The 57,671-nt window shown below is 58.0% G+C and carries 37 protein-coding genes, 1 tRNA gene and 1 pseudogene (2 of these 39 running past the window's edge); 18 read left to right on the plus strand and 21 right to left on the minus strand.

All coding sequences use genetic code 11. From position 1 onward, the window contains the following. Nucleotides 1–635 carry the 5' portion of a flagellar motor switch protein FliM gene (gene fliM, locus THTE_RS00635; RefSeq protein ID WP_095413609.1) on the minus strand. It extends 412 nt beyond the left edge of the window, so 635 of the gene's 1,047 nt are visible here — the first part of the coding sequence; its start codon is at nt 633–635; its stop codon lies off the left edge, out of view. Nucleotides 636–738: 103 nt separating this feature from the next. Continuing rightward, the gene (locus THTE_RS00640; protein WP_095413610.1) at nt 739–2,016 is read right to left on the minus strand and encodes a glutamate-5-semialdehyde dehydrogenase; all 1,278 of its coding nucleotides are present in this window, start codon (nt 2,014–2,016) and stop codon (nt 739–741) included. A gap of 1,125 nt (nt 2,017–3,141) precedes the next feature. Here THTE_RS00640 and THTE_RS00645 point away from each other — a divergent pair. The 8 genes and pseudogenes from THTE_RS00645 (at nt 3,142) to THTE_RS00685 (ending at nt 13,245) form a co-directional block, all read left to right on the plus strand. After that, nucleotides 3,142–3,987 carry a prephenate dehydrogenase gene (locus tag THTE_RS00645; protein WP_095413611.1) on the plus strand — a complete coding sequence of 282 codons (846 nt, stop codon included), beginning with the start codon at nt 3,142–3,144 and terminating at the stop codon, nt 3,985–3,987. Further along, nucleotides 3,971–6,877, plus strand: a complete 2,907-nt coding sequence (purL, locus tag THTE_RS00650; RefSeq protein ID WP_095413612.1) for a phosphoribosylformylglycinamidine synthase subunit PurL — start codon at nt 3,971–3,973, stop codon at nt 6,875–6,877. The genes THTE_RS00645 and purL overlap by 17 nt, the downstream gene beginning before the upstream one ends. A 94-nt stretch (nt 6,878–6,971) precedes the next feature. Next, nucleotides 6,972–7,790, plus strand: coding sequence for a phosphoribosylformylglycinamidine synthase subunit PurQ (locus tag THTE_RS00655; RefSeq protein WP_095413613.1), 819 nt, complete (start codon nt 6,972–6,974; stop codon nt 7,788–7,790). Between the two features lie 1,446 nt (nt 7,791–9,236). After that, nucleotides 9,237–10,442, plus strand: a complete 1,206-nt coding sequence (locus tag THTE_RS00665; RefSeq protein ID WP_095413615.1) for a hypothetical protein — start codon at nt 9,237–9,239, stop codon at nt 10,440–10,442. A 458-nt stretch (nt 10,443–10,900) separates the two neighbouring features. Continuing rightward, a complete protein-coding gene (gene rpsP, locus THTE_RS18490; protein WP_168175763.1) occupies nt 10,901–11,329 on the plus strand; it encodes a 30S ribosomal protein S16 in 429 nt (142 codons plus the stop codon). Between the two features lie 3 nt (nt 11,330–11,332). Next, nucleotides 11,333–12,154 carry a tRNA (guanosine(37)-N1)-methyltransferase TrmD gene (gene trmD, locus THTE_RS00675; protein WP_095413617.1) on the plus strand — a complete coding sequence of 274 codons (822 nt, stop codon included), beginning with the start codon at nt 11,333–11,335 and terminating at the stop codon, nt 12,152–12,154. 20 nt (nt 12,155–12,174) lie between these two features. After that, nucleotides 12,175–12,522 (plus strand): annotated as a pseudogene (gene rplS, locus THTE_RS00680) (50S ribosomal protein L19); the annotation flags it as partial. A 246-nt stretch (nt 12,523–12,768) separates the two neighbouring features. Next, nucleotides 12,769–13,245, plus strand: coding sequence for a YraN family protein (locus tag THTE_RS00685; RefSeq protein ID WP_095416713.1), 477 nt, complete (start codon nt 12,769–12,771; stop codon nt 13,243–13,245). 118 nt (nt 13,246–13,363) lie between these two features. Here the strand turns inward: THTE_RS00685 and THTE_RS00690 are convergent, their stop codons facing one another. After that, a complete protein-coding gene (locus tag THTE_RS00690) occupies nt 13,364–13,744 on the minus strand; it encodes an STAS domain-containing protein (RefSeq protein ID WP_095413619.1) in 381 nt (126 codons plus the stop codon). 1,118 nt (nt 13,745–14,862) lie between these two features. On the opposite strand from THTE_RS00690, the gene THTE_RS00705 reads away from it, so the two are divergent. Further along, nucleotides 14,863–16,575 carry an arylsulfatase gene (locus tag THTE_RS00705; protein WP_207651746.1) on the plus strand — a complete coding sequence of 571 codons (1,713 nt, stop codon included), beginning with the start codon at nt 14,863–14,865 and terminating at the stop codon, nt 16,573–16,575. Between the two features lie 33 nt (nt 16,576–16,608). On the opposite strand, the gene thiC is transcribed toward THTE_RS00705, so the two are convergent. Beyond that, on the minus strand, nt 16,609–17,943 hold the full coding sequence (thiC, locus tag THTE_RS00710) for a phosphomethylpyrimidine synthase ThiC (RefSeq protein ID WP_095413622.1): 1,335 nt from the start codon (nt 17,941–17,943) through the stop codon (nt 16,609–16,611). 546 nt (nt 17,944–18,489) lie between these two features. On the opposite strand from thiC, the gene THTE_RS00720 reads away from it, so the two are divergent. The 3 genes from THTE_RS00720 to THTE_RS00730 all read left to right on the plus strand — a co-directional run bounded on the left by THTE_RS00720 (nt 18,490) and on the right by THTE_RS00730 (nt 25,683). Next, nucleotides 18,490–19,818 (plus strand): efflux RND transporter periplasmic adaptor subunit, encoded by a 1,329-nt coding sequence (locus THTE_RS00720; RefSeq protein WP_157731566.1) that lies wholly within the window; start codon nt 18,490–18,492, stop codon nt 19,816–19,818. Nucleotides 19,819–19,820: 2 nt separating this feature from the next. After that, a complete protein-coding gene (locus tag THTE_RS00725) occupies nt 19,821–23,009 on the plus strand; it encodes an efflux RND transporter permease subunit (protein ID WP_095413625.1) in 3,189 nt (1,062 codons plus the stop codon). Between the two features lie 265 nt (nt 23,010–23,274). After that, the gene (locus THTE_RS00730) at nt 23,275–25,683 is read left to right on the plus strand and encodes a glycoside hydrolase family 2 protein (protein ID WP_095413626.1); all 2,409 of its coding nucleotides are present in this window, start codon (nt 23,275–23,277) and stop codon (nt 25,681–25,683) included. A 199-nt stretch (nt 25,684–25,882) separates the two neighbouring features. Here the strand turns inward: THTE_RS00730 and THTE_RS00735 are convergent, their stop codons facing one another. From THTE_RS00735 to THTE_RS00750, 4 genes are read right to left on the minus strand one after another with little or no spacing between them, the layout of a single operon-like run. Further along, nucleotides 25,883–27,325, minus strand: coding sequence for a hypothetical protein (locus THTE_RS00735; RefSeq protein WP_157731568.1), 1,443 nt, complete (start codon nt 27,323–27,325; stop codon nt 25,883–25,885). A 43-nt stretch (nt 27,326–27,368) separates the two neighbouring features. Next, nucleotides 27,369–28,466: a hypothetical protein gene (locus THTE_RS00740; protein ID WP_095413628.1), complete on the minus strand. Its 1,098-nt coding sequence runs from the start codon at nt 28,464–28,466 to the stop codon at nt 27,369–27,371. A 41-nt stretch (nt 28,467–28,507) separates the two neighbouring features. Beyond that, nucleotides 28,508–29,278 (minus strand): hypothetical protein, encoded by a 771-nt coding sequence (locus tag THTE_RS00745; RefSeq protein ID WP_095413629.1) that lies wholly within the window; start codon nt 29,276–29,278, stop codon nt 28,508–28,510. Nucleotides 29,279–29,320: 42 nt separating this feature from the next. Continuing rightward, nucleotides 29,321–30,085 carry a sigma factor gene (locus THTE_RS00750; protein ID WP_157731570.1) on the minus strand — a complete coding sequence of 255 codons (765 nt, stop codon included), beginning with the start codon at nt 30,083–30,085 and terminating at the stop codon, nt 29,321–29,323. A 280-nt stretch (nt 30,086–30,365) separates the two neighbouring features. On the opposite strand from THTE_RS00750, the gene THTE_RS00755 reads away from it, so the two are divergent. Together THTE_RS00755 and THTE_RS00765 are read left to right on the plus strand one after the other, a co-directional pair. Next, the gene (locus THTE_RS00755; protein ID WP_095413631.1) at nt 30,366–30,623 is read left to right on the plus strand and encodes a hypothetical protein; all 258 of its coding nucleotides are present in this window, start codon (nt 30,366–30,368) and stop codon (nt 30,621–30,623) included. Nucleotides 30,624–31,701: 1,078 nt separating this feature from the next. Beyond that, nucleotides 31,702–31,775 (plus strand) — tRNA-Val (locus THTE_RS00765). Between the two features lie 147 nt (nt 31,776–31,922). Here THTE_RS00765 and THTE_RS00770 read toward each other — a convergent pair. The 3 genes from THTE_RS00770 to hydE all read right to left on the minus strand — a co-directional run bounded on the left by THTE_RS00770 (nt 31,923) and on the right by hydE (nt 35,823). Beyond that, nucleotides 31,923–32,960, minus strand: coding sequence for a DUF1559 domain-containing protein (locus THTE_RS00770; RefSeq protein WP_095413633.1), 1,038 nt, complete (start codon nt 32,958–32,960; stop codon nt 31,923–31,925). 246 nt (nt 32,961–33,206) lie between these two features. Next, nucleotides 33,207–34,628 carry a [FeFe] hydrogenase H-cluster radical SAM maturase HydG gene (hydG, locus tag THTE_RS00775; protein ID WP_095413634.1) on the minus strand — a complete coding sequence of 474 codons (1,422 nt, stop codon included), beginning with the start codon at nt 34,626–34,628 and terminating at the stop codon, nt 33,207–33,209. Nucleotides 34,629–34,632: 4 nt separating this feature from the next. Then, nucleotides 34,633–35,823, minus strand: a complete 1,191-nt coding sequence (hydE, locus tag THTE_RS00780) for a [FeFe] hydrogenase H-cluster radical SAM maturase HydE (RefSeq protein ID WP_095413635.1) — start codon at nt 35,821–35,823, stop codon at nt 34,633–34,635. 452 nt (nt 35,824–36,275) lie between these two features. Between hydE and THTE_RS00785 the strand changes: the two genes are divergently transcribed. Continuing rightward, the gene (locus THTE_RS00785; RefSeq protein ID WP_157731572.1) at nt 36,276–37,664 is read left to right on the plus strand and encodes a S41 family peptidase; all 1,389 of its coding nucleotides are present in this window, start codon (nt 36,276–36,278) and stop codon (nt 37,662–37,664) included. Between the two features lie 57 nt (nt 37,665–37,721). Next, complete coding sequence (locus THTE_RS00790; protein WP_207651747.1) at nt 37,722–39,392, plus strand: outer membrane protein assembly factor BamB family protein; 1,671 nt, start codon at nt 37,722–37,724, stop codon at nt 39,390–39,392. Nucleotides 39,393–39,682: 290 nt separating this feature from the next. Here THTE_RS00790 and THTE_RS00795 read toward each other — a convergent pair whose 3' ends face one another. The 5 genes from THTE_RS00795 to THTE_RS00815 all read right to left on the minus strand — a co-directional run bounded on the left by THTE_RS00795 (nt 39,683) and on the right by THTE_RS00815 (nt 46,466). Beyond that, nucleotides 39,683–40,513: a sugar phosphate isomerase/epimerase family protein gene (locus THTE_RS00795; protein ID WP_095413637.1), complete on the minus strand. Its 831-nt coding sequence runs from the start codon at nt 40,511–40,513 to the stop codon at nt 39,683–39,685. Nucleotides 40,514–41,215: 702 nt separating this feature from the next. After that, nucleotides 41,216–42,664 (minus strand): outer membrane protein assembly factor BamB family protein, encoded by a 1,449-nt coding sequence (locus THTE_RS00800; RefSeq protein ID WP_095413638.1) that lies wholly within the window; start codon nt 42,662–42,664, stop codon nt 41,216–41,218. 150 nt (nt 42,665–42,814) lie between these two features. Beyond that, entirely contained in the window at nt 42,815–43,297 is a 483-nt protein-coding gene (locus THTE_RS00805) for a tRNA (cytidine(34)-2'-O)-methyltransferase (protein ID WP_095413639.1), read from the minus strand. Nucleotides 43,298–43,403: 106 nt separating this feature from the next. After that, complete coding sequence (locus tag THTE_RS00810) at nt 43,404–44,909, minus strand: bifunctional folylpolyglutamate synthase/dihydrofolate synthase (RefSeq protein WP_095413640.1); 1,506 nt, start codon at nt 44,907–44,909, stop codon at nt 43,404–43,406. A gap of 249 nt (nt 44,910–45,158) precedes the next feature. Continuing rightward, a complete protein-coding gene (locus tag THTE_RS00815) occupies nt 45,159–46,466 on the minus strand; it encodes a nickel pincer cofactor-dependent isomerase, group 22 (RefSeq protein WP_095413641.1) in 1,308 nt (435 codons plus the stop codon). Between the two features lie 981 nt (nt 46,467–47,447). On the opposite strand from THTE_RS00815, the gene THTE_RS00820 reads away from it, so the two are divergent. Further along, on the plus strand, nt 47,448–47,822 hold the full coding sequence (locus tag THTE_RS00820; protein ID WP_157731574.1) for a hypothetical protein: 375 nt from the start codon (nt 47,448–47,450) through the stop codon (nt 47,820–47,822). Nucleotides 47,823–48,215: 393 nt separating this feature from the next. On the opposite strand, the gene THTE_RS00830 is transcribed toward THTE_RS00820, so the two are convergent. The 5 genes from THTE_RS00830 to THTE_RS00855 all read right to left on the minus strand — a co-directional run bounded on the left by THTE_RS00830 (nt 48,216) and on the right by THTE_RS00855 (nt 56,558). Beyond that, the gene (locus THTE_RS00830) at nt 48,216–49,058 is read right to left on the minus strand and encodes a phosphorylase family protein (protein ID WP_095413644.1); all 843 of its coding nucleotides are present in this window, start codon (nt 49,056–49,058) and stop codon (nt 48,216–48,218) included. A gap of 1,248 nt (nt 49,059–50,306) precedes the next feature. Further along, nucleotides 50,307–51,410 carry a CAP domain-containing protein gene (locus THTE_RS00840; RefSeq protein ID WP_157731576.1) on the minus strand — a complete coding sequence of 368 codons (1,104 nt, stop codon included), beginning with the start codon at nt 51,408–51,410 and terminating at the stop codon, nt 50,307–50,309. A gap of 117 nt (nt 51,411–51,527) precedes the next feature. Further along, complete coding sequence (locus tag THTE_RS00845) at nt 51,528–53,696, minus strand: BAR domain-containing protein (RefSeq protein WP_095413647.1); 2,169 nt, start codon at nt 53,694–53,696, stop codon at nt 51,528–51,530. Further along, the gene (locus THTE_RS00850; RefSeq protein WP_095413648.1) at nt 53,693–55,618 is read right to left on the minus strand and encodes an ABC transporter permease; all 1,926 of its coding nucleotides are present in this window, start codon (nt 55,616–55,618) and stop codon (nt 53,693–53,695) included. The genes THTE_RS00845 and THTE_RS00850 overlap by 4 nt, the downstream gene beginning before the upstream one ends. Next, the gene (locus tag THTE_RS00855) at nt 55,602–56,558 is read right to left on the minus strand and encodes an ABC transporter ATP-binding protein (protein ID WP_095413649.1); all 957 of its coding nucleotides are present in this window, start codon (nt 56,556–56,558) and stop codon (nt 55,602–55,604) included. Before THTE_RS00855 ends, THTE_RS00850 begins: the two co-directional genes overlap by 17 nt. A gap of 1,042 nt (nt 56,559–57,600) precedes the next feature. On the opposite strand from THTE_RS00855, the gene nusA reads away from it, so the two are divergent. Next, nucleotides 57,601–57,671 carry the start of a transcription termination factor NusA gene (gene nusA / locus THTE_RS00860; RefSeq protein ID WP_168175764.1) on the plus strand. The gene runs 1,264 nt beyond the window's last position, so the window shows 71 of its 1,335 coding nt (coding positions 1–71); its start codon is at nt 57,601–57,603; the stop codon falls past the right edge of the window.

The raw sequence follows: 57,671 nt of genomic DNA on the forward strand, positions 1-57,671 counted from the left end.
ACTTCGTTGGGGGGCACAATCTGAACGAGCTGCGGGTTGCTTTCCACGCGGACGACGCTCAATTCCAGGGGGAGCACATTTTCCCAAGCGCGTTTCAATTCTTCCAGAAAAAGGGAAGTGATTCGTCCCACGAGCCGCCGTTCAATCTCGGAAAGCGGCCGTCGGGTGATCGGTGTGGGTTCCCGACCACCCCCCAGCAACCGATCAATCATCGGATAGAGGATGGTCGGATTGATGTCCAGAATGAAGTGTCCCTCCAGCGGTTCCGCGCGAATGAGGTTGAAGCACGTGGGATTGTCGAGGCTGAAAACGAATTCGCTATAGGTCAATTGATCGACGCTGGTGAGCTTCACTTCCACCATGCAGCGGAGCATGGCGGACAACCCGGCGGCAAAATTGCGGCTGAAACCCTCATGAAGCGTTTGGAGCGATCGCATTTGCTCTTTGCCGACCCGCTCCGGACGCTTGAAATCGTAGGGGATGATCTTTTCCCGAGATTTTTTGACCGGCGGTGGTGGCGAAGAAGCCGCCGGCGCAGTGGGGACATCCCGGGGAGCCTCGGCGGGCTTACCTTTTCCGACCGACGCGAGAAGACTCTCGATTTCAGCCTGCGTCAGAACTTCGTCGGACGACATGCGATCCTCCGCCAACAACACCTCCGTGTGAAGATGCCGTCACGAAACATCAGCACGCAGTCCTCAGCCGGTGCAACACCACCCCGGCAGGACGCTGCGTGTGTCATTCCCGCACCTGACCGTTGCCGATGACCACGTACTTGTAACTGGTCAGTTCATTGATTCCGCAAGGACCCCGCGCGTGGAACTTATCGGTGCTGATTCCGATTTCCGCGCCCAATCCGAATTCGCCGCCGTCATTGAAACGCGTGCTGGCATTGACCATCACGGCCGAGCTATCGATCCTTTTGGTAAACTCCTGGGCGGCGATCAGATCACGCGTCACAATCGCCTCCGTGTGTTTCGAGCTGTATTTGTTGATATGCTCGATCGCCGCGTCCAGATCCTCGACCACCTTCACCGAAATGATGGGGCCCAGGTACTCGGCGTAATAATCGTCTTCCGTGGCGGGTTTGGCAGCCGGAAAATATTGCCGGGTGATTTCATCACCCCGGATTTCAATACCACGTTCGGCAAGCGCCTGAAGAATCCGGGGCAGGAGCGTGCTGACAACAGCCTTGTGGAAAACGAGTGACTCGGCCGCGTTGCAGACGCCCATTCTCTGGCACTTGGCGTTGACGACGATCCGTTCCGCCATATCCGGATCGGCGCTGGCATCCACATAGACGTGGCAATTACCGGCGAAGTGCTTCATGACCGGCATTTTGGCCTCTGCCGTCACCCGCCGGATGAGACTTTCCCCGCCGCGTGGAATGGTCAGGTCGATGTATTCCGGAAGGTTGAGGAAGTGTCCCACCGCTTCGCGGTCGGGCGTTGCCACGAGTTGGATGGCATGGGTCGGCAGACCCACGTCCGCGCCGGCTTCCATCATGATGTCCACGATGGCCTGGTTGGAATGGGCTGCCTCTTTCCCACCACGCAGGATGACGGCATTCCCACTTTTGACACAAAGCGCCGCCGCATCCGCGGTCACGTTGGGCCGGGACTCGTAGATAAAGAAAATGACCCCCAGCGGGACCCGCACTTTCTGCACGAGCAACCCGTTCGGCCGCACCGAAGACCAGATCACCTCCCCGATTGGTTCCGGGAGCATGGCGATCTCTTCCAAAGCGCGGGCCATGGCCTCGATGCGGGAAGGCGTCAGCTTGAGACGGTCGATCTGGGCGTCTGTCAAACCAAACGACGGGGCAGCGGCGAGATCCTTATGATTGGCGTCCGTCAGTGCGACCATCCGTTCTTTCATCAGTTTCGCGCAGCGAGACAGCCACTGCTGCTTGATCGCACCGCTGAGCCGCGCCAGTTCAACCGACGCCGCCTTGGCACGCCGGGCCACTTCCAGGCAGTATTCTTTAAGGTCAAAAATCCCGTTCTCGTTACCCATAGTCGCGAGCAGTTATTCCTGTTGCGAGCGTGTGTCCGTCCCAACCGGCTTTCAAACGGCTGGTTAACGGCGATCTGTCAAGACATTCCCTTGAGGAAGTATCCCGATTTCCGGCCTCGCCGTCAACCGACGTTTCGCCCGAGTCATCCCCATTTCCCCACTTTTCCTCTGGCAACGTGCATGCGTACCTCCACAGGGGTTTGGTGGGAGCGAAATACCACCCGGAGGGACCCGCGTGTCACGTCCACCTGTCGGAGGGATCTGCTTGTCAGGTCCGCTACACATTTCGCTGATTAAACGGTAGGGGCAATTCATGAATTGCCCCTACAACGTCGGAGGGACCCGCCTGTCGGGTCCGATGAACACCGATTGATGACCCATGCCACTTCACCGGGCACGACAAGCGTGCCCCTCCGGAATTCTGGGGGACACCTGTCGGAGGGACCTGCTTGTCAGGTCCGTCATTCTTCGTTCGATCATCCATTGCCATCCCGCCGGGGACTGAAGTCCCGCGTCGAAAGCGGTGCTAAAGCCCCGCACTCCATGGAGTGCGGCGATTCATCGCCGCTTTTCGGTGAAGGCTTTAGCCTTCACAACCTTCGCGCTTGCGGTTGTTTTGCCGAGATCACGAAAACGATTCCCGGGTAGGGGCCGTTCATGAATTGCCCCTACAACGTCGGAGGGACCCGCCTGTCAGGTCCGATGAACACCGATTGATGACCCATGCCGCTTCACCGGGCACGACAAGCGTGCCCCTCCGGAATTCTGGGGGACACCTGTCGGAGGGACCTGCTTGTCAGGTCCGCCGTTTAACGTTTGATCATCCATCCCTATCACCGGGCACGACAAGCGTGCCCCTCCGAAGGACGTTTCCCATTTCGCGGACACCATAAGGATTCACCGGTACGGGCAATTCATGAATTGCCCCTACGACGCCTTTAGGCCGAGCTATGTCGCAGGTTTTTGCAAAAGTGGGGAATGGTCAGCCATTTGGTGGGCTGTTCCCACAATCGTTACCACCCTGCAAGGGCTTAAATATGAAACGAAACTCAAAGCCCCGGGGCGACTGGTTACGAATCACCTGCTAAAATAGGGCGTTCACGCATTCATGGAGCGGGGATTGTCATGGCACGCTGGAAAACAGTTTCGATTGTGGGGGTGGGATTGATTGGGGCCTCCATCGGGCAGGCCCTGCTGCGACGGCGGCTGGCCGATGACGTCATCGGTATCGCCCGACGTCAAACAACGCTCCGCGCCGCCCGGCGTGTGAACGCGGTCACGCACACGACGATTGATCTGGCCCGGGGTGTGGCCGAAGCCGACCTCGTCGTCGTTTGCACGCCGGTGGCTACCATCCCGGAGTTGGTACGTCGCGCCGCGGAACACTGTCCCGAGGGGACCCTGATTACCGACGCCGGCAGCACCAAAGCCGCTATCGTGGCAGCTCTTGACAACAACTTGCCACGAGGCTGCCGCTTTTTGGGGTCCCATCCCCTGGCGGGGAGCGAAAAGACCGGCCCCAGTTATTCGGACGCGGAACTGTTTGAGGGGCGTGTCACGATCATCACCCCCACGCGCAACACCCGTGCCGAAGACTTCGATGCCCTGGAGGAATTCTGGACCGGTCTTGGATCGGTCGTCGTGCGGATGTCCCCGGAAGAACACGACGAAGCCATCGGGATGACCAGCCACTTTCCCCATCTGGTGGCATCGCTTTTGGCGGGAATGTTGCCCGAGCAATGGTTTCGGTTCACCGGAACCGGCTTTCTCGATACGACACGGATAGCGGCCGGAGACATCGAGCTGTGGAAGCAAATCCTTATGCAGAACCGCCTCAATGTCATGAAGAACTGCCAGGCGCTGGCGCAGGAACTGCTTCGGGCGGCCCAGGCTCTCCGAGATGGAAATGAAAAGGTTGTTGAGGAAATCTTGACGCGAGGGAAAAAGAATCGCGATGCTTTGGGAGGTTGATATCTATCCGGCCCCCGGTCAACCGGATGTCGTCGCAGAGCAGGTGCGTCACGATGGACTGGACCTGGGGATTCACGGTGCCTGGCAGGTGGCGGCCGGTCGTGGCTACCTCGTCGAAGGTGATTTCACCCACGCCCAGGTGCAGCGACTGGCCGAGGAACTTTTTGCCGACCCGGTGGTGGAGCGGTTCGTGATCGGGCAAGCCGGGGATTCTGTTTTGCTGGAGCCACCCGGCCCCGATATGCACCCCGTCTATGTGCTTCCCAAGCCCGGTGTCATGGATCCCGTGGCGATGAGTGCGGCCGCCGCCATCGAGGACTTCGGCTGGCATGCCCGGGCGGTACGCACGTTTCGGAAATACTGGTTTAGTGGACTGTCGCACAATGACTTGCGACGCATCTGTCAGAAAATCCTGGCCAACGACGCTATTGAACAGGTCATCTTCGGCCCACTGCCATTCCGTACCCTGGAACAGGGGCGACCGTACGAATTCCGCCTGATCACCGTTCCGCTCCGGGAGATGGATGATCAGGCCCTGCTCCGACTGAGTCGCGAGGGCCAGCTTTTCTTATCCCTGGTTGAGATGCGGACCATTCGGGATTTTTACCGCTCTCTCGGCCGGGACCCCACGGATGTGGAACTGGAAACCCTGGCCCAAACCTGGAGTGAACATTGCAGCCATAAGACGCTCACCGGGCAGATTTCTTATCGCGATGAGCAGCGGCAAATCCAGTTTCAGAATATGCTCAAGGAGACCATTTTTGCCGCCACCCACGAAATCCGCCGCCGGCTGGGCGATCGCGACTGGTGCGTGAGTGTCTTCGAAGACAACGCGGGCGTCGTGAAGTTCGACGATGATTACCATGTGGTTTTCAAAGTGGAAACGCATAATCATCCCTCGGCTCTGGAACCCTACGGTGGTGCCAACACCGGGATCGGTGGTGTCATTCGCGATCCGATGGGTACGGGGCTGGGAGCCAAACCGATCTGCAATACCGACGTGTTTTGCTTCGCCCCGCCGGACATTTCCCACGATGAGCTTCCCCCCGGGGTGCTTCACCCACGACGGGTGATGAAGGGAGTGGTGGCGGGTGTCCGTGATTACGGAAACCGGATGGGCATCCCCACGGTCAACGGGGCGGTTTATTTCGACCGGCGCTATTTGGGTAATCCGCTCGTTTATTGCGGCAATGTAGGGCTCCTTCCCCGTGACAAGGCCCACAAGGCGGCCCAGCCAGGCGATTTGATTGTGCTTGTCGGCGGCCGGACAGGGCGGGACGGCATCCACGGTGCCACGTTCAGTTCCGCCGAATTGACCACCGAAAGTGAGACTCTCTCCGGCGGCGCCGTCCAAATCGGGAATGCGATTACAGAAAAAATGCTCCTCGACGTCCTGCTTGTGGCCCGCGATCGCGGTCTGTACCACGCCGTGACGGACTGCGGTGCCGGGGGGCTTTCTTCAGCGGTGGGAGAAATGGGACGCGCTATCGGGGCGGAGGTGGACCTCGAACGCGTTCCCCTTAAGTACGAAGGGCTTTCTTACGCGGAAATCTGGATTTCTGAAGCTCAGGAGCGGATGGTTCTGGCCGTGCCGGAAGAGAAATGGCCGGAACTCCAGGAGCTTTTCGCCTCCGAAGGCGTCGAAGCCACGGCCATTGGGCGGTTCGTTCCCACAGGACGCCTGGTCCTCCGTTACCAGGGCCATCAGGTCGCCGACCTGAGCATGGAATTCCTCCACAAGGGCCGGCCGGCCGTGGTTCGCGAGGCCGTTTATGCACCGGCCTCAACCGTCCCGATGGTGCTGCCTCCGGAATGTGAAATCAACTGGACGGCCGACCTGATTGCGATCCTCGGCTCTCTCAACGTGTGCAGCAAAGAGTGGATCATCCGTCAGTACGATCACGAAGTGCAGGGCGGCAGCGCGATCAAGCCGCTGGTAGGACGGTGGAACGATGGGCCGTCCGACGCCGCTGTCCTCCGGCCTGTTCTCAGTTCCTACCGTGGCCTGGTGATTGCCTGCGGGATGAATCCCAAGTATGGCGACTACGATACTTACTGGATGGCGGCCGCCGCCATTGACGAAGCAGTGCGGAACTGTGTCGCCGTCGGCGCCGATCCCAGCCGCATCGCCATCCTCGATAATTTCTGCTGGGGAAACACCGATCGGCCGGAGGTGCTCGGCTCGCTGGTTCGGGCAGCGCTGGCGTGCCACGATGTGGCAGTAGCACTGGGAACGCCTTTCATCAGCGGTAAGGACAGCCTCAACAACGAGTTTCGGCTCAGCGAAACCGAAACGATCACCATTCCACCGTCACTCCTCATCAGCGCACTTGGCCAGGTGGACGACGTGCGTCGCTGTGTCACCATGGATTTGAAACAGCCCGGCAACGCGATCTACATTGTGGGCACTACGGCTGATGAGTTGGGAGGTTCTCACTGGGCGGAAATCCACGGACTATCCGGCGGCACCGTTCCGCGGTGGGACGGAGAGCGGGCACGAGGCGTATTTGAAGCGATGCACCGGGCCATCATGACGGGGTGCGTCCGGGCATGCCACGATCTGAGTGAAGGCGGCCTGGCCGTTGCAATTGCCGAGATGGCGTTTGCCGGCGAATTCGGGGCCGAAATCGACCTGGACGCCGTTCCCTGCGCAAGTTCAGACCTCGGACCCGTTGTTCGATTGTTCAGCGAGTCCAACTCGCGGTTTCTCTGTGAGGTCCCTGTGGAGCGGGCCTCCGCATTTGAAGGCTTATTTGCAGGACTGCCAATCGCGCGACTGGGCACGGTGCAGGAAAAACCCCACCTGGTTGTCAAGTGGAGAGGTCAAACGTTGATCGACACGGCGGTTGAAAACCTGAAACGAGCCTGGAAACAACCGCTGGCCTGGTGACCTTCGCATGTTGGGGCCAGCAGGCAGAACCGGCCAACCCGCATGGCAGTCATTCACTGAAAGCAATTCTGTTGTGACGTGAAAATCGGGAACGATGGCAAAACCACGCGTTTTGGTGCTGCGAGCACCGGGAACAAATTGCGACGTTGAAACCGCCTATGCCTTTGAACAGGCGGGAGCGATTGCGGAACGCCTGCACATCGCCAGGCTGCTGGAACGGCCGGCCCTCCTTCGGGATTTTCAGATTCTTTGCGTGCCCGGTGGTTTCAGCTATGGAGATGACGTGGCCGCCGGCCGGATTCTGGCCCTTCAAATTCGGCACCATCTGCTGGCTGCGATCCGGGAATTCCACGAGCGCGATCGGCTGATCCTGGGGATCTGCAACGGGTTTCAGGTGCTCCTCAAAGCGGGGATCATCCTTCCGCCGGATTCCGACGGTAAACCTGTGGCTACCCTGACATGGAACGACACGGCGCGGTACGAGGATCGCTGGGTGTACCTGAGCGTTGTCAGCGACCGATGCGTCTTCCTTCGCGGGATCCGGGAACTCCAGTTGCCCGTGGCCCACGCGGAGGGAAAATTCGTCGTCCGCGATGCGGATTGGCTCGAGCAGTTGGTTCGCCAGGGACACGTGGCGCTGTGTTACCAAATGCCAGGTCCAGCCGGTACAACAACAGCCCAGAACATCGCTTCGCAGCCGTGGCAGATGAGGGTGCCCTACCCCTGGAATCCCAATGGCTCGATGGGAAATGTGGCGGGAGTGTGCGACGCGACGGGACGCATCTTTGGGTTGATGCCCCATCCGGAGCGTTTCATCGATGTGACCCATCACCCTCGATGGACCAGGGACGAGCGGTATGATCCTCCCCACGGTCTAATCATCTTTCGCAATGCCGTCAGTTACTTTGAGTGAAGGCTTTAGCCTTCACAATCTCACCGTTAATCCAGATGTAAACGGAGTACCAGTTGGGTGGAAGCCGTTCCTCCAATCCACGCCATGGATAGACGCGTCTACGGTGTCCAATCGTGACGCGTTCAATTACTCCGGGCACGACAAGCGTGCCCCTCCGAGGGTTCATTGCACGTCGTGGAAGGCGCCCCTCCCGGTAGGGGCAATTCACGAATTGCCCCTACAATGTCGGAGGGACCTGCTTGTCAGGTCCGTTTTTTCGGAGGGCCCCGCTTGTCGGGGCCGCCTCTCGGAAAGACCCGCTTGTCGGGTCCGTCATTCAACGTTCGATCGTCCGCTCCGCTGCAGCGGGGACTGAAGTCCCGCGCCGAAAGCGGGGCTAAAGCCCCGCACTCCATACAGTGCGGCGATTTATCGCCGCTTTTTAGTGAAGGCTTTAGCCTTCACAATCTCACCGTTGATCCAGATGTAAACGGAGTACCAGTTGGGTGGAAGCCGTTCCTCCAATCCATGCAATGGATGGACGCGTTTACGGTGTCCAATCGTGACGCGTTCAATTACTCCGGGCACGACAAGCGTGCCCCTCCGAGGGTTCATTGGACGCCGTGGAAGGCGCTCCTCCCGGTAGGGGCAATTCATGAATTGCCCCTACAATGTCGGAGGGACCCGCTTGTCGGGTCCGATGAACACCGATTGATGACCCATGCCGCTTCACCGGGCACGACAAGCGTGCCCCTCCGGAATTTTGGGGGGACACCTCTCGGAGGGACCTGCTTGTCAGGTCCGTTTTTTCGGAGGGCCCCGCTTGTCGGGGCCGCCTCTTGGAAAGACCCGCTTGTCGGGTCCGTCATTCAACGTTCGATCGTCCGCTCCGCTGCAGCGGGGACTGAAGTCCCGCGCGGAAAGCGGGGCCAAAGCCCCGCACTCCATACAGTGCGGCGATTTATGGAGTGCGGCGATTTATCGCCGCTTTTTAGTGAAGGCTTTAGCCTTCACAATCTCACCGTTGATGCAAATGTAAACCGAGTACCGGCCGTGGTGGAAGCCGTTCCTGCAATCCATGTAATGGATAGACGCGTTTACGGTGTCCAATCGTGACGCGTTCAATTACTCCGGGCACGACAAGCGTGCCCCTCCGAGGGTTCATTGGACGCCGTGGAAGGCGCTCCTCCCGGTAGGGGCAATTCACGAATCGCCCTCAACCCGCACATTGCGCCCGCGGAATCTAATAGGTTTCCCCAAAAGTAGGGATTGGTCGAAAGAGAGGGGCAAAATTGCCCTTTGCGGATTTTGCCTGGCGTGCTAGATTGGGCGGGACGCGCCGGTTAAAAACGGCAGAGATTGGCGGAAATAGCGGGAGTGCTGACGCCCGTTGGATGACGGGTTCTGATCCCCTGGTTTTCCGCCCAACACGGAAATGGACTTCCCTCTTAAGGAGAGCCGTGGAGCATGGAAGCTCAACTGTCCCGTCTTGCCTGCGCCCTTCTTGTCGTCGCCACCGCGGCGGGAGCGTCCTATCCCACCCCTAATTTCATCATCCATTGCCAGGATCCCCAGCTTGCCCGGGAGCTTGGCGAAGCCGCGGAAAAATATCGAAAAGAGCTAGCGCAATTGTGGCTGGGGCGCACGCTGCCTGATTGGTCTCGGCCGTGCCCGGTGACGGTCCACGTGGGACCAAACCTTGGAGCTGGGGGGGCCACGACGTTCGTTTTCGATCGGGGAGAAGTTTACGGTTGGAAAATGACGATCCAGGGGTCCCGGGAACGGCTCCTGGACTCGGTGCTTCCCCACGAGATCACCCATATGATCCTGGCCAGCCACTTTCGCCAGCCGCTGCCCCGCTGGGCGGACGAGGGAGCCGCCACCACGGTGGAGCACATCAGCGAAAGGGAAAAGCATCGTCGCATGCTCCTCGAATTTCTCCGCACCCGGCGGGGAATTCCCTTCCGTCACATGTTCGCCATGGAAGAATACCCCCAGGATATCATGCCGCTTTATGCCCAGGGGTACACACTCGCCGAGTTTCTCATTCAGCAGGGGGGACATCGCAAATTCATTCAGTTCCTGGAAGATGGCCTCAAGGACAACAATTGGGACGCTGCCCTGGCCAGGCATTACCCGTACCAGGACCTGGGTCGGCTGCAGTTAAGCTGGGTGGACTGGGTTGCCCGGGGCTTTCCCCAGCTTGCCCCGGTGTCTATGCCGACGGCACCGGAAGCCACACTCGTGGCGGCGAATCTTGGCGGTACCACGTCTGACTGGCGGGCGAAAGGGTCATCGCAGGGTGTGGTATCTTCCATCTACCAGCAGTTGGCAGCGTCCCCACTTGAAGTGGGGGCTTCCGCTGCCGGAAGTCCATCCAATTCGGGACAACTCGTCGCTGGTGGGCCGGGGGATGGTCCACGATATGATCCGTATAATCCCCCTCTGGTGGACGTTTCTGGGTGGCGTCCGTCGCCGATGGTGTCACCGCTTAGCGCCCAGGGAGTCTCGGTCGCTCCAGGACGGCAATCTGGGGATTGCGGGTGTGGCGGGACGTCGGCTGAGCTTCAGAATTCCAAGCCTGTGCTCCAAAACGAGGTGGCCTATCCCCAGACGGCAGAGGGGGCATCCAAGGTCCTTATGGAGTGGAACAGTCCCACCGTGTGGCGGTGAAGATATTGGGCAACGCCGTGTTTCTCGAACGGTTTTCACATGCTGTCGCGGCATGAAAGTTGGGCAATGGCGATTTCCGGAATGCGTTGAAGTCAAGGGCGAAAAACTCCAGCAACACGCCTTCGACAGCACGCCAACCATTAGCCAGCCGGTCAGGCATTAGTCGGGGCGATTCACGAATCACCACTGCGGTAGGGATAATTCATGAATTGCCCCTCCAATGCCAAAGTGGGGATCGGCGAAGTAGGCTCCCTATTGAAAGAACCAGCCGCATCTGGCACACTTAAATTTTTGCCCTCCCCGTATGTCGCCCCCGTTATCGTGCCGGGTGCGGGACCGATCCGGTAGCCGAAGGGAAGACTGCGGGGCATCAGCCACAATAGTGGACACAATCCATAGACCGAAAAATTGCGGCTAACTCGCGTACACAATTAAAGCTAGAGAGGGAGAGTGAGTCCGTGGCCGTTCGTATTCGCATGAAAAGATTTGGCCGAAAGCACCGTCCGTTCTTCCGCATCTGCGCCACAGATGCGCGGGCGCCGAGGGACGGTCGGGTGATCGAGGTGCTGGGAACGTATGACCCGATGATCCCGTTGACGGACGCGCGGGTCACGCTCAACTTCGAGCGGGTTCAGTACTGGTTGAGTGTGGGTGCGCAGCCCAGTGAAAAGGTGAAAATCCTTCTGAAGAAATACGGTCCGAACGGTACCCATCTGGAAAAGCAGCGGGAAGCCGTGGAAAAGTTGCGGCAGATGCAGGCAGCCCGCAAGGCAGCGGCGGAACATGCATTGGTCCTGGCGGAGCAGAAGAAGGCCGCCAAGAAAGCCCTGGAAGAGGCTGCCCGCGCTGCGGAGGCCGAAGCTGCTGAAGAGGCGTCCGCTGAGTGATCCATGCGGATTGATGTTCTGACGCTGTTCCCGGAAATATTTCACAGCTACCTTGGGCAGAGCGTCCTGAAAAAAGCGATCGAGCGGGGGCTGGTGGAGATTCATCTCCATAACATCCGCGATTGGAGTCACGACAAGAAGCACCACAAGGTGGACGATCGGCCGTTCGGCGGCGGACCCGGAATGGTGCTCATGGCGCCGCCCGTTGTCGAGTGCGTCGAGGCAGTCCAGGCGATGGCCGATCAGCCGGGCCACCTGGTCATGCTGACGCCCCAGGGACGAAAACTCAATCAGGCAATTGTGGAGGAACTGGCGCAGTATCCGCGGCTGTTGCTTTTATGCGGGCGGTACGAGGGGTTTGACGAAAGAATCCGACTCATTTTGAAACCCGATGAAATTTCCATCGGGGATTACGTGCTCAATGGGGGCGAGGTGGCGGCCATGGTGGTGATCGACGCCGTGATCCGTCTCGTCCCCGGAGTACTGGGAGACGAGGAAAGCAGTCGCCAGGACTCGTTTTCCGGTCCTGAAAGATTGCTGGACCACGCCCAGTACACCCGGCCGAGGTGTTATCGGGGTTACGAAGTCCCGGCTGTGCTGCTCAGCGGCAACCACCGGGCAATCGAACGGTGGCGGCTGATGGATCGGCGTCGCCGCACCGAAGAACGACGGCGTGATCTGCTGGATTCAACGACTCCCAGGTCGGGAGAGAGTACACAGGACGAAAAAGCCTCCAAGAATTCGCTTGGCGGGTGTGGCGACGGAGGTTCAAACGCTGAAAGCTGTGCCACAGAAAGCCAGAAGAATTCAGAAAAAGGTAGTTAAGCATAAATCAGAGGCCTGCCATGAACAAAGGTGAACTGTTAAAGGCGGTTGAGCAACCCTGCTTGAAAACGGATATCCCCTATTTTGAAGTGGGGGATACCGTGGACGTCCATTGCCGGATCATCGAAGGCAACAACGAGCGCATCCAGATCTTCAGCGGTGTGGTCATCGCCCGCAGCGGAAGTGGCACGCGGGAAATGTTCACGGTGCGGCGAATTGTCCAGGGCGAAGGTGTGGAACGAAAGTTCCCGCTCCATTCCCCTCGAATCGCCAAAATCGAGGTGAAGCGGACGGCCATCGTTCGTCGCGCAAAACTGTACTTCCTCCGCGATCGGGTGGGCAAAGCCGTGCGCCTGCGCGAACGGCGTCCCGATCAGATGCAAAAGCGGTTCAATCGGGAACGCGCCTACTGGGCCAAGCGGGGCGGTCAACCCGTGGAGCAGACAACCTCTGCGTGATCACCGCTGGCTGCACCGAACCGGCAGGCGGACCACAAACACCGCTGAATTGGTGTGGGAGACGTCCGCGTGGTCCCGGACAACCCAAGAATGGCAAAGCGACAGCGGCACGAAAAGTTTTCGCTTTGGTCTTGGTTAAAAAGAATAACCCGCGAGATGGCGTTGACCATCTCGCGATTTGTTTTTTGGGGCGAAAAGCTCCCTGGATCATGGGGGGAAAGCCGCGAGTCTTACGATTGCGTGAATCACAATCGGCCTCCGCGGAATTCCCGCAGGATGCTGGGCGATGTGAGTGAGGCAGCCGCCTGTCGCTTCCTTGTTCAGCGTGGTTATCAAATCCTCGCGCGAAATGTTCGGTTCCGCTCTGGCGAAGTGGACATCGTGGCCACCGATGGGAAAACGTGGATCTTTGTGGAAGTGCGTTCCCGCCGTTTGGACTCTGATCCTGATATTGCAGAAACCGTGACGACGGCCAAGCAGCGTCGCGTGATCCGGGCGGCTTTGCAGTACCTGAGGTCACACGGTGGTCCACGGCGACCGATGCGGTTCGATGTGATCACCGTGCTCTGGCCGAAAAACGACATCGACATTCCCAAAATCACCCATTGGGAGTCCGCGTTCGGCTGCGACTGAGGGAGCGAAAATTTTCCCCCGCTGTGCGTTCCGGGGTCAAAGGGCAAACCCGGCGGTAGCAGAACACTTCAATTGCGGGAACGCTTGCAGATTGGGAATCTCTTTTCATCCCGGTCCTTCAGCGCGGTTTGCGGGGAAAACCGGCCATCACGGCGGTTTCCACGTCGTCATAGACGGGAAGTCTCCGAATCAGCCCCGTCACTTCCAGGGCCCGGCGATTGTTCGGGGAGACGTGGCACAGGCGAACGAGTCCTCCTCGCGCTTCCAGGTTCCTCTGCAACTTCACGAGTTGGCCAATCAAAAAAGAGTTCAACAACTGGATTCCATCCAGACAGAGGATGACCCGATTCACCAAACAGCGTTCGAGCAACTGACACAGCTCGTCGGCCAAGGGGACAAGTTCCGAAGTGCCTTCCCCGCGGGGAACAGGCCGCACGATAAGCCAGCCTTCTCCCCGCATGACTTCCAGATCCCAGCCTAGCGTCGTCTGCGCGTTCATGACCGACTCCTTTCTCCCTCCCACCAAACAACACGGACAAGACTCAAGCCCCCGGGAGCCGCTGCCAAGACAAGGATGCAACTTCAACGGCTGGTCCTGGAGATTTATTCTCGCCTTGGGGCCTCGCTGCGCCAATAACCTGGCCGAGGGGGAAATCTTACCTGTATTGCCTACTCATTCCATGTTCGCAGGCCGCTTCCGAACGGTTTTCCACAACGGGGGACCAAGTGGCTTGACAGAAGGTTTTGCAGCGAAGCGAGACGCAGACCTCGCAAAGCACCACTTCAAGCTGGAAGCAACTCACGGTATCGGTCTGGGCGTGCGCGACAACCAGGCCAAGCAATTCCAACAAGCAGAGCAGCATTCCGGTTTGGGGTTGGTCGGCACCGACCTGACTTATCCCCACTTTTACAAAACCCTACGACATCCCACGGGCACCACGTATCGTAGGGGCAATTCATGAATTGCCCCTACCCGGGAATCGTTTTCGTGATCTCGGCAAAACAACCGCAAGCGCGAAGGTTGTGAAGGCTAAAGCCTTCACCGAAAAGCGGCGATGAATCGCCGCACTCCATGGAGTGCGGGGCTTTAGCCCCGCTTTCCACGCGGGACTTCAGTCCCCGGCGGGAGGGCAATGGATGATCGAACGGTGAATGACGGACCTGACGAACGGGTGCCTCCGAGAGGGGGACCCGACGGGCAGATCCCTCCGAAATTTTTTCGGAGGGGCACGCTTGTCGTGCCCGGCGAAAGCCAGAGGATCATCCATGTTGGAACCGCGGACCTGACAAGCAGGACCCTCCACGAGGCGGACCTGACAAGCAGTGCCCGCCGGGTCGTATTTCGCTCCCACGCGAACCCCTGTGAAGGTCCGCGCCCCCGTGGGCGAGGGAAAAGAGGGGATGAGTCAGGGCAATGACAGGTGGATGAGAGGACGTGTCAAACTTACAATAGCCACCGGCGTGCATGCAGGGTTCTGAGAACGAACTCGTTCTTTTCTCGGTGGAACACGGAAGTGAATTGTTTTTGCCAGGATCAAAAAGACAGGCTCTGACTCAGCATGACAGATGCGCACAGCGCGGGGTGTTACTGTGATGGTCGGGGAGAGGAGCCGTTCCATGAGCAGATTCCAACCTTGGGCGTTCGTCCTCATGGTGGGCGCACTTCTGATGGGCACGGTTTGCCGCGGCCAGAGTCAGGCCGCGGAGGCCCGTCCGTCAAGGCCCAACGTGATTCTCATCATCACCGACGATCAGGGTTACGGTGATTTGCACTGTAACGGCAATCCCCTCATCAAGACGCCCAATCTGGATCGCCTTGCCCGGGAAAGTGTGCGGTTGACAGACTTCCATGTGGACCCCACCTGTTCGCCGACCCGCGCTGCCCTGATGACAGGACGCTATTCGTGTCGGACCGGCGTTTGGCACACCATCATGGGGCGATCGTTACTGCGCCGGGATGAGGTGACGATGGCGCAGCTCTTCCGCCAGGCGGGCTATCGCACGGCCATTTTCGGAAAATGGCACCTGGGGGATAGCTTTCCCTATCGGCCGTGGGATCGCGGTTTCGAGGAATGTCTCATTCATTTGGGCGGGGGCATCGGTCAGGGCCCGGACTACTGGGGCAATACCTACTTTTCTCCCACGCTCTGTCACAATGGTTCGTGGGAAAAACACGAGGGGTATTGCACGGACATCTTTTTCCGTGAAGCTCTCAAATTCATCACATCACACCGGGACGAACCATTCTTCGTCTATCTTCCCACCAATGCACCGCACGCACCGCTTCAGGTCGAGGAGCGGTACGCCCAGCCATATCGAGAGGCGGGGCTTCCCGACAACCTAGCCAGGTTTTACGGCATGATCACCAATATCGATGAGAATGTCGGCCGACTCCTGGAGAGTTTGAAGCAACTCCACTTGGAAGAGAAGACCATCCTCGTGTTCATGACCGACAACGGCACGGCAGGGGGAGGATTCAATGCCGGAATGCGGGGCAAAAAAGGTTCCATGTACGAAGGAGGGCATCGCGTTCCCTGTTTCATCCGCTGGCCGGGAAAACTCACGCCCAAAGAGGTCCCTGGCTTGACGGCTCACCTTGACTTGCTGCCGACGCTGATGGATTTCTGCGGCGTCCCGCTTCCGAAGGATCTCAAACTGGACGGCATCACTCTGCGCCCCTATTTGGAAACTGAGCAACCAGTTCCGGAACGGACTCTGGTGGTGCAGGTAAACAGGGTGGATCATCCTCGGCCGTGGGCCGCCTCGGCGGTGTTGGAGGGGCCCTGGCGGCTCATTGACGGAAAGGAACTCTACGATTTGCGGAGTGATCCCGGCCAGCAGCACGACGTGGCCTCGGAACATCCGGAGAAAGTCGCTGAACTCCGCGGTGCGTATGAGCGGTGGTATGCTGATGTGTCCCAACGTTTTGGGGAATATTGCGAGCTGGTCCTTGGCGCACCGGAACAGAATCCCGTGATACTCTGCTCGCATGATTGGCACGGGAACATCGTTCCCTGGGATCAAAGCCAGATGCAAAGAGGCCTCAAGGGGCAGGGTTTTTGGGCGGTGGAATTTGCTCGTCCCGGACGGTACCGATTCGAGCTTCGGGATCGGCCACCATACGTGTCCTTCAAGCTTCCGAAAGGAAGGGCTCGGCTGGTAGTCGAAGGTCTGCTGGACAAGGAAAAGCCGATCCCGCCGGATGCCGAGGGCGTTGTCTTCGAGGCCGATCTGCCGGCAGGCAAAACCAAGCTGGAGGCGCGGCACGTGGAGGAAGACGGCTCCTGGCGTGGGTTTTATTTTGTTGTCGTCACCCGCGTGGAGCCGTGAGGCTACACTTTTTCTCCAAATTGATGTGTCAAATCACCGCGAGCTGACGGTTTTGGCGGCGGGTTGCTCGGAGGATTGTTCCAGCCGGGCGACGTCCTGGGAGAGCCGCATCGAGCAGAACTTTGGGCCGCACATGCTGCAGTATTTGGCATGAAGGCTGGTTCCGGGTCGGGCCGTCTCTTCCCACATCCGCCGCGCTGTCTCCGGATCGATCGCCAGTCGGAACTGCTCTTCCCAGTCGAACCGGAAACGTGCCCGGCTGAGTTGATCATCCCAATCGCGGGCACCGGGGCGGTGTCGTGCGACATCCGCTGCATGCGCGGCAATCTTGTAGGCCACCACTCCCTGTCGGACATCTTCCAGCGTGGGCAATCCGAGGTGCTCCCGGGGGGTCACGTAGCAAAGCATGGCGGCGCCATACCAGGCGGCCATGGCTGCTCCGATCGCGCTTGCGATGTGGTCGTAGCCTGGCGCCACATCCGTGACAAGCGGTCCCAGCACATAGAAGGGGGCTTCGTCGCACCATTCCATCTGCAGGCGGATATTCCGCTCGATCTGGTCCATGGGGACGTGACCCGGACCTTCAATCATGACCTGGCAGCCTCTCGCCCGCGCCCGCCGGGCAAGCTCGCCCATCACCTTCAGTTCGGCGAACTGGGCTTCGTCGCTGGCGTCGGCGAGACATCCCGGTCGAAGTCCGTCGCCCAGGCTCCAGCTCACGTCGTACTGCCGCATGATGTCGCACAGGTCGTCAAAGTGCGTGTACAGCGGATTTTGCTCTTTATGGACCGCCATCCACTTGGCAATCAGAGACCCGCCGCGACTGACGATGCCCGTGATCCGCTTTTCCACCAGGGGCAGATGTTCGCGCAGCAAGGCGCAGTGGATGGTCATGTAATCCACGCCCTGGGCGGCCTGCTGCTCGACCACATCGAGGAAGTGTTGCGGCGTCATATCGGCGATGTCGTCGAGTTCCTCGGCCACCTGATAGATGGGCACGGTCCCCACGGGGACAGGCGACGCGTCGATGATCCGCTGGCGGATTCCCACAATATCTGGACCAGTGGAGAGGTCCATGATCGTGTCAGCCCCCAGGCTGATCGCGCAGTGAACCTTTTGCAGCTCGCATTCGACGTCGCTTTGCAATGCCGAATTACCAAGATTGGCGTTGATCTTGGTGCGGCATGCGATGCCGATACCGATGGGCTTAAGTCCCTTTTTGAGATGAACTTTGTTGGCCGGGATGATCATCCGCCCCCGGGCGACCTCGTCCCGCACAAATTCTGGGCTGAGGTGCTCGGAGCGAGCGACGTATTCCATTTCCGGTGTGATTTCCCCGGCCCGAGCGGCTTCGATCTGTGTGGCCATCTTAATGTATCCTCCCAAGCGAGGTAATCTTTCCCATGGAACCACGCACAAAGAACTCGGCGTCCGACGCCGACTCAACCTTTATCTTATTGTGTGCCACCAGAACGGCAACCGATGCGTGGCGTGCTGGAGTCGGTTGCGTTGGTCGCATCTTGGATTCAAGCAGGGTCTGGAAAGATCGTTTGCTGCGGGAAAAATCCCTTTTTTTCGCACTTGGAGGAAATGCTGTTTTCGGGGCCGTTGGAAGTCCCTGTTGCAAGTCCGCCGTCCCGCGGTGTGCAAACACAGCAAAGGGCTCCTCGGTGGTGACGCAAGTATGGTTTTAGATGCCGTCAAATGATCCATTTTTGAAGTGATTCTGGTTATACTGGAGGTGAATCCTCCCTGAAAGAATTGTCTTCCCCCCTTAAGTTGCATTCACAAAGTCTCGCTCAAGGCCTTTGAGAACCAAATGATACCGGCGGTGTTTGGTATCTGTAGATCGATGAGCGTACGAGGGAGCACCTCCGGAAGATGGTTGCGGTCGCCTTGCCGTGGAGTGTTTTGATGAGTATTCGGCAGAAGTTATTGGCTGTTTTGTTGGTTGCGGACAGTGTTTTCGCAATCGCTGGTTGTGAAACGGCACCCTCAGCGGCACCGCCTCCACGGCCCCCTGAAGTTGCTGTCTATACGGTGGAAACAACGAAAGTGCGTATCACCACAGAGTTGCCGGGGCGAACGGCCTCGTATCTGGTCTCGGAGGTTCGACCGCAGGTCAATGGGGTCATCTTGAAGCGGCTTTTCGAAGAAGGTTCCGAAGTCAAGGCCGGTCAGGTCCTGTATCAAATCGATCCGGCACCTTACCAGGCGGCTTACGACATGGCGGTGGCCAATTTGGAGACAGCCAAGCAGGCGGTGGAGAAAGCTAAAGCGGCTTTGGAGGCTAGCCTCGCGGCACAAAAGGAGCAGGAGGCCCTTTTTCATCTTGCCCGCACAAATCTAGAACGGTACGAGCGGATGTACGAGGCATCGGCGACCACGGCCATGGAACGGGATCAGGCGGTGACAAATGCCGAGGTGGCTGAGGCCGCCTTGCTTGCCGCCAAGGCCCGCGTCGAAACTGATCGCAAGGCCCTGGCCGCCGCGGAGGCCGCCGTCCGTCAGGCCGAGGCCGCCCTTGAAGCGGCCAAAATCAATCTCGATTACACCAAGGTCACGGCTCCCATTTCTGGCCGCATCGGGCGATCCCGCGTCACGGAAGGTGCCATCGTCACAGCGTACCAGGCCACGCCGCTCGTCACGATCCAGCAGTTCGACCCAATTTATGTGGATATCCCTCAATCGACCAGCCAGTTATATCGTCTTCGTCGGGCACTGGAACAAGGACGATTCAAAGCGGAGGGGACCGACAAAGTTAAGATCATCCTCGAAGACGGGACTGTTTATCCACATGAAGGCATTCTGAAATTCCGCGATGTGAGCGTGGATCCCGGGACGGAATCGGTCATTGTGCGCGTCATCGTTCCCAATCCGGAGGGCGAATTGCTTCCAGGGATGTTTGTTCGGGCCGTCATTGAGCTCGGCGAGCAACAGGATGCCATTTTGGTGCCTCAGCAGGCCGTTCAGCGGGATTCCCGGGGGGAGCCTTTCGTGTGGGTTGTGGACAAGGAGAACAAAGTCCATGTCCGCGATCTCGTCACGGATCGTGCTTTCGGAAATCGCTGGCTGGTGCTGGAAGGATTGACGGCTGGCGAGCGAATCGTGGTGGAGGGCATGCAGCGGCTCAAACCCGACATGACGGTCAACGTCGTGCCTTGGACTGAGACATCTTCCACCGCATCGCCCACCAAAGGAGAGGAATCGTCAAAAGCATCTGAGCCTACCAACGGGAGGTAGCCGTGTTATCCCGATTTTTTCTCGATCGACCCGTTTTTGCCTGGGTGATCGCGATCATGATTATGGTTCTCGGTGGGCTGGCGATCTATCATCTGCCCATCTCGCAGTATCCGGATATCGCACCGCCGACGATCCGTATCACGGCCTTTTATCCAGGCGGGTCAGCCGAAACTGTCGAAAACAGCGTGACCCAGATCATCGAGCAGAAGATGACGGGGCTCGATGACATGATCTATTTTTCCGCCACCAGCGACTCGGCGGGTTCCTGCAATATCGAGTTGACGTTCGCTCCAGGGACAGACCCTGATCTCGCCTGGGCCAAAGTCCAGAATAAGCTGCAACTGGCCATGGCCAGCCTGCCGGAGATGGTTCAGCGCATGGGGATCACGGTCCGCAAGGCGACGCGGAACTATCTCCTGATCGCCAGTATCATCAGTCAAGATGGGCGCCTGAGGGATATCGACCTCCGGGACTATGCTCAGTCCAACCTCGAAAAAGTCCTGGCGCGTGTGCCGGGTGTTGGCGAAGTCGAGGTCTTCGGCAGCCAGTACGCGATGCGGATCTGGGTGAATCCAGACAAACTGACCGCGTACCAGTTGACCATGGAAGATGTGATCCGGGCCGTCCGGGCCTACAACGTGGAAGTTTCGGCCGGTCAATTCGGTGGAGCGCCTGCCGTTCCTGGCCAGAGGCTCAATGCCAGCATCGTCGTTCAAAATCTGCTGCAAACGCCCGAGGAATTTGCCAGTATCCCGATCGTTGTTCAGCCGGACGGTGCTATCGTCCGTATTCGGGACGTTGCGCGGGTTGAAATCGGAACGGACTCCTACGCGACCAGTATCAAGTATAACGGGATGCCGTCGGCTGGGTTGGCCGTGCGACTGGAACCGGGGGCCAATGCCCTCGACACCGCCGACCGCGTCAAGAAACGTCTGGCCGAATTGAGTCAGTACTTTCCCCCAGGGGTCAAAGTGGTCTATCCCTACGACACAACCCCGTTCATTCGTGTTGCCATTTATGAAGTCGTGAAGACACTTTTCGAAGCCGTTGGCCTGGTCTTTCTGGTGATGCTGCTATTCCTGGGTAACCTGCGGGCAACGCTCATTCCAACAATCGCGGTACCGGTCGTCCTCCTGGGGACGTTTGCGGTCTTGGGGGCCATGGGCTTTTCGATCAATATGCTCACGATGTTCGCCATGGTGCTAGCGATTGGACTTCTGGTGGACGACGCCATCGTCGTTGTTGAAAACGTGGAACGGATCATGAGCGAAGAAGGCCTTCCCCCACGCGAGGCCACCATCAAATCCATGGAACAGATCACAAGTGCCCTGATCGGGATCGGTCTGGTCCTCTCCGCTGTTTTTGGCCCGATGGCGTTTTTCCCAGGATCGACGGGCATCATTTACCGTCAGTTTTCCGTGACCATCATTTCCGCCATGCTGCTTTCTGTGGTGGTGGCCCTGATCCTGACGCCGGTCCTCTGTGCGTCGCTTCTGAAACCTGTTCCTAAGGGACATGAACCAGGCGAAAACGCGATCTGGTTTCTGCGATGGTTCTTTGTCGGATTCGACCGGATCTTTTTCTCAATTCGCGATCTCTACGTGAAGGTTGTCCATCATTCCATCCGAAATAAACTGCCTTATCTGGTGGGTTACGTATTGATTCTGATCCTCATTGCCGATCTCTTTCTTCGTGTTCCCACAGGATTTCTCCCTCAGGAAGACCAGGGTGTTTTGATGGCCCAGATCACCTTGCCCACCGGTTCAACCCTGGAACAGACCCAGGCTGTGGCAGACAAAGTCCAGGAATATTTTCTGGAGAAAGAGGCGGAGGGAGTGGCCTCCTGCATGACGATCGTGGGCAGTGGTTTTTCGGGACGTGCCCAGAACAACGGTATGGTTTATATCATGCTCAAAGATTGGCATCAGCGAGAACGGAAGGACCTGCGGGCAAAAGCGATCGCGGACCGAGCCATGGCCGCCCTTTCCCAGATTCGTGAGGCCAACATCTATGTCTTTCCACCGCCGGCCATCCGAGAGCTGGGTAATGCGACAGGCTTCGATTTTCAACTGATCGACATGGGAGGAATTGGGCATGAGGCCCTGATGGCTGCCCGCAATCAGTTGCTTGCAATGGCAGCGCGTCATCCGGCGCTGCAGCGCGTTCGACCTAACGGCATGGAGGATGTTCCCGAATACCGTGTCGATATCGATTGGGAGCGTGCCGGCGTGCTCGGTGTTCCTATCAGTACCATCCACACGACAATCTCGGCGGCATTCGGTGGGGCTTATATCAACGACTTTATTCAGGGAGGCCGTGTCAAACGAGTTTATGTTCAAGCGGACGCACCCTATCGCATGCTGCCGGAGGATTTGGAGCGGCTCTACGTCCGCAATCAAGAGGGGAAAATGGTCCCCTTCGACTCCTTCGCCACCACGCGATGGACAAGCGGTTCTCCGCGGTTGGAGCGATACAATGGCTTTCCTTCCATGAATATCTGGGGGGAACCAGCCCCCGGCCATAGTTCCGGGGAGGCCATGAAGGCCATGGAAGAACTGATGACCAAACTGCCGCCGGGCGTGGGCTTCGATTGGACGGGGATTTCCTATCAGGAACGGATGGCGACAACCCAGGCGCCGATCCTCTACGCCTTTTCGGTCCTGGTGATCTTCCTCTGTGTGGCGGCGCTCTATGAGAGCTGGACGATTCCCTTCGTCAACATGTTGATGTTGCCTCTGGGGGTCTTCGGTGCGTTGACAGCGACCTACCTTCGCGGTCTACCCAACGACGTGTATTTCCAGATCGGCTTCCTCACCACGATGGGACTTTCCACCAAAAACGCGATCCTCATCATTCAGTTCATCAAAGACCAGTTGAGCCGCGGACAACCGCTTGTTGAAGCCACGCTGGCTGCCACACGGATTCGCTTTCGCCCGGTGGTCATGACGTCGCTGGCCTTCTTCTTCGGGACACTCCCACTGGCTTTGGCCACCGGAGCCGGGGCCGGGGCCATGAACGCCATCGGCACGGCGGTGACGGGCGGCATGCTTTCAGCCACCTTCATCGATCTTATCTTTATTCCCATGTTCTTCGTGCTGATTTCGCAACTCTTTGGCAGAAAGAAGCACCGGGAACAGCAACCCGGGACAACAACCATCGCGGAATCCCAGGTGGCCGACTCAGGTGCGTGAACACCTTTGTGGCCCCGATAAACCAATCCAGATGTTATTTGTTCCAAGCTTTGTCTGGCGCGTGCAACCTCGAGTCCGTGCTTGCGCTTATGTACACAGGCCGTAGTCTTTCAATTCGAGAACAATGTTGTTTGGACCTGGGCCAATCGATATCTTCAAATCAGAGGTCCCCATCGAAAGATACTTTTTGGGGAATGGAGGAGGTGGTTGAGGACCATAGTCTTCCGTTCCTGGTTGTGGCGTTGGCACTCTGTGGTGAAACCTCATGCTCGCAATGAAATTATGGATCATCCTGAATGTGTTCCTCCTGACGGCATTTGGATTCGGGAAGGAGCCGTTGTTGGGGCAGGAATCGGGCGACACAGGTCAGTTCTCTGCGAGGGGGCCCCTACGAACGCGGTGGGCCGACCAGGTTCTTGCGGAGCGACCGCGATGTGAGCATCCGCGACCACAGCTGGCCCGTGAGGATTGGATCTGCCTCAACGGCTTGTGGGACTACGCCATTCAGGCCCGCAACCAGCTTACTCAGCCGTCCCAATACCAGGGGAAAATCCTGGTACCGTTTCCGGTTGAGTCCTCACTTTCGGGAGTGATGCGGCCGCTCAGTCCAGCGGAGAGCCTCTGGTATCGGCGGCAGTTCGAGGTTCCCGAATCCTGGAAAAACAAGCGGGTACTGCTCCATTTCGATGGGGTGGATTGGGAAACTCGTGTATGGCTCAACGGACGGTCCCTGGGGACGCATCGTGGTGGCTACGATGCCTTCTGTTTTGATATTACCGAGTTATTGCGGCAGGATGGTCCTCAGGAATTGGTCGTGGCTGTTTGGGATCCCACTGATACGTTTTGGCAATTGCGGGGAAAACAGTCACTGCGGCCGGGAGGGTGTTCCTACTCGGCCTGCTCAGGTATCTGGCAGACGGTCTGGCTGGAAGCAGTTCCGGCCGCGTTTGTAGAAGACCTCGCGATTCGCACTGAACTCCGAGAAGGGCAGGGGAGAGTTTACCTCAAGGTGGCTGGCCGGATGCCCCCTGACCATTCGATTCGCCTGTGGGCGGAACTTCGTGATGGGGAAACGTCCGTGGCCAGTCAGGTGGTTTCCTACCAGATTGCGCCTGCCGTGAAGCAGAATCTGGTGGACTTTTACAGGGCAGAGTCGACGTATTTTAGTATCGACATGCAACTTACCGTTGATTCCGCGAAACCGTGGTCGCCGGAAGAGCCGCATCTTTACGATCTTCTGCTTGAGCTCACTGACGAGACAGCCGGGACATCGGATAGCGTACGAAGCTACGTGGGAATCCGCGAGGTGACAATCGGTCAGGATTCCAGGGGGCGTGCTCAACTTCTCCTCAATGGTAAGCCCTACGTGCTGGTCGGGGCCCTGGATCAGGGTTACTGGCCAGACGGAATCTATACCGCCCCAACCGACGAGGCTCTCCGATTTGACATCGAGGCTGCCAAAAAACTGGGACTGAACGCCGTGCGCAAGCATGTGAAGGTGGAGCCACAGCGGTGGTATTACTGGTGTGATCGGCTGGGGCTTTTGGTGCTTCAGGATTTTCCGTCTGGCGATGCGGGCGACGCCAGGACGGATCGCGCCCGCTCTCCCGAAGCAGCCGCGCAGTGGGAAACGGAAGTCCGGCAGATATTGCGACAGTTTGGCAACCATCCGTCGATCATCATGTGGATTGTCTTCAATGAAGGCTGGGGCCAGTTTGATACTCTTCGCAATGCAGAATGGGTCAAGCAGATCGATCCCACCCGATTGGTTGATGAAGCCAGTGGCTTTCCGTGGCATGGGGGTGGCGACGTCATCGATTCTCACGGCGGTGTTCCCCCCAGCGATGCAAAACGGATCAGTATCACCAGTGAAGATGGCGGATGGGGGGCTTGTGCGGTCGGGCATTCATGGAATGAGACTTCGGCCTGGGCGTACAGAACGTATGAGCCGCAGACCTGGCGGCCTGTGGAGGGAATGCAGCCGCCTTTACCACCCTTGACCGAGGATGCCCGAGATTGGCTCACAAGATGGATAAGGCGAATGTACCAGGCGTTTTGGCGCCAAAGGGAGAATGACGGACGCAGCGGCTATTTCTACACCCAGCTTGTGGATGTTGAAACCGAATGCAATGGTCTTTTGACCTACGATCGGGCGATCTTTAAAGTGAAGCCTGAAGTGCTTCGTTCTGGGGTCGTTGGTTTGTGCGTTCTGTCGGGTGATGAACTGCTTTCCACGGCTCGCCGGGGCGGTGGAGTCTGGCGTTACACCACCCAGGAGCCATCTGCCAACTGGTTTCAGCCGGACTTTGACGATAGCACTTGGGCGCAGGGAACGGCGGGTTTCGGACGTCGGGGGACTCCAGGGGCCATTATCGGAACCGAGTGGACCACCAAGCAGATTTGGCTCCGCCGCGAATTCCATTTGCCGGCAGAAGTCCTGATCCGGAGAGAGCAGCTTCGGCTACGAATCCATCATGATGAAGATGTTCGGGTATATCTCAACGGGGTCGAAGCCTTCCGTGAATCGGGATTCCTCACAGATTACGACGACGTGGCAATTACTCCGGAGGCGCTCGCAGCGTTACAACCTGGGCGAAACGTGATAGCCATTACCTGCCAGCAAACCGAGGGTGGCCAGTACATTGACGCCGGTCTTGTATTGCCATCGGAATAACGTCACACCGCAGCGTCTGGCAGCAAACCTTTTGCGGCACCGTGCACGGAGAACAACGCCGTCATGGCGTGATTAATAAATGGCAGAACTCACCCGCGTCATAAAATCGTTCAATGACAAAAACACTAAAGGAATTCCAAATCGACAGAGCGATTATTAGGGCAACTCGATAAAAAAGATGCCAAGTTTATGTGGGATATTACACGGATGAGTCGTTATTCGAGAGTGTGTCAAGGGAGAAAATAGTCAGTCTTTCCGTAAACGGTTGCGGCTTGCGCGCAGCAGGAGCAAATTTGGAGTCAACATACACGAGACGTGCACCTTTTGGTGCTGCCAGGGTCCAGGCAATACTCATAATCTTTTTTCCCGGCGTAACATCGATGACCAACGAGCGTGGATCATCGCCCTGGAGTAATTCGTCCACGAGGCTGCGAAATCGGGGAACCAGCTCCTCCAGATCTCCATCCGGAAATGCTTCGACGCGAGGTTGGGATGAGCCAAGTTGTTCTTGAACTTCAGGGGATTTCAGCCATTCTTCAACTTCGGCTGCCAGTTTTGGATAGCTTTCATTTCTTCGATTGCTTTGACTTTCCTGAGTATAAAGAATCAAAGATTTTCTAGGGCGAAATACAAAGTGCATGAGATAGATCAATTCCGGGCTGTCGCTCACAATTGTGATAAAATAGCGGCACTGTAATTTTTCCGGCTCTTTGCTGAATTGATTCCGAAGTTCGTTTGCCAAATCTTCTAAAATGCAATCGAGGTAATATTTCCGACGCTCGTGATCGGAGCTAATGTCCAGGTATGTTGCCGCGCGCTCTTCCGGAGGATCAGATCTACTCGCCGGCACGCGAAGCTGCAATTTGTAGGGGCGGAGTGCCTCGTGGGGACGAGGCGTGGACCTTTCGAATGTCTTGATTTCTATGGGCCAATTATTTTCGCGGACCCATTGACGGGCTTCCTCGAAGCATGAAGCAGGAACAAAGAATTGTGTTGCATGGAATTCGTTGGCCACGGCCAATTTCTCTTTGATCCCTTCCACGCGAGTCACGCCCGCTTGGCGATCCCAGGCGCCAGTGGCCCAAACTTTGTGGTCGGGCTTGCCTTTGTTTGCGGCCAGTATGAGGGCCCCTGCCAGCGGTGCCCAGGCGGAAGAATAGTCACCCTTGAGGAAAGGGAGGCCAGGATCGAAGAGGTTGTCGCTGGCCGGATGGAGTTCCCATTGGTCGGATTCCGCAATTGCCCGAGAAGCCTTCAGCTCGCGGACCACCTCGTCGGCAACTTCTTGCAGACCTTCGGGAAGAATGGGCGGTTTTTCTGAAAGTCCTTCTTGCCACCTGAGAGGCAGGACTATCGAATCGCGCAGCGCGGGATAGCATGTATCTTTTCGAACCGCCACAACCCAACACGCTCCCGGGCCATCGGGCAAGTAAGGCTTTCGATACTGGGAGATCTCCTCGGTTGGCCACCCGTAGGCCGCTAGTTCCAAACGCGCTTTCTCCAAGACTTCGGGTTTAAGAAGCCAGCTCGCCAACGGGCCAAGTTCTCTTGCGAGTTTAAGCGCTTCAGGATTAGTGAGCTCTTCCGGACTTTTTTGGGCCAACCGTTCGATTCTCTCAGCGACCACTTGCGAGGGACTCATGGTCACGTGCTTTCGACCTGTCATACAGCCTCTGTGATATGGCTCATCGGGTATCCGGCTCTTCCTCCTCCCAAGGGATGCCGTTGATTTGGAGTGGAACCGTTCCGGGAGAATGAGCCTTTACGAATTCATAGACGTCATCCACCTTGTAAGGCATCTCCGCGTTCGGGGTGAGTTGACTTTGGACCCCAGCAAATTCGACTGCAGCCCCCGCCAATTCGGTGGCAGGCTGGTTGTCCTGAGTGCGGAAAACCCGCAATTTCAATTCTTGACCTCGTTTGTGGCAAGAAGGCCACAAAGTCGCCGCGTAGTATTGGCGATCAGGCGACCGCCAACTCAACATGGCCAAGGGTTCGACCAAGTTGGAAGTTTCCGCGGCGACGCTCAGGACCCGAGTGGCAAGAATGATTTCCGCCGTTCGCCGGGCCGCTTGTTCCCTTGCCGCCGCTGCCCCAGCACGCCGGGGAGGAAGTCTGGAAAGCCATGCACTCTTTTGTTCAAATCGTTTTTGCAATTCTTCGTCGATCTCCTCCAGCGTGCCATCAAGCCAGTACGGGGCGAATGAACGGTAGGGTTCCACAAGCAACTGCCGCCAGTTATTGAGAAGCTCCGTTCCCACGAGCGTGGAAAGGAGTTCCAGAATCTCCCTTTGCTGCATTTGGCGGTCCACAACTTCTATTTTTTCAGCCAATCCCTGGAGTTTGTCGTGCAAGGTTTCCCATAAAGGATCGGCGTCAATAAAGGCCTCGCAAGCGGCCTCCCCGAGGGCGGCCATGGCCACCCAGAGGTCCATGCGTTGCTCAAGAAGATCGGCGCAGAGGGCGTCTTCCTCGCCAACGGGGGCATCGTCCCACCGTTGGGGAAGAGTTTCGACGGCCTCCGCCAGCTCCGCAACCCTGTCTTCTAATGCCTCGATCGCCGCGATGGCCTCAAGTGCGGGTAAAGTCCCGTCATCCTCACCCGCATCGAGCCCGAACACTCTACAGTATCCCAGGGCCACGGCCACATTGGCGGCCGCTTGTTTCGCCTCGGGACTGGGCGTCCCCGTTTGAAACTCATTTAAGGCGGGATCAGCCAAGGCTTCCCTTAGCTGATCGACATATCCGTATAAATCTTCCCTTAACGAACGAAAAGTCGTCATGGCGGCATTCCTGATAATCCCATGATTCTGGAACTGAGAAGCTAATGCAGGCGTACGCTATCAGCATCGGCACTTTCTTCCCACCGTCGCCGGGGTTTCAGCCACCGTGGGCGGGACCTGGAGTGTCTTGAGCCTTGAGCCTCTTCGGCGGCAGGCCAGGACGGCAATCGACCCCGCCACGGACAGCCCTTCAGTTCCGGTTCAAATCCCCAGTTCTCCGGCGTGATAAACTGCAAATTTTTTGCCCGCCCGGTAACTTTCCCCTCTGAGTTTCGGAGGACCACGTCTTCTTGAGGCGATGGCATAAACCATTGCGGTGGTTCACCCTTGAGAGGGACATACCGGCGGATAATCTGTCGGACGGCGGCTTTCCACCGGTGCCTTCTGTTTTTTTCTACGGCTGCCGCATGGAGATAATAACAGGTCACCCATCGCAGGGATGGGCCTGTTCCCCTCAGAATAGCAACAGCCCCGCTTGGAAGGACAAGGTGCCAGGTCATCCAACTGGCGGACTTATGCCGAGAGCGGTAGACCAGAGCTTGCGGCCGACTCAAGGCCTCGCGCGTTTGTTCACGGAGGACGCCCAGCACGCGCGAAACCACGGCCTGACCGTCCGCCGATTGAATCTCCAAGTTCTGCTTCAGGTGTGCCACAGTGTCCGACCCGAACTCCTCTTTCCACGGTTCAGTGCGGCTTGTCCAGTGTTTCTGGCAGTGATACCACGCTCCCTCTGAGAACACCACATCGAGCCGGCAATGCTGTTGCTGCGGCCGGGGATCGGGCAAGTCCGGCCAACGTTGCAATACGTTCATCGCTTTCCCTTGTCCTCAAGCGACATGTTAGTTTCGGTATTATTACGGCGAGCGGAACGAATCGAACCAGCGAAGTGAACGAATCTTGTTTTCCATTCGTTCGTAGTGCATTCTCACGCTCTGAGAGCTAACGTTGAGGCAATCCGCAAGGAAGTGGATGCGATCGTTCGGTGTCTGGCAATCCTCAATCCCGGGAGGAGGAAAGGGTTGAGGTAAACCATCGATCTTATTGACCCACGCTTGCCAGGTCTCCTTCGGCACACGGTCCCAGAGGCCTGCGACCGCAAGACCGAAGACCCTTCTTTTGACCGGGATTTTTTCAAGCTCCTGTAGATCCTCCTCACCGAAATCGCGATCGAGGTCCATTCGCCACTGTGCCTGCGTCGCGGGGTCTGAGAGGTGATGGTCCTCGATTGGACATTCAGCCATGCCCTCGTTTGGCCGAGATTCGGCGTCAAAAACCTCAGAAATTGTCCTTTCCCGGCGTCGTCTACGTCCCTTCTTGCGGTGTTCATCAATCAACCAACGATCCAACACCTGGTAGCACCATGCGCGGAAATTGCCTCGCACTGGGTCGAAGGAGTTGAATCGCGTGTAAACTGCTGTAGGCGCTTCGTCCGCTAATTCAGAAAGCTCTTGAGGACTCAGTGCATACTTGGCCGCAATATCATACACAAGTTTACGAATAGCGGAGTCCAGTTTTCGCCATGCCTCTTCTCTCTCCTCCGGCGTGCCGTCTTTCGCCAGCCGTGCCCATTGATTGATCTCATTCTCTTCGTGAGGGATCCCTTGTTTCCCCGCACTCATTCGATTTCTCCCCGGGTTTGCGGTGACCATCCAGAAACTCTCACTATTTTGGTCGTCAGCCAGACCTCCGGCAACTGCCGGCAAGTCCACGATCAGAAATGAGAAAATCCCTTTGGCCCTCGACAAACCAATGTGATAAAATGCATTCGCAAGCAAAGAGAAGACGAGCGGAGCAAGCCATTCCAGGTGGACAAAGCGTTTCCGTCAGGGAAGTCTGTGCCGCTGGGTGAGAAAGGTAGATCATTGCTCAGCAGTGGCAGGTTTTGGAGCAATATCAACCATGGGCCTCCTGGAAAAACGGAATCCGTACGCCACGCTGACGAGCGTACTCCTGGCGGCCCTTCGGGGCGTGATCATGGGCATCGTTTTCTTTCTGCTCAACTTTAAACCCAAGTTTCAACTGGAATGGCCAATCACGTTGCCGCCATGGCTCCTTCTGTGTGCGATCGTCTCCGCCCTGTTCGAATGGCAGGTCCCGCCGGACGACGAGGATGATGACCCCCACGATGAAAGTTTTGAGCCGACAGAACACGAATAAGACGGCTTAACGGCGATTGCCGTGAGGACTCTTCGATAACCCGTGAAATTCCGTTTTCGGGGCCTTTCCCTTTGATCGCGGCTGGCAGACAAACCAGTGCGCATGCCCAAAAGTGTTTGGCAAAAAGTTTGACCGCGCCCCGTGCTGTTCGGCAAGAGCGGCTTTCCTTTCCGCAGCGACAACGAGCCGTTTGCGTTGTAAACGCTTTTGCCGGAAAGGTAAGTTGGGAGATTGAAACTGGATGAATCAGGAAAAGTCACAGAAGAAAAGTCAGTGGGTGCGTGGAGCAGGGAGACTGGAAATAGGTGTGTTTTAGAGACAGGAAGCTGGTCTTTGAAGGCAAAAAATGCCGCGGATCAGTGTTTTGTTGGCTTGTGATGCACATTCCGCGCGGACCGTCATCTTGCATGAGGGTTTAAACGCTTGCACAGTTTCACAGCCTATAATGGGCTTCTCCATACAGACCGGGCACGACAAGCGTGCCCCTCTGCAAAAACCTCGGAGGGACGTGCTTCGGAGGGACCTGCTTGTCAGGTCCGTGTGTTGGAAGTCGGGAGGGATCTGCTTCTCCACACAGAACGGGTACTCACAGCGTTCACCGGTAGGGGCAATTCATGAATTGCCCCTACCAGTGAATGCTTATCGTGTTCGCGAAGTGGGAAACGTCATTCGGGCGGTCCTGCTTGTGAGGTCCGCTTCCCAAGTTTGGATCATCCGTTTCACCAGGCAAGCCCCAACGGGTCAGTTCAGTTGCCGGTTAAATGATGGCGGCAATTCATGAATTGCCCCTACGACACCGTGGAGCCGCGGCATCTCACAGGTTTTCGCGAAAGTGGGGATGGTTCAGAGTGTGGGCCTTGCACGATGGGGCGCTCGCCCGATAAAATCAAAGATGAGCCCTGGCCATCCGTGCCCGTCGACCAGCAACAGCGGCGACGGATGGCAGGTTTCGCGGCAGTTTGCGCAATTTTTGTCGCTGTTTGTGCACGAACGGACACAGGGCAAAAGAGCTGCGGTTCGCCGTGAAAAAGCGGAGATCAAACGAGAGTCACGGCGAAAACCGATTGAAGCTTATTGCGGGCGGCTAGCTCAGTTGGTTAGAGCGCGATCCTCACACGGTCGAGGTCACTGGTTCGAATCCAGTGCCGCCCACTCGGCAGGTGCCCGGTTCGGTGACGGCCGGGTTTCTTTTTTGCGCGGGTCCGACACCGATTGATTTTCCAACGGACCGGCTCTCGCAGTCTATTGCCCGCGAATCGAAGAGATTCCCGCTTTACTTCTCGTTCAGCTCTCGACGGATCAGAACTGGCCGGGGGTTTCTCCGCCGTCTCGGGAGCCCAATGCCCGCCACGTTTCCAAATCGATGGTCTGACTCACGAAGCGAACGGAGCCATCCACCATGGCCACATTAACGCCACCGGGATGGCGACTCCGGGCCATCTGCCAGAGAGAACGGAGGGGCGACCATTTCGCGCAGTCGGGAATCCGCGAGTTCGGCTCCCACCAATGGTAATACGCACCATAGAGGACGAACCCGTCCACCCAGCGAAGTCCTCGGCTGGGCTGTGACGCCACCGGCTGACCGTATCGCGTGCACCATTCCACAGTCAGGAATGGATCACTTCTGCTGGATTCTCCCACAATGACCTGGTCCTTATTCTGTGGTGTGAGAACCACTCCACCGGAATAGGAGATGCTCTCGTCGGTGAGAACCGTTTCGGAGAACGCCGCGGTGTTGCTGGTACCGTCGGTGAAGTCGGCAAAATTGGTTGCCCGATCCTGCAAGAATAGACCATCCCCGTCAAAGATGGCGGTACCGGAACTGGTGGGAGCTCCCCGGCCCCAATTGCCCAGATAGTTGGTGGCTCCAAACTCCGGCTGGACACGACGTCGGCGGTCGCTGGGGCAGTAGAAGAAGCTGACGTCCTGCTTGACGGGCTCCACGTTGTCGGGATGGACGCCCACGCCCGGCCCATTGTACACGCCCGTGTGACCGTAGAGCGGCACATCGAGGTTCAGCCGCTGATAGATGTTGTACTGTTCCATGTAGGGCGTGAGCATGGCGAGCGGCCCCCAGCGGTACTGCCAATCGGGAATCTGCTCATACCCCTTGCAAACCTTTTTGGGAGATCCAACGGGGAACTCCCGCCGACTGTCGTGAAAATTATGGAGCGCGAGCACGATTTGCTTAAGATTGTTCGTGCAGCTCATTCGTCGGGCAGCCTCTCGAGCGGCCTGCACGGCCGGCAGAAGCAGGGCAATCAAAAGGCCGATGATCGCAATCACAACCAGCAGCTCAACCAGTGTAAAGCCACGAGGTTTTCCCAAGGTTTTCATGCCAGCATCTCCCGGAAAGACAATATTCGACTGGTCATCGCATGGTGTTACGTATTCGGTAATCGTAATACTAACACCCCGGCGTCACACGGTCAAGCAAGTCGACGGGAGACTGCCGCTGCCCAATCGAAACCGACAGCGCAGGCCAGACCGGTCGAGGGAAAAGATGACCAAAGGGGACCAGCATCCGCGAAAGCCACCGAATCGCCCCGGGACGTGGGTGGTCACCGGTTGCAGATCTGACGTTCAGAAGTAGAGGTCCCTTTGATCTGTTTCCTGGATCAGACGCAGCCGTTCAATGAGGGCGTTTTTTCGCGGACCGTCGGGAAGCTTTGCCAGTTCGCTTTCGATGAGTTTCATGCCGGCTGCACGCGTCTCCGGGCTGGCATAGTCCACAAGATATTCCATCAACGTGGTGAGCGCATTCGGTGTACAGAAGCGCTGGATGAAGCCCGGAATGGCAAACTCCATGAAATGTTCCCCCGTTCGCCCCAGTCGATAGCAGGCCGTGCAAAAACTGGGGATATAGCCATCCACCAGCAGTTGGCGGATCACTTCATCCAGCGGACGGAGATCGCCCAATTCGAATTGCTCACGCTCCAGCACCTGGGCGTCACCTGCCTCAGTATAGCCGCCAACTTCGATGCGGCTTCCCGCGTCGATCTGGGAGACACCGAATTCCATAACCTCCTGCCGCAGCCAGGCCGGTTCCCTCGCCGTGAGAATCAAGCCCGTGTAGGGCACCGCCAATCGCAGGACGGCGATGAGACGTTTGAAGTCTTCGTCGGAGACCCGATAGGTTTCATCGAGCTTGACACCCGCCGCGGGACGTAAACGGGGGAAACTGATCGTGTGTGGCCCGACATTATAGTGCTTCTGGAGGTGCCAGGCATGGCTCACCAGGCCGAGGACCTCGAACCGCCAGTCATACAGTCCGAACAGCGCCCCGATCCCCACGTCGTCGCAACCGGCTTCCATCGCCCGGCTGAGCGCATCGAGTCGCCAGAGATAATCTCCCTTGCGGGTGTTGCGGGGATGGACCTTGGCGTAGGTCTCGTGATGATACGTTTCCTGGAAGATTTGATACGTCCCGATCCCCGCGGCTTTGATTTCCGCGAATCCTTCATGATCCATGGGAGCGGCATTGATATTGACGCGGCGGATGTTGGCCTTTGGCCGTCGCACCGCGTACACCCTCCGCACACATTCGGCGATGAATGTGGGGGAGTAGGTGGGGTGCTCGCCGAAGACGAGAATCAGCCGTTTATGGCCGCGATCAAGCAGCTGCTGGACCTGCGCCTCAATGTCCTCTGGCGTGAGGGTGCGGCGCACAACTTCCCGGTTGGAGCGGCGGAATGCGCAATACAGGCAGTCATTCGTGCACTCGCTGCCGATGTACAGCGGGGCGAACAAAACAATGCGGTTGCCGTAAACATCGCGCTTGAGTTGCCGAGCCGCCTGGAAAACCTCTTCCCAAAGCTCCGGCGATGAAATACCAAGCAGTACGGCGGTTTCCTCCACCGTGAGCGGTTCCTTGGCCAGGCTCTTCGCGATGACCTCGCGGACCTCGCCGGGGTCGCTTCTTCGCTCCAGCAAGCTCAAAAGGTAAGGTTCGTTGATGAAGTCGTACGCGCTGGTGCTCAAGCGCCGATTGGCGGTGGTGGTCATGGTTTCACTCCTCGCGATGTTGGCCTTCTTCCGCACCGTGGAATGAACGCCCGGATGCTGGCCGGTCGTTGATGACGGACGGTGCAACCGCTTGGTCCGCGGAAGGCGTTTCAACCTGCATGCCGGTTCGCCATCGATAATTCGGGGATGCGCCGGGGCCCTGACCCACGTGACGGCCGATTGACTCAATCCGCGCTCGCAGACACGTATGGCAGGCTTCGGCGGTCTCCTGAATGCAGGCCTTGTTGGGATAAATTTCGTAATGGATGCGGTAGTGCGGCGGCGTTAAATTGGGCATGACAACATTCGCCCCACGAACCAGCCCCAGCTCCCGACCGTTCTTCCGATTGAGTGTGGCCAGGGCCGTGGTGCTGGGGATGTTCGCCCGAGGACACAAGATTCGAGACAGCGCGATGACCTTGTAGGTCATCAATTCGCTGGCGGGGACCTGCTCTTCCGCGGGAACAACTCGGCAGAATGCCGGATCGGCAAGGGGCGTTCTGGGATGGGCGATGTACGGCCCGACGCCGATCATATCCAAATCGAGCTCGCGGAAGAGCAGAAGATCATCAGCCAGATCGCCGTAGGTTTGGCCCGGCAGTCCAATCATCACGCCGCTACCCACTTCATAACCCATCTCCCTAAGCCGCCGTAACAGTGCGATGCGATCGCTGGTTTTCCCCGGTCGCGGGGGATGATAGCGGGCGTACAACTCGGGCTGCGAAGTCTCAAAGCGGAGGAGATAGCGATCTGCCCCGGCCTGCCGCCACGTCCAAAGCTCGTCCTCCTCGCGTTCGCCAAGACTCAACGTGATTGCCAGTCCAAGCTCCTGTTTGATGGCCTGAATCACTTCGGTGATGAATTGTGTGGTTAGTCCGGGGTCTTCGCCCGATTGCAGCACGACGGTGCCGTAGCCAAGAGCCGCCGCTTTCCGGGCACAGGCGAGGATTTCGTCGAAGGACATCCGGTAACGCACCAGTTCCGTGTTGGGCGCCCGCAGGCCACAGTAGGCGCACAGCCGCACGCAATAATTGGAAATCTCGATCAGTCCGCGGAGGTGGACCTCGCCCCCAACATGAATCTGGCGGAGGTGGTCGGCCCATTGCCAGAGCTGGGCGAGCCGGGCAGGATTCTCCTCCCGAAGCCATCCAATCAATTGTTCGCGATTAAGTGATGTTTCGATTGAAAGCGGCATCGTGCAAGACCATTCGCGGAAACATATCCAATCGGTCCATTTCTGCTGCTCAGGGCCAGGGCGCCGATCGGACGTCAAACAATTATACGGCAAAACCGAGCGTTCTGTGCGGCAGCGGTCGCTGGAGGTCCGCGGGCCATCCACGTGCCGGGCTAGGCCCACCCATCATGGAGGTTGCCGCCACGCACAGTCCCGAATTTCCCACCGGCATCCAATCATCAGTGATAAGCTAGTGTTTTTTGATTGGATCCTTCACAGCGACGAGGTCTCTCCCCGCCAGCCGGTTGGGTTGTCCGCCGGGCTTTTCCGAAAAGTAGGTTTGATGTGTGAAGTGTTTTTCGATGGTAAGGTACTCATTCCTGGCGCCCCGCGAAGTCATAATGAAGGTAAACGGCCCGAGGATTGGCTTGCCAACGTCCCTCAAATCTCCGCGATCAGGCTGTGGAACGTTTATGCCGCGAAAAAATGTCCAGATCCTCGTCATTGCCTGTGTGGTGTGCCTGCTGTGTGCCTACCGCAGTTCCCGCTATGCCCGGGTGGTCACCTACGCGCTGGAACAGATTGAATTCAAGGCTTTGGAACCCAAGCCGGCCCGCAAACTTGCCGAGGCGGCCATCCGCGGCATGACGGAGGTCCTCGACCCGTATTCCAGTTACATCAGCGAACAGGACCTCCCCCGATTTGCCGAGGAGCTGGATCGACAGTTTGGTGGCGTGGGCATTGAAATTTTTGTGGAGCCCAAAACCCGTAAGATTTGTGTGGCCAGTCCGTTGCCAAATACACCAGCCCAGCGAGCGGGGATTCGGCCGGGCGACATCATCATCGCCATCAACGGCGAATCGACCGAGGGTCTGTCCCTCGACCAGGCCGCTAAAAAAATGCGCGGCGAAGCAGGGACAGAAGTCACTCTGACAATCCAAACACCCGGGGAAGAAAAACCACGCGATGTGAAACTCAAACGGGAGGTCATCAAGGCGGAAACCGTTCTGGGAGATTCGCGCAATCCGGACGGCTCGTGGAACTTTGTTCTCGAGGAGCATCCCGACATCGGTTACGTCCGCCTCCCCACCTTCGCGGAGGATTCCGACAAACGGCTTCGCGAAATCCTCGAGCAACTCCGCAAGAAGAACATTCGGGGTCTCATCCTCGACCTGCGGGATGATCCCGGTGGGCGGTTGGAAGTGGCCGTTGCCATCTGCGATATGTTCATCAAGTCGGGCGTCATTGTCACCACGCGATACCGTGATGGTCGCATCAAGGCCCGGTATACTGCCAGTGGACGCCCGGTCTGTCCCGACCTGCCGCTTGTTGTCCTTATCAATCGCTACAGCGCCAGCGCCAGCGAAATCGTGGCGGCCTGCCTGCAGGACCATCAGCGTGCCAAAGTGGTGGGGGAACGCTCATTCGGCAAGGGGACGGTCCAGGAACTGATTCAGTTGGAACCGGGCATGGGACTGCTCAAGCTGACCACCGCTGCCTACTGGCGGCCCAGCGGCAAAAATATCCATCGCATGGTGGGGGCCGACGAATCTCAGGAATGGGGCGTGAAACCTGATCCGGGCTGGGAGGTGCCCCTGGAGAAAGAGGAACTGGAAACCCTCCTCCGCTACCGTGCCCTCCGCGATATTTACCTGCCGCCGGGATCGCCCAAGCCGGAAGGTTTCGACAAAATCCCAGAGAATTTTCGCGATCGGCAACTGGACCGGGCGGTGGAATGTTTGCAGCAGGAGATCGAGGCCGCTTCCCGGAAGGAGCCTCCCGCGAACCGCCAACTCTCGACCATTGCGTCGCCCGTGTCTACAATCGCAGGCATATCCGGCATCCGCGAAGGAGTTGGTTGATTCATCGCCGGCCCAACCTGAAATGATCCCGCCAGTGCCATTTCAAAGAGGTGGACCATGACCCATCCATCCAGCCGATATTTTTCCCGCCCACGTTGCCTCCCACACATGTGGCCTGCCCGGGGCGGCACGGTTTCCACCTTCCGCCGTGCGCTCTGCCGCGTGAGTTGGTTGCCCACGCTTGTGGCGATTGGGGCCTGCCTGTTTGCTATTGGCCTTCATCGTGCCGGTTCGGCGGCTGACCAGCCGCAATGGGGCCAGCGCTTTACCCGCAATATGGTATCCGAGGAAACCCATCTCCCTGACTCTTTCGATCCCGAAACTGGCAAAAACATCAAATGGAGCGTGGTCCTGGGAAGTAACACCTATTCGTCACCTGTGATTGCGCAGGGACGCGTGTTCATCGGGATCAACAATGCCAAACCGCGAGATCCCCGGCATCAGGGCGATCGCGCGATCCTGCTGTGTCTGGACGAGCAAACGGGAAAGCCCATCTGGCAGCTCGTGGTGCCCCGATTGGGCGAAGATGATCCCTATCTCGATTGGCCGCGGATCAGTATGTGTTCACCGCCGACCGTCGAGGGCGATCGCCTCTACACCGTGACCAACCGGTTTGAAGTGGTGTGTCTCGATCTGGAAGGCCAGCGCAACGGAAACGACGGTCCTTACCTGGCCGAGGGACAGCACATGGTCCCGCCGGGAGAAAAGCCGCTCGACGTCACGCCCTTTGACGCGGACATCCTGTGGCTTTTTGACATGCCTTCGCAGGCCGGAATCTATCCCCATGATGGGGCGCATGCTTCAATCCTTCTCGATGGGCGATTCCTCTACCTCAATTCGGGAAACGGAGTGGACAACACGCACCGCCGCATTCGCAAGCCGGATGCCCCCAGTCTCATCGTGCTCGACAAAAAGACGGGAAGGCTGGTGGCCCAGGACGCGGAACATATCGGCCCGCGGATCTTTCACGCCACCTGGTCGTCTCCGGCCCTTGCCGAGATCAACGGTCAGCGGCTCATTATCTTTTGCGGAGGCGACGGCGTTGTTTATGCTTTTGAGGCCCTTCCCCAGGATTTTCAATCCTCCGAGGTCGCCCCTCTCCGCCTGGTCTGGAAGTTCGACTGCGACCCCACCGCACCCAAGCAAAACGTCCATCAGTACATCACCAATCGGAAGGTCAGTCCGAGCAACATCAAAAGCATGCCGGTGGTCTATCGCAATCGGGTGTATGTGACCGTGGGAGGTGACATCTGGTGGGGGAAGCGGGAAGCCTGGCTCAAGTGTATTGATGCAACCGGCCGAGGCGATGTGACGCACACCCATCAACTCTGGTCGTATCCCCTGAAAGAGCACTGCTGCTCGACGCCTTCCATCTGGAACGGCCTGGTGTTCGTGGCCGATTGCGGCGGATATCTGCACTGCGTGGACGCGGAAACCGGCCAGCCTTACTGGACGCACGACCTGGAGGGCGAAGTCTGGGCATCCACACTGGTGGCGGATGGGAAAGTTTGCGTGGGTACGCGTCGCGGCCTCTTCTGGATATTCAAAGCCGACAGCACCAAACAGCTTCTCGCCCGCATCGAACTGGGCGACGGCACCGCCTCCACGGCCGTGGCAGCCAACGGGGTGCTCTACGTGACAACCCTGAGCCGCCTGTACGCGGTCGCCTATCCCCAGTCCCAACCCGCTGCCATTTCTCAAACGCCGGTTCACGAAACCGGGAAATGATTCGCACGCCTTCCACGAGTTGCCTCGTCCCCTTTTCCTTTGGCGATGGAAAGGGCTGCAGAGCTTCGGCGTCATCGGGCACGACAAGCATGCCCCTCCGGCAGGGCGCTTCGGTGGGACGTCCTTATCAGGTGCGCCACTTCACGCTGGCTGGCGGTGGTTTTCTGTATATATTTGAGTCGCCGGTAGGGGCAATTCATGAATGCTCCCTACCACACATTATCAAAAGTTTGGGCAGAACCGCACGAGAAAAAGACTCGCCGGTTTCTCAAATGGGCAGCCACTGTGGCTCACGTCTGGAGAAGTGACTTCAGGTATTTAATGCTCTTTTCCGCCTGTTCGATGGTGCCGCATTCCACACTGAGAACGATGTCCCGCGGAGCGCGGCGGCAGATTTCGATGACCTTCTTCCAATCGATCACACCATCTCCACAGGCGCACCCAACGGGCGTGCCGGTGACTTTCCCACGCTCGGCCTCGGCCTGCTGCACCGAAATATCTTTGGCGTGAAGGTGCACCAGCCGATCGGCGACACGTTCCAGCCAGGCAATCGGGTCCTGTCCCGCCAGAAAGGCATTGCCTGTGTCAAAATTGATACCGATCACCGGAGACCGCACGAGGTTGTAAATCCGATCCAGGCCGTAGGGTGTCTTGCTGTACTGCTGGTGGGGCTCCAGCCCGATGAGGATTCCGCGTCGCTCGGCCACAAAGGCCGCCTCCTGCAGTGTGTATTTCATGAGGACGAAGTCCTCTTCCTCGGTGGTCCAGTGTGGCTTGGGACCCTCGTCGGTGTTCACCACGGGGGCGCCGCACTCCGCTGCAAAGCGAATGGCCTGCTTGAGATACTCCACACTGATTTCAGGTTTGATAAGCGGACAGTGGGCCGACAAACCCGACAGCTTCACCCCCGCCTTGGCGCAGGCATCCTTGATGCGGTAGGGATCGTCGAGCATCGAAACGCTGTGGAAATAGCCCGCCTCGGAAAGGAGTTCCCGGCCCCAGTGGACCATCGGTTCCACGTATTCGTAACCCAGCTCCGCGGCCTTGGCGACCCCCCACTCAAACGGCTTGTCCGCGTGGCGAACAAATTCCAGATTGACACCGAAAAACACCTGGCCCATGGTGAACTCCCTTGTCACAAGATGCCGTTTCTTGGTTAGTGATTTCTCCGGAACGGCTGACAACGGCCGACAGACAGATTCCCGTAGCGCTGGCCACTATTGAACCGTGTTTTGACAGCACAAGCAAGGGCTACGGCGAGGGAGAGAGTCGGAGGGGCACGATTGTCGTGCCCGGTGAGATGAAGATGAAATGGATAATCGAACCTGCAAGAGCGGACCTGACAAGCAGGTCCCTCCGAGATACTCTCCATTGGGTGGATTGGAGGATCGGGTGCCCCCGACCGGTGATCCTGGTTCCATCCAGGCCGACGGCAAGGTGGTGAAGGCTAAAGCCTTCACCGAAAAGCGGCGATGAATCGCCGCACTCCATGGAGTGCGGGGCTTCAGCCCCGCTTTCAGCGCGGGACTTCAGTCCCCGCTGAAACGCAATTCATGATCGAATGTTGATAAACGGACCCGACAAGCGGGTCTCTCCGAAAAAAGAATCGGAGGGGCACGCTTGTCGTGCCCGGTGTCCCCTCGCCACGGGGCGTCACCATCGTGGTAGGGGCAATTCATGAATTGCCCCTACCGAATGCGAATGAATCAGAGTGGATCATCCAAGGTTGATAAGCGGACCTGACGAGGTGGTCCCTCCCAGGGCGAACGTGACAAGCACGATTCTCCGAAAAAGACAGAAAGGTGCGCTTAAGCCCGCGCCTTTCACGGCTGTTTGCGAACATCGTAGGCAAACAGGATGTTGCCGTGGCGGAGATAGAGTCGTCCCCCACACACGACGGGATGGGCCCAGGATTCCGCTCGCTCTTCCGAAGGCAAACGAAATTGGTTGACCAACTCAAACTTCTCTGCGGTGGCCTTGGCTAGACCCACCGTTCTCCGCTCGCTGTACAGGTAGAGCATGCCATCGGCGTAGGTGAGCGATCCCTTGCCGATGCCCCGGTCCATGTAGCGTGTTTCCCCCGTTTTCCAATCGAGACAGCACCACCGTCCGTTGTAGCTTGATCCATACAGAAAGCCTTCGACAAGGATCACACCTCCGTGATGATTGTCCAGGTCCTTGTTGACCCAGACCTGTTCCGCCGCGATGTTCTCGCCGTCTCGTTTGAGACGGACCAACTCCGACCCGCTGCCGTAGCCGGTGCTGACGAAGACCTCACCGTTCGCATAAAGGGGCATGAACGCGTTGACGTCGTAGGCCGTTTCGTGCGGATGGCGGAAAAGTAAGCGGCCTGTCTCGGCATGGACACCGACGAGGGCCTTGGCCGTCATCGTGAGCAAAATGGGAATCCCTTCAAATTCAGCCCACTGAATGCTGGCGTAACCTGTCGTATCGCCGCCCGCCGATGCGGATTGCCAAACCGTTTCCCCCGTCATTTTGTCCAGGCAAACGATGCACGTTTCAGGACCGCCCGGGGTGCAGTACAGGTACTTCCCACGGACGAGGACCGACTCGGCCAGACCCCATTCGGGAACAGGTGCATGGAATCGTTCCATGATATTGGTATGCCAAATGACCGAGCCGTCCTCCACGCGAAAACAGGTCAGATCTCCCGACGCCCCGAGATGGTACACCCGATCGCCGTCAACGGTCGGCGTCCCCCGCGCTCCCGGGTAATTCTTCGTCCATGCCGGGCCATTCGGCTTCTGCCAGAGGATTCGTCCATCCATGTCCAAGGCCGTCACGACGGCATCCTTATCGATGTTTCCCGCAGTGAAAATGCGACCATCAGCGATTGTGACCCCAGCATATCCCTGGCCGATGCCCTCGGTCTTCCAGGCAAGGGGCGGTCCGTCTGCCGGCCATTCGGTGAGCAAGCCCTTGTCATCCGAGAGATTGTCTCCGCGCGGTCCATGAAATCGTGGCCAGAAGGCCTGCACTTGAGGGGAAACCGGCTTGGCCGAACCGGGGGCTGGAGCGGTCTGCGAGACTTGGGAAGCTTGGGCGGCCCCAGTGGAAGTCGGGCCAGCCGCTGGGGATTCTCCCGAGGATAACATCGGGCTGGTTTTGCCGGGCATTGGTCCCGATTCCTGGGCTGACAGCTGTTCTTCGATTTTGGCTGTCCCCTTCGGTGCCGGGGTTTCTTTTCGCGCCTGACAACTTATGGAAATTGCCAGCACAGCGATCCACAGTACGATAGCTCTCCACGCCATACGATCACGCTTTCCTCTTGGACAATCAATTGCCTGAGCAAGAACTGGACCTTTTACCGCGCAAGGTTCCCCCAGCCATATCCAGAAACAAGAGAATTGTAGCAGCGCCGGTGACGTGCGAAACACTCCTCCCCGCTTTCCCAGGCGGCATCAGCCCGGCGCAGCGTGCCATCCCAGTTGACGGATCGCTTCGTAAGCCGCGACGGCCACACTGACCGAGAGATTCAAGCTTCTCACCTGGGAGCGGATGGGAATCCGCAGGCAGGCTTCTCGGTGCGCGGCAAGCAGACTCGCAGGAAGGCCCTGAGATTCACTCCCGAACACGAGAACGTCTCCCGGAGCATAGCTCACATCCCAGAACAGCGTGGTAGCGGTCTTCGTGAAATACCAGAACCGCTTGCCGGAGAGGGCCTTTTCCAGAGCCGACCAATCATCCACGGCCTCCCACTCCAGATACTGCCAGTAATCCAGCCCCGCCCGTTTGAGATGACGGCTCGTGATGCGGAAGCCAAGTGGTCGAACCAGCCACAATTTGGCCCCAACGGCAACGCAGGTCCTGCCCACCGCACCCGTGTTGTGGGGAATTTCCGGCTGATAAAGGACCACGTGGAGGATCGGTTCGTAATGCGCCATACCAGCCCAAGGTGTCCCGATCAATAACAACACAGAGGATTATTGGAGGAATCCGCGGATGCCGGGCGCAGTAAAAAACTGTTGCACGGGAACGACTCAGAAAAAATCACGGGGCAGGCGGTGTTTCCTTGCTACCAGTTCCGGCCGTTATCAAGCCGAGTTTGCGGAGGTGGGGCTGCATCTCGGCGGCCAAAAAGAAAGAACCCGCAATGCACACCAGATCGTCTTTCCCAACACGGGGCCATAACCATTCCCATGCCGCGGCCGGATTCTCAAACGCAGAATATCGTCCTGGCATCAGTTCCTCCGCCGCCTCAACGAGCCAACTGACGGGCAAAGCTCGCGGGTTGATCGTGTATTGCGTGAGCGCCGCATGAGAGAAAAATGGCGCGAACACCCTCAGCATCCCGCGGTAATCCTTCCCCTGAGTTGTGGCGAACAGCAACCAGCATTTTTGAACCTCTAGGCACTGCTGGAGGGTCGTCACCAGGGCTTCCGCGGACGCCACATTGTGGGCGGCATCCAGGACGACCACCGGTCGCCGCCCCAGGATTTCTACCCGCGCGGGAAGCCCCGTTTCCCTCAAGGCCACCTGAATGGCCTGGGGCGAGACGGTCCAGCCCAGGCGCTGCTCCAGCCGCTTGACCGCTGCCAGCGCCACCGCACTGTTGGCCGCCTGATGCTGGCCCAGAAGCCGCAATTCCGATTCAATCTCCCAACCAGATGGACTGCCGGGCGGTGATTCCTGTGCCGATTCCCTCGGCCGCCCCCATAACGTCACGTGTCCCAACGCGGTCTCTCGTTCGAGATGTCGGGGTGTCCGATACGCAGCGCCAAAGTCCTCCCCCAGCTCCCACAGGGCACAGCCGCGCTTCTTACAGACCCGACGAATCACCTCCCGCGGTCCCGGTTGGACCACCCCACTGACGACGGGTACGCCCCGCTTGATGATCCCGGCCTTTTCCCACGCGATTTGCTCAAGCGTCGTCCCGAGCAAATCGGTATGGTCGTAACTGATGCTGGTGATCACGGACACCTCGGGACGACAAACATTTGTGGAGTCAAGCCGCCCGCCCAGTCCGACTTCAATCACGGCCGCGTCCACCTTTCGCCTGGCAAAATAGAGAAACGCCATGGCCGTGAGAATTTCAAAATATGTGGGCCCACTCTCACCCTGAACCGCGGCCTCCTGATCCATCGACCGAACCAGTGGAATCAACTCTTCCAAAAGCCTGGTGAATTCGTCGGCAGGGCACGGGCGGCCATCGACGGCGAGCCGCTCTTCCACCCGCTCCAAATGCGGCGACGTAAAAATTCCCACCTGTTTTCCTGAGGCCGCCAAAATCGCCCCCACCAAGGCCGCCGTGGAACCTTTTCCCTTCGTCCCGGTGATATGAACGATGGGATAACGGGTCTCGGGATTCCCCAGCCGTTCGAGAAGGGCCCGCATCCGCGTGAGCTTGAAGACTCGGGCACGGGTTCCCGACCGGGGGGGCGAATGCTCGTAGTTCGTCCGCGCAAATAGGAACTCCCGCACCGCCTGGTGGCGGCTTCCCGCAACTTCGAAGGGCAGGCTGCTTCCCGCCTGTGGTACAAATTCCGAACTGTGCACGATCTGGACTACCGCTGCTCCGGCAAACTTTACAGGAATACCCAGGATTCTCCGTGATTATCCGCAGTCCTCCCCGGCATCTCACCGCTTCGCAGGGTGCGTCGCAAGGATACCTCGATAAACTTTATCCCATTGTGACCTACGATTGTCCACCAGCCAATGACCAGCCAACCCCCGAGACGTTGTCCAAGCTGGTGCCCTCCTGTTCCAAATGTGCAGCTTTTTCGGTTTATCTGCTCACTTTACCAGTCATTTCGGCAGGTCCGCCAGTTTCGGCAGGATCCCGAGGGCTGTCATGTCGGGCAAGTTTCCTTCCTCATTGAAAGGCAGCGGCCGTGGGGGGGTGAGCACCTCCAGATCGTCGCGATGCCGAGCCTCGTCGTAATAGGCGGCCGAGCACTCCACCTCCGCTAGGTGCAGGGTGTCGGAAATCCACATCAATCTCGCGTCCTGGGGCGGTGTGAGACCGATATTCGACAGAGCCACCGACAGCATTTCGCGATCAGTGGGATAATCGAGCGGCAGCATCGCGGCCGACACATGCCCGGAAGTGATGGCATTGATCCGCGTGGCATGAACGTCGATTTCGCGCAGAATATGGCTGCGGCAGAACTCGGCCAATCCCAGCCCAATCGCATTACCATGCGTGCCGGGGCTCAGCCCACGGACACAAATATAGCGGATATCCGGCTTTTCCCCCGGTCCGGCGCGATGGTCGGCCAACTTTCGGCCGATGACATTCGTATCAATGCCCGCTCCACTGAGGTCCTTGCCAAGCCGATCGATCAAAAGAACGTGCGCATGGTCAAAGGGAAGTTTCGGCATCCATTCCCTGGCCAGGCGGAGAAGCTCCGGTTCCCGCGTTTCGAATTCCTGCGGCGGAATTGCCTCGATGTGAGCAGTGTCGTCGTAAGCATCTTCCACAATGGCGAGTCCCGTGAGAATCCGGCAGCGCGCGAGGACAATTCGCGCGACGCTGCGGACGACTCTGTCGAAACCGTAATCCCACGCGGCACGATGGTAAATCTCTGCTCCCCGATGCTTGCCAAGCCCGATGAGCAGCATTTTCATCAGGCCGCTTTCAATCGGCCCGGTAAACTGCGTGTGGGGCTTGATCCGATTGACCACAATGACAAAATCGGCGGCAAAGGCATGGCGATCAAAATGGACGTCGAAACCCTCGGGCGCCTTGCCGATGATCACCGTTTCCATGCTGGATCGGATTGGACAACCCACGGTCTCTTCGGTAATCCCGTAACCGCGCAGGACCTCGCGTTGGCCCTCCGCGGTTCCGCCGCCGTGGCTTCCCATCGCAGGCACGAGGAACGGTTGCCCACCACACTGACGGACCACTTCCGCAACGGTGCGAAGAATCATCCTGATGTTGTTGATTCCCCGACTTCCCGCAGTGATGGCAATTTGCATTCCCGGACGCACTTTCTCCCGAATCCCCACGCGATACAGCTCAGCGCGTATCCGCCCCGGAATGTCGTCCAGTTTGTGCGATGCAAAACGCTGCCGTATGCGGAAAATCTGGGGAAACAAAGGATCTTTCATGATCGTGCCATTGCCGTGGGAGTTGATCGCTCCGCTTGATCGCAAGGCGGCTCAACCGGAACTTCGGAACGCAAAAACCTGGCCCACCCGCCGCCCGTCCGAAAAGCCCTCGGCTTCTGTCGCCGCGTCCTGTAATTGTATGACCTGACGCTGGAATTCAGAATCGCCCCTGACGCACCCCCGCTTGTCCTCTGCCGCCAGTAAGAAGGCTGAACATCGCGGAAACCTTCCGCGCAAGCGACATTCATGCTCGGAGGGACCTGCCTGTCAGGTCCACTTTCGGAGGGACGTGCTCGTCGCGTCCGTTTTTTAACGTTGGATCGTCTCTGGCGTTTCGGCGGGCACGACAGGCGTGCTCCTCCGTGTTCCGGCCGGACCCTCTTGTCAGGTCCACATTCCGACGTTGGATCCTCCATTTCACCGACCGGGCTCCAACTGCTTCGTTGAGTCGCTGGTTAAGCAGTAGGGGCAATTCCTGAATTGTCCCTACGATCCGGTACTTGGGGCGGGCAACGGGAGATCACCCGCGATGGGCGGTCGGGCACTTTGCCGAGGTCTCCGAAAAATAACTTGACTCTCTCCAGTGGTCTCCTCGGGCATCTGCCCCGAGTCGGTAATGCTCGGGGCTTGCCGATCGGCTGGGTGCCAAGCCGTGGACTTATGCAGATGGCGCGACGCGACACAGTTAACTGCAGTGCCTGGTGACTTCAAGAAGTCGCCGGGACGAATTAGCCAGGGCCAATGTATCAACTGCCTCTCAAGTAGCTTCGTTTATATGTGAAGCCGTGCGACTATAATAGACCAGTGGGCGGTTCTAAAAAGCTCATGGCTGGTCGATTTATCAAAACGGCGTCGCGTTATGGGGAAAGCGATGGCGACCTATTTTTTGACCTTCAGTCGCAATCTGTGGGGAGAAGAGGCGGATAGCGCGATCGATGGGATTCTCGAAAGATGTGAAAAAGGAGAGAAGGACAACTGGTCGTGCGGCAGGAGGAGAAAGATTCAGCCAGGAGACCGTGTGTTTCTTATGTAACTAGGGTGCAAGATCGCGGAATTTTTGCGTCAGGTAAGACGATTTCAGGTGTCAAACGTCGTTTCCATTGGAAGTATGGCAGGAGGAAGAAGGCGCTTTATGTCAAGCTAAAATTTGATCGGGTGCTCGATCCGCGAAAAGTCCTATTGCTGTTAACCGAGCTTCGGCGAATATCGCGAAAAATGAAATGGACCCCACAAATTTCGGGAATTGAAATCCCCAAAGATGTCGCCGCAAAATTAGAAAAACGTTGGACAGAATTCTACATGCAATTCGGAAAGAAGCTAAGAAAAAGCGCCAGATCTAGGGCGGTGAAAGAATGACTTTCAACTTCCTGAAGAAGCGGACACAAATAAAGAATTTATGCGTTTTGAGGACGTGTACGGCAAAATTGGCCGCGGGTATATTCACGTCCACCACCTTGTACCCCCTTCGGCAATCGGTAAACGCTATCGCCTGAACCCAAAAAGGGATTTGCGGCCCGTCTATGCGAATTGTCACGCCATGATTCATCGACGCGATCCGCCTTACACAATCGACAAATTGAAGGATATTTTTAAACAAGGCAATCCGCAGGCCGCCATAAACGGGAACTAAAAAAGTGAAGGAACTTTTACTATAGACGTTCATAAAGAGCTTTTATGGGATAATCACCGATTAACACCGTGATCGGCCATTGGTGCGGTCGTCAAGGCGTATATTTTAGAAGCGGGCATTCATGGACTACTTGGCTCCAGGCTTTGCACCAGGGCCAGCACGTGTTCGGCGAGAATATCACCTGCCCGAAGGGCGACCTCCTGCAATCGCCACAGGTCTTTGAGACTCCCCGGCCGATGCCACGCGGCGCTCACCACAGCGCCCATTTTCTCCGTCCATTTGCGCGGTCGCATGAGGTAGGCGACCTCGGGGGGAAGGGTTTCGTCAAGGCTGTCGGTGATCACTTTGACGGCGGCCATGGGGATGGCCAGGCGGCGGCAGGTTTCGGCGACCGAGAATGTTTCCAGATCGACAGCGAAGGCATCGAATCGCCCGGCAAGTTCGCGCTTCGCCTGGGGATTGCGCACCAAATCTTGGACCGAAACGAGCCTTCCGACGTGGACCCCGGCAGGGAGTTGCTCGCCTTGCACGAGGTTGGGCAGTTTGAGCGATCGTCCCGTAATGTCGATGACTTCGTTAGGGAGGAGAATATGGTAGCGGCGGAGTTCATCGCGTAAGGCCCCGGCAAATCCTGCTGCCACCACCAGTCGCGGACGATGAGCCCCGACGACAGCCTCCGTCGCTTCGGCGACCGACGCTGCTCCTGGTCCGGCGGTGACCAGGGCGACGGGCACCTGCCCGACCCGGCCAAGCACAACTTTCCCCACGGCCGCCCTGACCCATACTTTGTCTTCCAGGCGATCTTCTATCCCGCCGCCTTCCATGGCCAGCGCGCAGATAATGGCAACAGCGACCTGCGCCTCGGGGGGTTCCTGAGGATTGTTCTGCAATTGCGCAAACTGTTCCTGCACGGCCTCGGCCGCGGTGTCTTGAACCCATTGGCGGAAAACTGTTCGCCACATCGGTGGAAAACGTGACTTAATTGACGAAAGGGTGGACTGGCACGATGGAAAAAGATCCCTATCTTACTCAGGGCGACGTATCAACCTCACTGTCCATGCCAGGTACCCGACTTTATCATGATGACCCAATTGAGCGACAAGTTCCAGGGCTGCCGACTCGTCTTTCTTCTGCCGCTGGAGAGAATCGCAAACCTCGGCAAACGCTTGCACGGAAGTGAAATTCAGTCTTGGGAGGCATGCGCCACTCAGGGCCGCGGTAGAAGGTTGGATGATCCATTTGTCGGGCTTCCAGGTAGCTCGATTGCTGTTTAAACATAAGAGCGATTCATGAATTGCCCCTGCCGGTGGGCAGATTTCGTGGTCGCGGGAAAACACGGCAAATGGCACGGTGGTGAAGGCTAAAGCCTTCACCCAAAAGCGGCGATGAATCGCCGCACTCCATGGAGTGCGGGGCTTCAGCCCCGCTTTCAGCGCGGGACTTCAGTCCCCGCTGAAAGGCAATTCATCATCGAACGTTGATAAACGGACCCGACAAGCGGGTCCCTCCGAAAAATGATTCGGAGGGGCACGCTTGTCGTGCCCAAGGAAAACGAATTGATCATCGAACGTTGCACGGCGGACCTGACAAGCGGGGCCCTCCGAGATACTCTCCGCTGTGTGGATTGGAGGATCGGGTGCCCACAACCGGTCACCCTGGTTCGATCCAGGCCGAGGGCAAGGTGGTGAAGGCTAAAGCCTTCACCGAAAAGCGGCGATGAATCGCCGCACTCCATGGAGTGCGGGGCTTTAGCCCCGCTTTCAGCGCGGGACTTCAGTCCCCGCTGAAAGGCAATTCATCATCGAACGTTGATAAACGGACCCGACAAGCGGGTCCCTCCGAAAAATGATTCGGAGGGGCACGCTTATCGTGCCCAAGGAAAACGAATTGATCATCGAACGTTGCACGGCGGACCTGACAAGCGGGGCCCTCCAAAAGGAAGCGGACCCGACGAGCGGGTCCCTCCGACGTTGGTAAAGGCGATTCATGAATCGCCCCTACCACATGTTCAGTTGACTATTTAACCCTTGATCATCAATCCCGCTTGACCGGGCACCACAAGCAGGTCCCACTGGAGGGGATGCTCTTTCATTCGTGTCAGCCGGAAACAATGCAGCATTTTGGATAGTCGGCAAGAGACCGGACGTCGTTCGATGGTGGCTGCGGGACAGGAAGTTATCGTCGGTGGGTTTTGGTCGATGGGCAACCCCTCAGTCTCCAAACAGTTCGGTGTAATAGGTGCCTGCGATTCCCACGCCCACCCGCTTGTGGTTGCCCAGCATGTTCTTGTGATGGCCGGGACTGTGGAACCAGCCCATGTTGGCGGCGTTCCCATCGCTGTAGCCTGCGGCGATATTTTCTCCGGAGGCAGAAGTGCCGAAGCGGCGGGCACGGTCCCACGGGGTCGTTTTGCCCGGCACGGGCGATGTGTGATCGAAAAAGCCCAGGGTTTTCATGTCGTTGGAGTGATCGCGGGCAGCCGCACACAGCCGAAGGTCGATGACGAGAGGGTTCAGCCCAAGCAGGACGCGGGTCATATTGAGCGCCAGAATACAGCGTGCCTCCTCTCGCTGGAGCTGTTTGGCCAAAATCGCGTTTTGGGCGAGGACCTGTCGAGCAGGGGGATCCATCGGCGAAACCAAAAAGGCCGCCAGGGTTTCCTCGCCCGCCAGATATTCCTCAAAACTTGGTTGAGTATCCGGGCGACTTTCGGGTGGAGCGGCGTTGTAGAGGACGCGGGCACACTCTTCCCACAAGCTGCCCCATTCGCTGAGCTTTTCCCGTTCGCTTCGCAAGGTGTCGGAGGAAGCGAGCACGACTTCTCGGGGAATGACGAGCCATTGCTGGAGTTGCTTCAATCCGGGATCGCCCACCTGCTGGATCATCTCCTTGGTGAGGTCGGGTCGCTGACGGAGAGTCAGCACCGCCTCGCGAACGGCCGCCACCTGTCGGGGATCCACCTGTCGCAAATGCTGACCTGCCTGGCGCTGGGCCTGTCGGGTGAACATCTGGCCGTATCTTTCCAGCCGCGCGGAAAGTTGTTTCTCAATGACCGGCAGCAGGGCTTCCACCCAGGCGGGGCCGCCTTCCACCGCTTGGGCAACGAGCTGGCGACGTTCGTCCATCGTCGTGCGCGAAGATTGAAACTGACTGACGAGTTCCCGGATGGCGGGACTGGTTGAAGAACGTCGGGGTTCACCCGACAAAGCGCCCGATGTCAGCCAGAGAGCGACCATACCCGAGAAAAGAACCAAGAGGACCGCCCGCGGAGTGTGCCAGAAGACCGGTTGGACGGTACGGAAGAGGGCGCTCACGCGCGTCTCCCTTTTTGATTGGAAAACCATCTTCGGTTCGCCCGCCCCATAAACCTCGGCCACCAAACGCCGTGCGGGTTGTGACGTGCCGTGCACGGGGGAGTGTCCCACCACTGGTCACGTCTTGGACGAACTTCCGGACGTTGCGGAGCTGGGCTGCGTCTCCGGCTGGGCGGGTTCCGAGTACTCTTTTTCGAGGATGGGCACGACTTTTTCGTGGAATTCACGGAGCGGATAGTCAGCCGGGAGGCTTTCGCCAATTGTGCTGAGCAATCGGTTGTAATTGATATCCAGCTCAGCGAGTTCCGTGGCGGTTCGCCGATCCGAGAGCCGCGCCAGGTGAGGGACTTTCTTGAGCAAGGCGGCAGCCTGGGGAAGGGCCTGTTCGAACTCCGCCCGCGCCTTCGCCAGGTTGGCAGGATTGACCCCGGCGGTGAGGATGGAATTGGCCATGGCCGCGTGCCGCTTGATGGCCACCAGTTCAGGAGTGTGCAGGCACTGGATGCGGATGATATCGGCCAGCACAAAATTCCGCGGGAAGACATCTCCCAGTTTGACCATCACTGCGTCGTAGAGGTCGATGGCGTTCATCATATCGTTGATGGTTTGTCGGTCGGACAGCAATTTCAGGCTTTTCACCAGTTCGGTCAATTCGTGGAAGCGGCTGAAGGCCTCTTCCAGATTGGAGCGTGCCTGGCCCAAATCTCCCGCCCGGATGGCCTTTTGTGCAGCGGCCACTTTTTCCATGGCGATCTGATATTCCGGCCGCCGCTTCACCCGACGGCGAATAATGTCCTGGAGCGCGAAATCTTCAGGAAAGACTTCGTCCAGTTGGTCCAGGATTCGCATGTATCGGTCAGTGATCTCGGATAGGTCGCTGACAAAGGCGTCGTCATATTGAATATCGGGGTTCTTTTCGATAACTTTCTTCCATCGTCGCGCGGCTTCCAGGAAAATCTCCATGGCCGTGATGTGATCGTTGTTGTGATAGGCTTCCAGGGACTGGAACATGGCTTCCCGGGCAGCGACGGCTTCAGGCTGCTGTTCCACTTCCGCGTGTCGTTTCCAGTAGTCGTAATTGACGATGGTGCGGTTGTGTTCGACGATCTGCGCCCGACGTTCCAGCTCCATGGCCTTGCGGGCAAGTTCCAGGGCTTTCTTTCGCTTGGCCGGATCTTTGATGCGACGCGCCACCTGCTCGTGGGTGAGCCGCATTTTGATTTCGGCGGATAGCGCGAGGTCCGCCTGTCGGGCCGTACGATCATACGGCGGGGTGTCGTAGGCCTCCCGTTCTTCCGGCGTCAGCTCTTTGCGACGTTCGGCGAGCAGTTGCTCGCGGAGTCCGGGTTCGAGTTCGTCGATCTGCTGGGCGAGTTCCCGTGCCTGCTGGAGGAGAAGCTCGCGCTCATAGAGGCGGATGATGGGAAAATCCTCGTAACCACTGGGAAGTTCCCGGTGACCGAACTCGTTGACGAACTCGTGCCATCCGGTTTTCCAGGCATCCATCGCCGTTTCACCAAAGGTGCCCTCTTTTTCGATGGCTTCCGCATAGTTCATCTGGAATTTAGGCCGGTGGGAATAGAAGATCAGCGGAGTGGTGCGCAGAATGGCCCCCTGGTCGGTGAGGCGCTCGGCTTCTCGATACCAATCTTTCCCCACCAGCCAGTTGTCACGTGGGGGACGCCCCTGGTGAATTTCATAGGGGTCGGCAGGATCCATAAACAGTCGCCGGAATTGCTTGCTTTCGTCGGCCATTCCGATCTTCCAGCCGTAGGTCCAACCCACGTCGCCGTAGAGGACGGGCTCGCGCTCGTTGTAGCGAATGCCCTCCTGGAGGAATTTGATCCCGCGGATCACCCAGCGAAACCGTTCACGGTAGTCGTCGAATTCCACAGAGACGTTGAAAGAGAGATTCCATCCCTGATGGCGCCACACGGTGACGAAATGCGGCTCCAGTTTGACCATCTGCTCCAGGGCGGCGGAGAGATTCGTCCAGTCTTTGCGCCGTTTGTAGTCCTCCGCCTTCATCCAGAGGATGTGGACGGCCACGCCCCGCATTCCCAGCGTCGCCAGCTTGATCGCTTCGCCGCTGGGATCGAGCTGGCCAAGTTGCGTGGGCGTCAGACCCTCCTTTTCGCGGACCTGGGCCAGCACTCCGCCGGGACTGCTCCTTTGAGGATCCCGCGAAGGGGCCGCCGGCGTCCCCAAATAGGCGAGTACCCCCAGCAGGACCGCCATGATGACCAGGTAGACAATCTTTCTTAAAAACTGCTGACGCGAGGTCATGCTGCCACCTCACGAGATCGCAGGAAGAAATGGCCGGCCACGATGAGCAACACCAGATAGCCTGCCACGGTGATGATATTCACAGCCAGTAAACTGGGACTGACGTTGTATCCGTACGCCACGAAGTCGATGAATCCCAGTCGGTCCATCGGCGGGATGATGTACGAAAGCAGGTCGAGCCAGGCCAGGAAGACTGAGTCGATAGCCCGGGCCACCATCAGACCCACCGTGCGAGGAATTTCCACCATCACGCCTTCCTGGGTGAATAAACGGATGGACGACTCGATGGGGCCGAATCGGGCGGGTGTTTCCACTCCCGGATACAGCTCACCCGTCACAATCTGCCGCATGAACTGGTGGGCCATCCCAGCAATCGTGACACCCAGCGTGGAAACCAGCGTGACCGGCGTTCCCAGGAAGGTGCTGAGCGTCACTCCAAAGCCGATGGCCAGCACCATTTGCAGCCAGATGCCTAAATAGCCTTTGAACAGGTTCAGGAAGAACGAACGGTTTCCTGCCCGAATGTACAAATCCGGTTTGGCCATGCCAAAGTACTGGCCACTTTCCAGACAGCGGATCCAGATCTCGATCTTTCCGTCCGAGGATGTGAAGTCCCGGAAAAGGTCAAATTCTTTCTGGGAAAGGACTTGGGGGTCCACGGGCTTGAGCCTGACGTATTCGATGGTGCCGTCGGCATGTTTGATTTTGCGGGGCTCCACGCGGACGCTGGAAAACCGGGTGATTTTCTTGGGGATATCCAGCGCCAGGATGCTGAACTCCTTCGACTCAAAGACCTGCAGTTCCACCATCAGGCCATTTTCCGGATTGCGGACCGAGAGACTCCCCAAAATTCCCCGTTCGATGTCTCCCTTATGGGTACGGAAGACGCCAAGGTTCATTTCGATGGGGATGGTGTCTCCGGGGAATTCATCCGGTTTGAGGTCCTTGAACGTCCAGATGGCAGCCGCCTGGGAAGCCCCTTCGATGTAACTCCGATATGTCCACTCATCACCGACGCTGATTCCCTTTTCGACGTCGAAGCCGTTCCGGTCACGAAACACGAGGCTGCCGTAGATGGGGACCCGGGCGACCAATTGCCCTTCCGGTCCGCCCAGGCGATACGTCACTTTGCCATCGGCTGACTTCTCCACCCGCACCGAATGCGTGTGCCCCCGTTCCATATCCACGCGGGGATTCCCGTTGGCGTCCACGAAAAACCGGTGGCGGTGACCCCAGGTCGGTTCGGTCCAGCCCTGAAGGGCCTGGCCCTGCGAGCCGTCAGGGAGGGTGACCGGCTCACCCAGGGGACGCAAATCCGCCGGGTTCACAACGTGCGTGTGATGGAGCCCGCGGACGACAAACGGATAACTGATGATCCACATCGTTCCCAGGATGAAGCTGCCCACTGCCACCAAACCCAGAATCTGGCCGGTGACAATCTCGGAGGTGCGGACCGGCTTGGTGAGAACGGTGAAAATCGTTTTGTTTTGAATATCACCGGGCAGCCGGAATGCCGCCAGGAAGATGACCAAAAGGATAACCAGGTAATTCGTAGTGCCCAGCACGAAATTGAGATACAGCCGATGGGGCTCGGAACTGGTGGGGTCGAGAAACCAACCGGCAAAAAGAAGGCTGACACAGAACAGCAGGACCACGACGGTCACCTTACGGCCAAAGGCTTCCTTGATTGTAAGCCAGGCCAGAGCCCCGATGCGGCGCGGGCTGACCAGGACCAGGTCGATCACGCCCGAACGCAGCAACTCCCAAAAGCGCCGCGGTGCCCGCCGGCCATAGAGAAGCAGACACCAGAGAAAGCCGATCAGGCCGCACAGGGTTATAAGGCCAAGTGCCGCACTCAGCCACGCGAGGAACGCGGGGCCAATCCAGCTAGAAAGTTGGGGCAATTCAATTTCGATCGGCATGGCCGTCACCTCGTCCGTGTGCTCGCAGTCCCGGATGTTCTTCGCTTTCCCGGATGATCCGCAGGAACAGATGTTCCAGGGTGGTGGTGGGATTTCCCCAGGAAAGGATTTCCAGGCCGTGCTTGGCCAGAACGGCTTTGACCTCAGACTCCGCTTCGGGGGACATCCTGGGGACACGGATTTCTGTGACGTCCCGCATGGCGAGAAGCTGATCGACCCGCCCCAGTTCCTTCAACTCTCCCTGATAAAGAATGCCGATTCGGTCGCAGACGTCCTGAACGTCGGCGAGGAGGTGGCTGCACATCACGACGGTCTTGCCCTGATCTCGCAGGCGAAGGATGAGATCCTTCATCTCTCGCGTTCCGATCGGATCCAGCCCGGAAGTCGGCTCATCCAGCAGAATGAGGTCCGGATCGTTGATGAGGGCCTGCGCCAGCCCGATTCGGCGGGTCATGCCCTTGGAATATTCTTTCAGCGGCCGTTTCTTGGCCCAGGTCAGTCCGACCATTTCAATAAGGTCCGCCACCCGCTGTCGCCGGACAGATCGCGGCATATTGAACAGGCGACCGTAGAAATCGAGCGTCTCTTCCGCGTTGAGAAAGCGGTAGAGGTAAGATTCTTCCGGGAGGTAGCCGATGCGCTCGTTTTTTGAGACATCGGTGGCGGGTCGACCGAACACGTAGACCTCACCGGAGGTCGGCAGCAGAAGCCCCAGGAGCAGCTTCATCGTGGTCGTTTTGCCGGAGCCATTGGGTCCCAGCAATCCAAACACCTCACCACGATAAATCTGCAAATCAAGGGCTTTGAGGGCCTGCACCTTGGTGCGTCCCCAGAAGTCGCGATACACCTTGGAGAGGGTTCGCGTCTCGATGACGACTTCCGGCGGTGACTGGCCGGTTTCCGACGGCCGGGCGGCCGGACTCACTTGTGCCTCGCTCATCGCCATATCCCTTTATCGTTGGCCATTGGATTTGTGGCAACCTCTCTCACACCGGCAAGGGGGCTGGTGCGCTCTACGCGGTCGATCGGTGAGCTGTTCAACCGGTTTGGGAAACCCAATTCCCGATGACTTCAGCCAGGCCCGCGTCATGATTAATGCCCCGCCTGCACTGGTTGCCCCTTTCTGGAACAGCCCCGGTCACGCTGCCCCCGCCAGTGCCCGGTAAAACCAGCGAGCCCCACTGGCGAGTACCGGGAGCAGTCCACAAAGCGAACACATCTTGATCCACAGGGGTTTTTAACCACTCTATGGTAGTATTAATTCTTTTGCCGAGGTTTTCAGTGTCGACTCTTTCCGAATTCGCGAGCCCCGTTCTGCAGCCCATCCTCATATTATGAGGGGTGCGAAACTACACTGCGGTGGTAATGTAACCCTTTTGTCTCTCCCGTGCGGATGGGGATAGCTTCTTTCTACTATAAATCCGACTGGAGGGCGGAACAACGAATTGGCACACTGATCCATTCTCGCAAGAACCGCTGAGATGGCGGGGATGCAATTGGTTGTAGGGGCAATTCATGAATTGCCCCCAACGAGGTCCCTGCGGCTTGAATCCCGGTTCCACGCAAGCCCGTGGGGACATTAGCGTCCCCATCGGCCGAGTGAAAAGTGCGGATGGTGTCAGGTTTGGCATAAATCTTGTGCGGGGACCTCGCAGACCAGGTTTTTGGGAAGGAAGTCCTGTTGCGGTCGTTAAGGGAATTCGTTAAGGGAATCTGAAATTCGAAAACTTCCATTGACACTTGACAGGTGGCCGGCAGCCGGGTATGGTGAACAAACACTGCCTAGGCAGATAAGTTGCCGCCAGCTTTGCAGGGTGAACGGCCCCGCGCAAGCGGAGGGCTGCGCGGACGCGGCTTGAGATCGCAGTATAGTTTTGGGAACCGTCGCAAGCCGGGTGTGCGGCGACTTGCTGCACGACGGCGGCGGACGGTTTTTTGTTATTTAGTAGCTCGAACGTCTGTCGGACGCACGCAGGTTGTCAATGAACCCCGACGAACTGCTGAGGATCGTCGACGCGATCCACCGGGACAAAAACATCGATAAAGAGGTCGT

Origin of the sequence: Thermogutta terrifontis, assembly GCF_002277955.1 — a bacterium.
Classification (GTDB): Bacteria; Planctomycetota; Planctomycetia; order Pirellulales; family Thermoguttaceae; genus Thermogutta; species Thermogutta terrifontis.

What these genes read in the sequence shown, in the direction of transcription:
- THTE_RS00640 (WP_095413610.1), bottom strand. Translation starts at nt 2,016, where the DNA reads ATGGGTAACGAGAACGGGATTTTTGACCTTAAAGAATACTGCCTGGAA.
- THTE_RS00645 (WP_095413611.1), top strand. Translation starts at nt 3,142, where the DNA reads ATGGCACGCTGGAAAACAGTTTCGATTGTGGGGGTGGGATTGATTGGG.
- purL (WP_095413612.1), top strand. Translation starts at nt 3,971, where the DNA reads ATGCTTTGGGAGGTTGATATCTATCCGGCCCCCGGTCAACCGGATGTC.
- THTE_RS00655 (WP_095413613.1), top strand. Translation starts at nt 6,972, where the DNA reads ATGGCAAAACCACGCGTTTTGGTGCTGCGAGCACCGGGAACAAATTGC.
- THTE_RS00665 (WP_095413615.1), top strand. Translation starts at nt 9,237, where the DNA reads ATGGAAGCTCAACTGTCCCGTCTTGCCTGCGCCCTTCTTGTCGTCGCC.
- trmD (WP_095413617.1), top strand. Translation starts at nt 11,333, where the DNA reads ATGCGGATTGATGTTCTGACGCTGTTCCCGGAAATATTTCACAGCTAC.
- THTE_RS00685 (WP_095416713.1), top strand. Translation starts at nt 12,769, where the DNA reads ATGGCGTTGACCATCTCGCGATTTGTTTTTTGGGGCGAAAAGCTCCCT.
- THTE_RS00690 (WP_095413619.1), bottom strand. Translation starts at nt 13,744, where the DNA reads ATGAACGCGCAGACGACGCTAGGCTGGGATCTGGAAGTCATGCGGGGA.
- THTE_RS00705 (WP_207651746.1), top strand. Translation starts at nt 14,863, where the DNA reads ATGAGCAGATTCCAACCTTGGGCGTTCGTCCTCATGGTGGGCGCACTT.
- thiC (WP_095413622.1), bottom strand. Translation starts at nt 17,943, where the DNA reads ATGGCCACACAGATCGAAGCCGCTCGGGCCGGGGAAATCACACCGGAA.
- THTE_RS00720 (WP_157731566.1), top strand. Translation starts at nt 18,490, where the DNA reads ATGAGTATTCGGCAGAAGTTATTGGCTGTTTTGTTGGTTGCGGACAGT.
- THTE_RS00730 (WP_095413626.1), top strand. Translation starts at nt 23,275, where the DNA reads ATGCTCGCAATGAAATTATGGATCATCCTGAATGTGTTCCTCCTGACG.
- THTE_RS00735 (WP_157731568.1), bottom strand. Translation starts at nt 27,325, where the DNA reads ATGAGTCCCTCGCAAGTGGTCGCTGAGAGAATCGAACGGTTGGCCCAA.
- THTE_RS00740 (WP_095413628.1), bottom strand. Translation starts at nt 28,466, where the DNA reads ATGACGACTTTTCGTTCGTTAAGGGAAGATTTATACGGATATGTCGAT.
- THTE_RS00745 (WP_095413629.1), bottom strand. Translation starts at nt 29,278, where the DNA reads ATGAACGTATTGCAACGTTGGCCGGACTTGCCCGATCCCCGGCCGCAG.
- THTE_RS00750 (WP_157731570.1), bottom strand. Translation starts at nt 30,085, where the DNA reads ATGAGTGCGGGGAAACAAGGGATCCCTCACGAAGAGAATGAGATCAAT.
- THTE_RS00755 (WP_095413631.1), top strand. Translation starts at nt 30,366, where the DNA reads ATGGGCCTCCTGGAAAAACGGAATCCGTACGCCACGCTGACGAGCGTA.
- THTE_RS00770 (WP_095413633.1), bottom strand. Translation starts at nt 32,960, where the DNA reads ATGAAAACCTTGGGAAAACCTCGTGGCTTTACACTGGTTGAGCTGCTG.
- hydG (WP_095413634.1), bottom strand. Translation starts at nt 34,628, where the DNA reads ATGACCACCACCGCCAATCGGCGCTTGAGCACCAGCGCGTACGACTTC.
- hydE (WP_095413635.1), bottom strand. Translation starts at nt 35,823, where the DNA reads ATGCCGCTTTCAATCGAAACATCACTTAATCGCGAACAATTGATTGGA.
- THTE_RS00785 (WP_157731572.1), top strand. Translation starts at nt 36,276, where the DNA reads ATGCCGCGAAAAAATGTCCAGATCCTCGTCATTGCCTGTGTGGTGTGC.
- THTE_RS00790 (WP_207651747.1), top strand. Translation starts at nt 37,722, where the DNA reads ATGACCCATCCATCCAGCCGATATTTTTCCCGCCCACGTTGCCTCCCA.
- THTE_RS00795 (WP_095413637.1), bottom strand. Translation starts at nt 40,513, where the DNA reads ATGGGCCAGGTGTTTTTCGGTGTCAATCTGGAATTTGTTCGCCACGCG.
- THTE_RS00800 (WP_095413638.1), bottom strand. Translation starts at nt 42,664, where the DNA reads ATGGCGTGGAGAGCTATCGTACTGTGGATCGCTGTGCTGGCAATTTCC.
- THTE_RS00805 (WP_095413639.1), bottom strand. Translation starts at nt 43,297, where the DNA reads ATGGCGCATTACGAACCGATCCTCCACGTGGTCCTTTATCAGCCGGAA.
- THTE_RS00815 (WP_095413641.1), bottom strand. Translation starts at nt 46,466, where the DNA reads ATGAAAGATCCTTTGTTTCCCCAGATTTTCCGCATACGGCAGCGTTTT.
- THTE_RS00830 (WP_095413644.1), bottom strand. Translation starts at nt 49,058, where the DNA reads ATGTGGCGAACAGTTTTCCGCCAATGGGTTCAAGACACCGCGGCCGAG.
- THTE_RS00845 (WP_095413647.1), bottom strand. Translation starts at nt 53,696, where the DNA reads ATGACCTCGCGTCAGCAGTTTTTAAGAAAGATTGTCTACCTGGTCATC.
- THTE_RS00850 (WP_095413648.1), bottom strand. Translation starts at nt 55,618, where the DNA reads ATGCCGATCGAAATTGAATTGCCCCAACTTTCTAGCTGGATTGGCCCC.
- THTE_RS00855 (WP_095413649.1), bottom strand. Translation starts at nt 56,558, where the DNA reads ATGAGCGAGGCACAAGTGAGTCCGGCCGCCCGGCCGTCGGAAACCGGC.